Annotated in this window: 60 protein-coding genes and 3 tRNA genes (1 of these 63 only partly in view); 33 read left to right on the top strand and 30 right to left on the bottom strand. The window is 67.9% G+C overall.

Features of this window, described 5'->3' with window-relative positions; genetic code table 11:
- From WA967_RS10220 to WA967_RS10200, 5 genes are all read left to right on the top strand, one after another.
- Positions 1–1,128: the 3' portion of an MFS transporter gene (locus WA967_RS10220; RefSeq protein ID WP_424421998.1), read on the top strand. 96 nt of this gene lie to the left of the window's left edge; only the last 1,128 of its 1,224 coding nucleotides appear in the window; its start codon lies beyond the left edge, outside the window; it ends in the stop codon at positions 1,126–1,128.
- A gap of 9 nt (positions 1,129–1,137) precedes the next feature.
- A complete protein-coding gene (nucS, locus tag WA967_RS10215) occupies positions 1,138–1,833 on the top strand; it encodes an endonuclease NucS (RefSeq protein WP_424421995.1) in 696 nt (231 codons plus the stop codon).
- 33 nt (positions 1,834–1,866) lie between these two features.
- On the top strand, positions 1,867–2,535 hold the full coding sequence (locus tag WA967_RS10210) for an HAD hydrolase-like protein (protein WP_424421992.1): 669 nt from the start codon (positions 1,867–1,869) through the stop codon (positions 2,533–2,535).
- A 71-nt stretch (positions 2,536–2,606) separates the two neighbouring features.
- A complete protein-coding gene (locus WA967_RS10205) occupies positions 2,607–3,026 on the top strand; it encodes a hypothetical protein (protein WP_424421991.1) in 420 nt (139 codons plus the stop codon).
- A 46-nt stretch (positions 3,027–3,072) separates the two neighbouring features.
- The gene (locus WA967_RS10200) at positions 3,073–4,395 is read left to right on the top strand and encodes a hypothetical protein (RefSeq protein WP_424421989.1); all 1,323 of its coding nucleotides are present in this window, start codon (positions 3,073–3,075) and stop codon (positions 4,393–4,395) included.
- A 68-nt stretch (positions 4,396–4,463) separates the two neighbouring features.
- Here WA967_RS10200 and WA967_RS10195 read toward each other — a convergent pair whose 3' ends face one another.
- From WA967_RS10195 to WA967_RS10175, 5 genes are all read right to left on the bottom strand, one after another.
- Positions 4,464–4,670, bottom strand: a complete 207-nt coding sequence (locus tag WA967_RS10195; protein ID WP_311256060.1) for a cold-shock protein — start codon at positions 4,668–4,670, stop codon at positions 4,464–4,466.
- A 366-nt stretch (positions 4,671–5,036) separates the two neighbouring features.
- Positions 5,037–5,852 (bottom strand): hypothetical protein, encoded by an 816-nt coding sequence (locus WA967_RS10190; protein ID WP_424421986.1) that lies wholly within the window; start codon positions 5,850–5,852, stop codon positions 5,037–5,039.
- Positions 5,849–6,553: an ABC transporter ATP-binding protein gene (locus WA967_RS10185; protein ID WP_424421983.1), complete on the bottom strand. Its 705-nt coding sequence runs from the start codon at positions 6,551–6,553 to the stop codon at positions 5,849–5,851. The genes WA967_RS10190 and WA967_RS10185 overlap by 4 nt, the downstream gene beginning before the upstream one ends.
- Positions 6,550–6,942 (bottom strand): GntR family transcriptional regulator, encoded by a 393-nt coding sequence (locus WA967_RS10180; protein ID WP_424421980.1) that lies wholly within the window; start codon positions 6,940–6,942, stop codon positions 6,550–6,552. Before WA967_RS10180 ends, WA967_RS10185 begins: the two co-directional genes overlap by 4 nt.
- A gap of 232 nt (positions 6,943–7,174) precedes the next feature.
- Positions 7,175–7,258: transfer RNA gene (locus tag WA967_RS10175), tRNA-Leu, on the bottom strand.
- Between the two features lie 197 nt (positions 7,259–7,455).
- Here WA967_RS10175 and WA967_RS10170 point away from each other — a divergent pair.
- The 7 genes from WA967_RS10170 (at position 7,456) to pknB (ending at position 16,393) form a co-directional block, all read left to right on the top strand.
- The gene (locus WA967_RS10170) at positions 7,456–8,160 is read left to right on the top strand and encodes an FhaA domain-containing protein (RefSeq protein WP_424421977.1); all 705 of its coding nucleotides are present in this window, start codon (positions 7,456–7,458) and stop codon (positions 8,158–8,160) included.
- Positions 8,157–8,654, top strand: coding sequence for an FHA domain-containing protein FhaB/FipA (locus tag WA967_RS10165; protein ID WP_424421975.1), 498 nt, complete (start codon positions 8,157–8,159; stop codon positions 8,652–8,654). Before WA967_RS10170 ends, WA967_RS10165 begins: the two co-directional genes overlap by 4 nt.
- A 13-nt stretch (positions 8,655–8,667) precedes the next feature.
- Positions 8,668–9,966: a PP2C family protein-serine/threonine phosphatase gene (locus WA967_RS10160; protein WP_424421973.1), complete on the top strand. Its 1,299-nt coding sequence runs from the start codon at positions 8,668–8,670 to the stop codon at positions 9,964–9,966.
- Positions 9,963–11,345 carry an FtsW/RodA/SpoVE family cell cycle protein gene (locus WA967_RS10155; protein WP_424421970.1) on the top strand — a complete coding sequence of 461 codons (1,383 nt, stop codon included), beginning with the start codon at positions 9,963–9,965 and terminating at the stop codon, positions 11,343–11,345. Before WA967_RS10160 ends, WA967_RS10155 begins: the two co-directional genes overlap by 4 nt.
- 72 nt (positions 11,346–11,417) lie before the next feature.
- Positions 11,418–12,878 (top strand): peptidoglycan D,D-transpeptidase FtsI family protein, encoded by a 1,461-nt coding sequence (locus WA967_RS10150; RefSeq protein ID WP_424421966.1) that lies wholly within the window; start codon positions 11,418–11,420, stop codon positions 12,876–12,878.
- Complete coding sequence (locus WA967_RS10145) at positions 12,875–14,632, top strand: serine/threonine-protein kinase (protein ID WP_424421963.1); 1,758 nt, start codon at positions 12,875–12,877, stop codon at positions 14,630–14,632. Before WA967_RS10150 ends, WA967_RS10145 begins: the two co-directional genes overlap by 4 nt.
- A 60-nt stretch (positions 14,633–14,692) precedes the next feature.
- Positions 14,693–16,393, top strand: a complete 1,701-nt coding sequence (gene pknB, locus WA967_RS10140; RefSeq protein ID WP_424421961.1) for a Stk1 family PASTA domain-containing Ser/Thr kinase — start codon at positions 14,693–14,695, stop codon at positions 16,391–16,393.
- On the opposite strand, the gene WA967_RS10135 is transcribed toward pknB, so the two are convergent.
- Genes WA967_RS10135 through WA967_RS10125 form a run of 3 tightly spaced genes read right to left on the bottom strand, consistent with a single transcriptional unit; the run spans position 16,387 to position 17,956 of the window.
- The gene (locus WA967_RS10135; protein ID WP_424421958.1) at positions 16,387–16,998 is read right to left on the bottom strand and encodes an anthranilate synthase component II; all 612 of its coding nucleotides are present in this window, start codon (positions 16,996–16,998) and stop codon (positions 16,387–16,389) included. The two genes, pknB and WA967_RS10135, sit on opposite strands and share 7 nt — an antisense overlap.
- Complete coding sequence (locus tag WA967_RS10130; RefSeq protein WP_424421956.1) at positions 16,995–17,150, bottom strand: hypothetical protein; 156 nt, start codon at positions 17,148–17,150, stop codon at positions 16,995–16,997. Before WA967_RS10130 ends, WA967_RS10135 begins: the two co-directional genes overlap by 4 nt.
- Before the next feature lie 14 nt (positions 17,151–17,164).
- Positions 17,165–17,956 carry a class E sortase gene (locus WA967_RS10125; protein WP_424421953.1) on the bottom strand — a complete coding sequence of 264 codons (792 nt, stop codon included), beginning with the start codon at positions 17,954–17,956 and terminating at the stop codon, positions 17,165–17,167.
- Between the two features lie 37 nt (positions 17,957–17,993).
- Here WA967_RS10125 and WA967_RS10120 point away from each other — a divergent pair, with 37 nt between their 5' ends.
- Entirely contained in the window at positions 17,994–18,233 is a 240-nt protein-coding gene (locus WA967_RS10120; protein ID WP_424421951.1) for a cell division protein CrgA, read from the top strand.
- Between the two features lie 195 nt (positions 18,234–18,428).
- On the opposite strand, the gene WA967_RS10115 is transcribed toward WA967_RS10120, so the two are convergent.
- On the bottom strand, positions 18,429–19,310 hold the full coding sequence (locus WA967_RS10115) for a rhomboid family intramembrane serine protease (RefSeq protein ID WP_424421948.1): 882 nt from the start codon (positions 19,308–19,310) through the stop codon (positions 18,429–18,431).
- Between the two features lie 18 nt (positions 19,311–19,328).
- Positions 19,329–19,886 (bottom strand): peptidylprolyl isomerase, encoded by a 558-nt coding sequence (locus WA967_RS10110; protein ID WP_424421946.1) that lies wholly within the window; start codon positions 19,884–19,886, stop codon positions 19,329–19,331.
- 138 nt (positions 19,887–20,024) lie between these two features.
- Here WA967_RS10110 and WA967_RS10105 point away from each other — a divergent pair, with 138 nt between their 5' ends.
- Both WA967_RS10105 and WA967_RS10100 read left to right on the top strand, forming a co-directional pair.
- Positions 20,025–20,522, top strand: a complete 498-nt coding sequence (locus tag WA967_RS10105; RefSeq protein ID WP_424421943.1) for a DNA helicase — start codon at positions 20,025–20,027, stop codon at positions 20,520–20,522.
- 2 nt (positions 20,523–20,524) lie between these two features.
- Entirely contained in the window at positions 20,525–21,049 is a 525-nt protein-coding gene (locus WA967_RS10100; protein WP_424421941.1) for an aminoacyl-tRNA deacylase, read from the top strand.
- Positions 21,050–21,065: 16 nt separating this feature from the next.
- Here WA967_RS10100 and WA967_RS10095 read toward each other — a convergent pair whose 3' ends face one another.
- Positions 21,066–21,488, bottom strand: coding sequence for an NUDIX hydrolase (locus tag WA967_RS10095; protein WP_424421939.1), 423 nt, complete (start codon positions 21,486–21,488; stop codon positions 21,066–21,068).
- 91 nt (positions 21,489–21,579) lie between these two features.
- Between WA967_RS10095 and WA967_RS10090 the strand changes: the two genes are divergently transcribed.
- Positions 21,580–22,035, top strand: a complete 456-nt coding sequence (locus WA967_RS10090) for a hypothetical protein (RefSeq protein ID WP_424421937.1) — start codon at positions 21,580–21,582, stop codon at positions 22,033–22,035.
- Positions 22,036–22,147: 112 nt separating this feature from the next.
- On the opposite strand, the gene WA967_RS10085 is transcribed toward WA967_RS10090, so the two are convergent.
- The 3 genes from WA967_RS10085 to WA967_RS10075 form a co-directional block, all read right to left on the bottom strand.
- A complete protein-coding gene (locus tag WA967_RS10085; protein ID WP_424421934.1) occupies positions 22,148–22,993 on the bottom strand; it encodes a universal stress protein in 846 nt (281 codons plus the stop codon).
- A gap of 81 nt (positions 22,994–23,074) precedes the next feature.
- On the bottom strand, positions 23,075–24,205 hold the full coding sequence (locus WA967_RS10080; RefSeq protein ID WP_424421931.1) for an aminotransferase class V-fold PLP-dependent enzyme: 1,131 nt from the start codon (positions 24,203–24,205) through the stop codon (positions 23,075–23,077).
- A gap of 70 nt (positions 24,206–24,275) precedes the next feature.
- Positions 24,276–24,626 carry a MerR family transcriptional regulator gene (locus WA967_RS10075; protein WP_424421929.1) on the bottom strand — a complete coding sequence of 117 codons (351 nt, stop codon included), beginning with the start codon at positions 24,624–24,626 and terminating at the stop codon, positions 24,276–24,278.
- Between the two features lie 90 nt (positions 24,627–24,716).
- Here WA967_RS10075 and WA967_RS10070 point away from each other — a divergent pair, with 90 nt between their 5' ends.
- From WA967_RS10070 to WA967_RS10060, 3 genes are all read left to right on the top strand, one after another.
- The gene (locus WA967_RS10070; RefSeq protein ID WP_424421927.1) at positions 24,717–25,634 is read left to right on the top strand and encodes an NAD-dependent epimerase/dehydratase family protein; all 918 of its coding nucleotides are present in this window, start codon (positions 24,717–24,719) and stop codon (positions 25,632–25,634) included.
- Positions 25,635–25,790: 156 nt separating this feature from the next.
- Positions 25,791–26,387 carry a hypothetical protein gene (locus WA967_RS10065; RefSeq protein WP_424421925.1) on the top strand — a complete coding sequence of 199 codons (597 nt, stop codon included), beginning with the start codon at positions 25,791–25,793 and terminating at the stop codon, positions 26,385–26,387.
- The gene (locus tag WA967_RS10060) at positions 26,384–26,581 is read left to right on the top strand and encodes a DUF6186 family protein (protein WP_424421923.1); all 198 of its coding nucleotides are present in this window, start codon (positions 26,384–26,386) and stop codon (positions 26,579–26,581) included. The genes WA967_RS10065 and WA967_RS10060 overlap by 4 nt, the downstream gene beginning before the upstream one ends.
- 108 nt (positions 26,582–26,689) lie before the next feature.
- Here the strand turns inward: WA967_RS10060 and soxR are convergent, their stop codons facing one another.
- Positions 26,690–27,133 carry a redox-sensitive transcriptional activator SoxR gene (gene soxR, locus WA967_RS10055; protein WP_424421921.1) on the bottom strand — a complete coding sequence of 148 codons (444 nt, stop codon included), beginning with the start codon at positions 27,131–27,133 and terminating at the stop codon, positions 26,690–26,692.
- A gap of 69 nt (positions 27,134–27,202) precedes the next feature.
- Between soxR and WA967_RS10050 the strand changes: the two genes are divergently transcribed.
- Entirely contained in the window at positions 27,203–28,036 is an 834-nt protein-coding gene (locus tag WA967_RS10050; protein ID WP_424421919.1) for a hydrolase, read from the top strand.
- A 151-nt stretch (positions 28,037–28,187) separates the two neighbouring features.
- Here WA967_RS10050 and WA967_RS10045 read toward each other — a convergent pair.
- From WA967_RS10045 to WA967_RS10025, 5 genes are all read right to left on the bottom strand, one after another.
- Positions 28,188–28,260, bottom strand: a tRNA-Ala gene (locus tag WA967_RS10045).
- 37 nt (positions 28,261–28,297) lie between these two features.
- Positions 28,298–28,371, bottom strand: a tRNA-Ile gene (locus WA967_RS10040).
- 131 nt (positions 28,372–28,502) lie between these two features.
- Positions 28,503–29,297: a hypothetical protein gene (locus WA967_RS10035; protein ID WP_424421917.1), complete on the bottom strand. Its 795-nt coding sequence runs from the start codon at positions 29,295–29,297 to the stop codon at positions 28,503–28,505.
- Positions 29,294–29,980, bottom strand: coding sequence for a LuxR C-terminal-related transcriptional regulator (locus tag WA967_RS10030; protein ID WP_424421915.1), 687 nt, complete (start codon positions 29,978–29,980; stop codon positions 29,294–29,296). The genes WA967_RS10035 and WA967_RS10030 overlap by 4 nt, the downstream gene beginning before the upstream one ends.
- Positions 29,968–31,278 (bottom strand): histidine kinase, encoded by a 1,311-nt coding sequence (locus tag WA967_RS10025; RefSeq protein ID WP_424421913.1) that lies wholly within the window; start codon positions 31,276–31,278, stop codon positions 29,968–29,970. Before WA967_RS10025 ends, WA967_RS10030 begins: the two co-directional genes overlap by 13 nt.
- A gap of 83 nt (positions 31,279–31,361) precedes the next feature.
- Between WA967_RS10025 and WA967_RS10020 the strand changes: the two genes are divergently transcribed.
- The gene (locus WA967_RS10020) at positions 31,362–32,075 is read left to right on the top strand and encodes a VIT1/CCC1 transporter family protein (protein ID WP_424421911.1); all 714 of its coding nucleotides are present in this window, start codon (positions 31,362–31,364) and stop codon (positions 32,073–32,075) included.
- Between the two features lies 1 nt (position 32,076).
- Here WA967_RS10020 and WA967_RS10015 read toward each other — a convergent pair whose 3' ends face one another.
- The 7 genes from WA967_RS10015 to dnaA all read right to left on the bottom strand — a co-directional run bounded on the left by WA967_RS10015 (position 32,077) and on the right by dnaA (position 42,138).
- Positions 32,077–32,481, bottom strand: coding sequence for a DUF3566 domain-containing protein (locus tag WA967_RS10015; protein WP_424421909.1), 405 nt, complete (start codon positions 32,479–32,481; stop codon positions 32,077–32,079).
- A gap of 19 nt (positions 32,482–32,500) precedes the next feature.
- A complete protein-coding gene (gene gyrA / locus WA967_RS10010; RefSeq protein WP_424421907.1) occupies positions 32,501–35,047 on the bottom strand; it encodes a DNA gyrase subunit A in 2,547 nt (848 codons plus the stop codon).
- 197 nt (positions 35,048–35,244) lie between these two features.
- Entirely contained in the window at positions 35,245–37,203 is a 1,959-nt protein-coding gene (gene gyrB, locus WA967_RS10005; RefSeq protein ID WP_424422031.1) for a DNA topoisomerase (ATP-hydrolyzing) subunit B, read from the bottom strand.
- Between the two features lie 247 nt (positions 37,204–37,450).
- Entirely contained in the window at positions 37,451–37,936 is a 486-nt protein-coding gene (locus WA967_RS10000; protein WP_424421905.1) for a DUF721 domain-containing protein, read from the bottom strand.
- On the bottom strand, positions 37,929–39,101 hold the full coding sequence (recF, locus tag WA967_RS09995; RefSeq protein WP_424421902.1) for a DNA replication/repair protein RecF: 1,173 nt from the start codon (positions 39,099–39,101) through the stop codon (positions 37,929–37,931). Before recF ends, WA967_RS10000 begins: the two co-directional genes overlap by 8 nt.
- A 70-nt stretch (positions 39,102–39,171) precedes the next feature.
- Positions 39,172–40,314, bottom strand: a complete 1,143-nt coding sequence (dnaN, locus tag WA967_RS09990) for a DNA polymerase III subunit beta (RefSeq protein WP_424421899.1) — start codon at positions 40,312–40,314, stop codon at positions 39,172–39,174.
- A 432-nt stretch (positions 40,315–40,746) separates the two neighbouring features.
- The gene (gene dnaA / locus WA967_RS09985; protein WP_424421897.1) at positions 40,747–42,138 is read right to left on the bottom strand and encodes a chromosomal replication initiator protein DnaA; all 1,392 of its coding nucleotides are present in this window, start codon (positions 42,136–42,138) and stop codon (positions 40,747–40,749) included.
- 319 nt (positions 42,139–42,457) lie between these two features.
- On the opposite strand from dnaA, the gene rpmH reads away from it, so the two are divergent.
- From rpmH to WA967_RS09935, 10 genes are all read left to right on the top strand, one after another.
- Entirely contained in the window at positions 42,458–42,595 is a 138-nt protein-coding gene (gene rpmH / locus WA967_RS09980; RefSeq protein WP_298864085.1) for a 50S ribosomal protein L34, read from the top strand.
- Positions 42,596–42,613: 18 nt separating this feature from the next.
- Entirely contained in the window at positions 42,614–42,964 is a 351-nt protein-coding gene (rnpA, locus tag WA967_RS09975) for a ribonuclease P protein component (protein WP_298864088.1), read from the top strand.
- On the top strand, positions 42,961–43,326 hold the full coding sequence (yidD, locus tag WA967_RS09970) for a membrane protein insertion efficiency factor YidD (protein ID WP_298864091.1): 366 nt from the start codon (positions 42,961–42,963) through the stop codon (positions 43,324–43,326). Before rnpA ends, yidD begins: the two co-directional genes overlap by 4 nt.
- Positions 43,316–44,389, top strand: coding sequence for a membrane protein insertase YidC (gene yidC, locus WA967_RS09965; protein WP_424421894.1), 1,074 nt, complete (start codon positions 43,316–43,318; stop codon positions 44,387–44,389). The genes yidD and yidC overlap by 11 nt, the downstream gene beginning before the upstream one ends.
- Complete coding sequence (locus WA967_RS09960) at positions 44,389–44,877, top strand: protein jag (protein WP_424421892.1); 489 nt, start codon at positions 44,389–44,391, stop codon at positions 44,875–44,877. Before yidC ends, WA967_RS09960 begins: the two co-directional genes overlap by 1 nt.
- A gap of 114 nt (positions 44,878–44,991) precedes the next feature.
- Positions 44,992–45,618: a 16S rRNA (guanine(527)-N(7))-methyltransferase RsmG gene (gene rsmG / locus WA967_RS09955; RefSeq protein ID WP_424421889.1), complete on the top strand. Its 627-nt coding sequence runs from the start codon at positions 44,992–44,994 to the stop codon at positions 45,616–45,618.
- A gap of 315 nt (positions 45,619–45,933) precedes the next feature.
- A complete protein-coding gene (locus WA967_RS09950) occupies positions 45,934–46,236 on the top strand; it encodes a GIY-YIG nuclease family protein (protein WP_298864105.1) in 303 nt (100 codons plus the stop codon).
- Positions 46,237–46,461: 225 nt separating this feature from the next.
- The gene (locus WA967_RS09945) at positions 46,462–47,343 is read left to right on the top strand and encodes a ParA family protein (protein WP_424421885.1); all 882 of its coding nucleotides are present in this window, start codon (positions 46,462–46,464) and stop codon (positions 47,341–47,343) included.
- Positions 47,343–48,311 (top strand): ParB/RepB/Spo0J family partition protein, encoded by a 969-nt coding sequence (locus tag WA967_RS09940; protein WP_424421883.1) that lies wholly within the window; start codon positions 47,343–47,345, stop codon positions 48,309–48,311. The genes WA967_RS09945 and WA967_RS09940 overlap by 1 nt, the downstream gene beginning before the upstream one ends.
- Before the next feature lie 329 nt (positions 48,312–48,640).
- Complete coding sequence (locus WA967_RS09935; RefSeq protein WP_424421881.1) at positions 48,641–48,973, top strand: tryptophan synthase subunit alpha; 333 nt, start codon at positions 48,641–48,643, stop codon at positions 48,971–48,973.
- Positions 48,974–49,375: 402 nt separating this feature from the next.
- Here the strand turns inward: WA967_RS09935 and trxA are convergent, their stop codons facing one another.
- The 3 genes from trxA to WA967_RS09920 all read right to left on the bottom strand — a co-directional run bounded on the left by trxA (position 49,376) and on the right by WA967_RS09920 (position 52,860).
- The gene (gene trxA, locus WA967_RS09930) at positions 49,376–49,699 is read right to left on the bottom strand and encodes a thioredoxin (protein ID WP_424421878.1); all 324 of its coding nucleotides are present in this window, start codon (positions 49,697–49,699) and stop codon (positions 49,376–49,378) included.
- A 62-nt stretch (positions 49,700–49,761) separates the two neighbouring features.
- Entirely contained in the window at positions 49,762–50,715 is a 954-nt protein-coding gene (gene trxB, locus WA967_RS09925; protein ID WP_424421876.1) for a thioredoxin-disulfide reductase, read from the bottom strand.
- 114 nt (positions 50,716–50,829) lie between these two features.
- The gene (locus WA967_RS09920) at positions 50,830–52,860 is read right to left on the bottom strand and encodes a DUF6049 family protein (RefSeq protein ID WP_424421873.1); all 2,031 of its coding nucleotides are present in this window, start codon (positions 52,858–52,860) and stop codon (positions 50,830–50,832) included.
- A gap of 87 nt (positions 52,861–52,947) precedes the next feature.
- Here WA967_RS09920 and WA967_RS09915 point away from each other — a divergent pair, with 87 nt between their 5' ends.
- Entirely contained in the window at positions 52,948–54,564 is a 1,617-nt protein-coding gene (locus tag WA967_RS09915; protein ID WP_424421870.1) for a class I SAM-dependent methyltransferase, read from the top strand.
- Between the two features lie 28 nt (positions 54,565–54,592).
- Positions 54,593–54,951, top strand: a 359-nt coding sequence (locus WA967_RS09910) for an LLM class flavin-dependent oxidoreductase (RefSeq protein ID WP_424421867.1), incomplete at its 3' end; no start/stop codon positions are given.

Genomic DNA, 54,951 nt, shown 5'->3' with positions numbered 1-54,951 from the left:
TCCCGCGTGCCCGACATCGCGGCCGCACTCGGCATCGACAAGGCGCAGATCGGCCTGCTGCTGCTGGGCATGGGGGTCTCGTCGATCATCGGCATCTCCACCGGGCCCCTGGTCATGGCCCGCACCGGGGCGCGGCTGGGGATGCTCATCGCGATGCTGATGTTCGGCACCGGCGTGCTGCTGATCGGCCTCGGCACCGACCTGCTCGGCTCGATCCCCGTCGTCATGGCCGGGCTCATACTGTTCGGCTTCGGCAACGGCGCGGTCGACGTGATGATGAACGTCGAGGCTACGGCCATCGAGCAGCACATGGGCCGCACGATCCTGCCGGTGTTCCACGCCTTCTTCAGCTTCGGCACCGTGATCGGCGCGGGCATCGGCGTGCTCGCCGCACGCGGGGGACTGGATGTCGCCGCGCACGCCGGCATCATCAGCGCGGTCATCGTCGCGGCGTCAGTCGTGTGCTTCTTCCAGGTGCCGGTGCGCGAGGTCGCCCTCGACCCCACCGACGAGATCAGGCCCACCTTCCGCCAGCGCATGCACACGGCACTGGAGGCCTGGCGCGAGCCCCGCACCTACGCGCTGGGGATCGTCATGCTGGGCATGTCGTTCGCGGAGGGAGGCGCCAACGACTGGATCGCCCTGGGCGTGGTCGAGGGGCACCACCAGCCGTCCGGAATGGGCGCCCTGGCGCTGGCCGTGTTCTCTGTCGGCATGAGCGTGGTGCGCCTGTTCGGCGGGCCGCTCGTCGACCGGTTCGGCCGCGTGACGGTGCTGCGCGTGCTGTCGGGGACGGCGGCAGCCGGCATCCTGCTGTTCATCCTCGGCCCGAACCTGCCGCTGGTGCTGGTGGGAGCGGCTCTGTGGGGGATCGGCGCATCGCTGGGCTTCCCACTGGGGATGTCGGCCGCGGCCGACGATCCGACCAAGGCTGCCGCGCGCGTGAGCGCCGCCGCCACCATCGGCTACGTGGCGTTCCTCGGCGGCCCCCCGGTGCTGGGGGTGATCAGCGAGCACATCGGCCTGCTGAACACGCTGTTCATCCTGGTGGCACTGGTGGTCATGTCAGGGCTGTTCTCCAGTGCGGCGAAGCCGCTGCGCGAGGGCGCCCCGGTCACGACGAAGTAGGCTCGTCGGGTGCGCCTCGTCATCGCCCGCTGCTCCGTCGATTACACCGGGCGGCTCCATGCCCATCTGCCGCTCGCCACGCGCCTGCTGGTGCACAAGGGCGACGGCAGCCTGCTCGTGCACTCCGACGGCGGCAGCTACAAGCCGCTGAACTGGATGAGTCCACCGTGCACCCTGGCCTCCGAGGAGCCGGGTGAGGACGAGGCCACGGCCGGCGTCATCGAGGTGTGGCGCGTCACGCACAAGAAGACCGGCGATGCGCTGCGCGTGCAGATCTACGAGATCCTGCACGACTCCAACCACGACCTCGGCATCGACCCCGGCCTGCAGAAGGACGGCGTGGAGGCCGACCTGCAGCGGCTGCTCGCCGAGCAGGTCGACCTGATCAGCGAGGGCGGCAAGCTCGTGCGCCGCGAGTTCCCGACCGCCATCGGCCCGGTGGACCTGATGATCCGGGATGCCGAAGGAGCGGCCATCGCGGTGGAGGTCAAGCGCCGTGGCGACATCGACGGCGTCGAACAGCTCACCCGCTACCTGGAGCTGCTGGGCCGCGACCCGCACCTGTCGCCCATCACCGGCGTGTTCGCCGCTCAGGAGATCAAGCCGCAGGCCCGCGTGCTGGCCGAGGACCGCGGCATCCGCTGCGTCGTTCTCGACTACGAGGGCATGAAGGGCACCGAATCCGGCGCTCCCCGCCTCTTCTGAAACAGCGCTCCCGCCCGCCCGTAGGCTGGAGCCATGCCGTCATCGCCCTATTCCTGCATCCTCTGGGACGTGGACGGCACCATCGCCGACGCGTCGGCCGGCATCATGCCGCGGCTGCGCAAGGTGTTCGCCTCGTACGGACTGCCGGAGCCGGATGCCGCTGAGCTGTCGCTCTGGATCGGCCCGCCCATGCACGAGTCGTTCCAGCTGCGCGCGGGCCTCGACGAGCAGCGCGCTCACGAAGCCGTGGACCGCTACCGCGGGCTGGCCAAGGCCGACGGCTACGCCGCCTCGGTGCGGATCTACCCGGGCGTCGCCGAGCTCCTGCAGGAGGTGCACGATGCCGGCATCCCGCAGTCCACGGCCAGCACCAAACCCGAGAACCAGGTGCGCGCCATCCTCGACCACTACGCGCTGACCGGTCTGTTCACCGCGATCTCCGGCGCGCGCCCGCTGCCCGAGGGGCGCGCCGACGGCAAGGCGTTCGTGATCACTCAGGCGCTCGATCGACTGCGCGCCGCCGGGGTCGACACGTCCCGCCCCGTGCTGATCGGCGACAGGCATCACGACGTCGACGGCGCCGCCGAGCACGGCATCCCGGTCATCTTCGTGGGCTGGGGGTTCGGCGGGCCTCACGAGGCCGACCTCGCGCACCAGAAGGTCTCCGACACCGTCGCACTGAGGCGCGCACTGCTCGACTGACAGCCGGGTACTGTACCGTGATCTAGGCGCGACATTGCCGATGACGCGCGCCATGACGTGAAGGAGCAGCAGTGGCTGAAGCGCCGAGCATGCGCAAGGTGCAGCTCATCGTGCCCGCTGCCGATACCACTGTCACCGAATGGCTCGATCTGCAGTTCTCGGCTTCCGAGTCCGTGCGTCGGCTGATCCGCGAGTCCGTCGCCCGCGAGGGCTTCGTCGACGTGGCGAACCGTCCGGTGCGCCCACCGGCGATCCCCGTGTACGTCGGGGAGCAGCTGCCCGACGACGATCGGCCGGAATCCCCCGAGCCCACCGCAGCGCCGCTGCCCGCCTCGAAGAAGCCCCGGCCGGCGGCGCGCACGGCGCCCGCCCCCGCGGATGCCGAACCCGACGAGGAGCCGGATGCCGAACCCGCCCCGGCGAGGACCCGCCGGGAGCGTGCGGCTCCCAGCGCGGCGACGGCGACCATCGACGACCTGCTCGGTCTATGAGCATCCTCCACAATTACACCGACGACTCGGAACGAAAGGCCTTCCCATGAGCTCGGACATCATCCACCTGACCGGCGGCATCGACGTCGGAAACGGCTACGTCAAGGGCATGATCCTCAACACCGACACCGGGGTGCGGGACCGCATCGACCTGCCCAGCGCGATCGTGGCCACCCCGCGGCAGTCGCCGAAGGTGCCGCTGGAGGACGCCGAGGCGCCGCAGACCATGAGCGATGCCGAGGAGGACTTCTACAACCGCCTCGACGCCTCGTTCTCGTCGCCACTGGTGTCCGACAACGACCGCCGCATCTTCGGCCGTTCCGCGCTCAGCGTGCGCGGCTCGGTGTTCAGCGAGTTCGAGGTGCACGACGGCCACGCCAGCAAGGCCGACCAGCAGCTCAGCAAGATCCTCGTGCTGGGCGTGTACGCGGCCAAGGCGCTGCGCGACTACGTGCGCGAGCACGACGCGCTGCCCGACCACGAGCTGCGCGTGCGCGTGCGCACGGGCCTCGCCCTGCCGATCAGCGAGTTCGTCGCCCGCCGCTACGGCTACGCCGGCGAGTTCATCGGCTCCAAGGGCTCGGCCGTGCACCTGGTCACGATCAAGAACTTCAACACCCCCGTCAGCGTGCGCATCGAGTTCGACGATGTGCAGGTCGTGGCCGAGGGCGCTTCCGCCCAGTACGCCATCTCCGAGAAGGGCGAGCCCCTGGCCGACGCCCTGCTGGCCGACCTGCGCACCCGCGAGGCCGACATCCTCCCCGGGGTGACCGGCGCCGACCTCGTCGCCGCGCAGAACACCGTGGGCATCGACATCGGCGAGGGCACCGTGAACTTCCCGGTGTTCACCAACGGCAGGTTCAACGCCGAGGCCGCCTCGACCCTCGACATGGGCTACGGCACCATCCTCGAGAACGCCCTGGACCGTCAGGACGAGGCCGACCTGCGCTTCACCAGCCGCAAGCAGCTCGCGGACTTCTTGCAGTCCACCCCGTCGGTGCTGCAGCGCAACCGCCACACCCGTGCAGTGCACCTGGTGGAACCCGACGTGAAGCACCTGGTCGAGCAGATCCGCCGCGCGTTCAGCGAGACACTGAGCCAGTCCGGCGAGTCCACCGAGGTCGTGTACGTCTACGGCGGCGGCTCCGGCCCCATCAAGGACGAGCTGTACCCCGAGCTGATCAAGGCCGCCGGCGACGTGCCGGTGCTGTACCTGGATGCCCGCTACTCGCGCCACCTGAACCGCGAGGGCCTGTTCCTGGCCGCCCGTGCCGCGCAGGAGGCTTTCGAGGCCGCCCAGGCCGCAGCGCAGAAGGCACCCGAGGGCAGCCGCCGCGCCGTGCGCAAGAGCGAGAAGGTCGACGCCTGACCCGACTCCTCATGCAGAAGAACCCCGCCGGATCCGAGAGGACCGGCGGGGTTCTTCTGTCATTCGCCTCAGATAGGGCGGATGTTCTCAGCCTGCAGGCCCTTGGGGCCCTGCGCCACATCGAACTCGACGCGCTGGTTCTCGTCGAGGGAGCGGTAGCCGGAAGACTGGATTGCGGAGTAGTGCGCGAACACGTCAGCGCCTCCGTCGTCGGGGGAGATGAAGCCGAAGCCCTTCTCCGAGTTGAACCACTTGACCGTGCCCTGGGTGCTCATTTACTGCCGTTCTGCTTGTTGCGATGCCGACGCAGGATGCACCGACTGTCGCTAACGCTATCCCAGCCGACGCGCCCGGCAACAGTGGTCAGCAGAAGGTGACCGAAATGTTGCATGAGGAGATGGACTCGATGCACGCCTGAAAGGGTCGGGACCGCTCCGAGGCAGAATAAGTTGGCCCTCACCGCGGGGGGAGCGATGAGGGCCGAAGACGACCGGAGGGTGCGTCAGACTTCAGTGTACACAACTTCGCGCCGATTTGTCCCCCTTTTGGGGGACAAATCATGAGAGCCCCCTGGCGACCTTCCTCTGAGGGATGCCCGGCGCGCTGCTCTTGCTCTCACCATCTCATCGAGGAGACCCGCGTCAGCGCAGCGAGGTGTGCCGTTCGATCGAGCGGATGCCCCACCAGGCCAGCAGCACGATCGCGGCGAGGCTCGTGACGACGAAGCCCAGGCCCAGCACGTGCGGGGCCGCTTGGTGCTGGATCGAGGCGATGAAACCGGGCAGCATCCCGTCGGCAGCGACGCTGCCGGCATCCTCTCCTGTGAGCACCACGCCGAGAGGGATGAAGAGGATCGCCGCGAACGTGACGATCTGCATGACGACGTACACGATCACGCCGCCGATGACCGGCGCGCCGAAGCCGAGGTGGTTGAACCGGCCCTGAGCGCCGATGCTCATGATGGCGGCGCCGGCGACCACCAGGTAGCCCACCTGCAGCAGCGCGACGATCACGCCGAACCACACCATCCACGGCTGGATCATGGCGAGGCCCTCGCGGAGGAACTCGCCGGGGTCGCGACCGATGGCGAGCGCGTAGGCGGTCCCCGCGCCCAGCAGTCCCGCGAGAGTGATCAGCAGCGCGACCAGCGCGACCACGAACCCGTAGAGAGCCTTGGCCGCGAACAGCGTGCGCCCGCGCACCGGCAGCGCCATGGTGAAATAGCCCTCGCGGCCGTACATCGAGCGCCAGTAGTTCTCCACCAGCAGCCCCAGCACGATCGGCGTGACAGCGACGGCGACGGCGATCCCGAGCAGCATCGTCACGGATCCGAGCACGGGCACCTTCAGGGCGGTGAGCGTGAGCGAGACGAGGACCACGAGCAGCGCGACCCCGACGGTCGAGAGCAGGTTCTTGCGCGTGGAGCGGAACTCCTGCGCGAGCAGTGTGCCGATCATGATGCGTACACCTTTCGGAAGAGCGCGTCCAGGCTGGAGCCGTGCTCGGCGCGAAGCGCGTCGGCCTCGCCCTGCAGCAGCATCCGCCCGTCCTTGAGGAACAGCACAGAGTCGACGATCTGCTCGACGTCCTGGATGAGATGGGTGGAGATGAGCATCAGGGCGTCCTCGTCGAAGTTCTGAAGGATGCCGCGCAGGATCACGTCGCGCGATGCCGGATCGACGCCCGAGATGGGCTCATCCAGCAGATAGACCTCCGCGCGGCGCGACATGGCCAGTGAGATCTGCAGCTTCTCACGCATGCCCTTGGACATCTCCTTGAGCGTGCGGTCCCACGGGAGGCCGAAGAAGTCGACCATCTCCCGGGCCTTCGCCGCATCGAAGTCCGCGAAGAAGCGCGCGAACTGGGCGATGGAGTCCGCCGGCTCATGCGAGTCGGGCAGGAACGACGCGTCCGGAAGGAACGACACCAGAGCCTTGGACTCCGGTCCGGGAACGTGTCCGACGACGCGCACCTCGCCCTGCCAGTCGGCCAGCACACCGGCCAGGATCTTCAGCAACGTGGTCTTGCCCGAGCCGTTGTCGCCCATCAGTCCGACGATCTGGCCGGGAGCCAGGTTCAGGTCCAGGCCGTTCAGGGCAGGTCTGCCGCGGTAGGACTTGGTGAGTCCGGTGATCTTGATGGCGGATTGCGTGGTCATCGCGCTTCCTCTCCGGTGGTGTGCGTGCCCTCGGCGTCGGCCCAACGGCGGGCCAGCAGGTCGGTGGCGTCCTCAAGCGACATGCCGAGGCCGTGTGCCGCCTGGACGAAGCCGTCGGCGGTGGATGCTGCGAGCGCGGCGCGCCCGGCGGCGACGGCCCCCTCGTCCTGGGTGACGAATCGGCCGGCCGTGCGCTCGGTCGTGGTCAGACCCTGCCGGTCCACCTCGCCGAGCGCCTTCTGAACGGTGTTGGGGTTCACGCCGAGCTCGAGGGCCAGTTCGCGCACCGAGGGGACCTTCGCCCCCGGCGACCACTCGCCCGCCGCGATCCGGCGGCGGAACTCGGAGGCGAGCTGAGCCCAGATCGGACGGGAGTCGTCGATCAGCATCCGCTCTCCTTCGTTCTTGTCTCACTGTATTACAACAGTGGTACAGATGCAAGAGACGGTGAGCTGCGTTCACATCCGTCGGCCGGTGGCGGCGTATGAATCGGTCATGAGGATCGCTTCCCAGAAGGTGCGCGAGGGGGGCTTGATTCCCTCGCGGCCGCTCCAAGGTGCCACCCTGCGTTCACAAATGAGAAAGACCCCGGATCCTTCGGACCGGGGTCTTTCTCGTTTGTGCGCGAGGGGGGACTTGAACCCCCACGCCCTTGCAGGCACTGGCACCTGAAGCCAGCGCGTCTACCTATTCCGCCACTCGCGCAGTGTCTCGTTCCGGAGAACTCAACCTGCTAACACTAACATGACGAAACGCGTGCCTCATACTCCGCGCGCACTCCGCGCGCGTCACCTCCAGACAGCGCCCGTCCCCGCCATCCCGCCGGAATCACGCCCGATGAAGCGCGCATTCAGCGGGGCTGGCTACGATGGCCGTACCAGTCGGCATGCCAGAGGAACCTTGTGGGACTACTTGACAGCTTTGAGAAAGGTCTCGAGCGCGCAGTGAACAGCGCGTTCGCCAAGACCTTCCGCAGCGGCATCCAGCCCGTCGAGATCGCCTCCGCCCTGCGCCGCGAGGCCGACACCAGGGCGGCCGTGGTCAGCCGCGACCGCATCATCACCCCCAGCGACTACCTCGTGCGCCTCAGCCCCGACGACGACGAGCGGATGCGGGGCCTCGGCGGCGCCCTGAACGACGAGCTGTACGCCCTGCTGACCAAGCACGCCCGCACCCAGGGGTACAGCTTCGCCGGCCCGCTGCACATCATCATCGAGGCCGACGAGCACGTCGCCACCGGCACGGTGCGCGTGAGCTCCTCCTCGGTGGAGAGCGGCGTCACCTGGCAGGGCGTCATCGAGGTCGACGGCGGGCAGCACGTCCTCACCAGCGCGCGGACCATCATCGGCCGCGGCAGCGATGCGACCATCACCATCTCGGATGCCGGCTCCAGCCGCCGCCACGCCGAGGTGCTGTGGGACGGCGAACGCGCGATGCTGCGTGATCTGGGCTCCACCAACGGCACCAAGGTCGAGGGGCAGAAGGTGCGCGAGGCCCCGCTCGCCCCCGGCTCCACCTTCACCATCGGGCGCACGCAGCTGACCTTCCGCGTCGTCCCTTCGACGGGCTCAGGAACCCCCGGAAGCAGAGCGGGGGCCCTGCGATGAGCGAGCTCCTGCTGCTGGTCCTTCGCATCGTCTTCCTGGTGATGCTGTGGTTCTTCGTGTTCGCGGTGGTCTACTCGCTGCGCGCCGATCTGTTCGGCGTCCGCGTGCGCAAGATGCCCGCCGGCGAAGCCGCAGCATCCGCACCTCCCGCGCCCGTGCACCAGGCTCCGCGCCCGGGCAGCGGCTCGCACGCCAAGGCCGCATCGCATCTGGTCATCACCTCCGGCCCCAAGGAGGGTCTCGACGTGCCGCTGGGCACCGCCGACTCCCTCTCCATCGGGCGCTCCAGCGAATCGGGCCTGGTGATCCGCGACGACTACACCTCCAGCCACCACGCCAGGCTCACCCGCCGCGGCGACATCTGGACGCTGCAGGATCTCGGCTCCACCAACGGCACCTTTCTGAACGGCCAGAAGCTCAGCGACAAGCCCGTGCAGGTGCAGATCGGCACCCCCATCAAGGTGGGCGCCACGACCTTCGAGCTGCGAGCGTAGGGCCCGCATCCCGATGGTCTTCGAGGGCTCCAGCGTCGCGATCTCCCACACCGGGAAGGTCCGCTCCAACAACCAGGACTCCGGCTACTCCGGGGCCAACCTGTTCGTCGTCGCCGACGGCATGGGCGGACACGCCGGCGGAGACGTCGCCTCGAGCATCGCCATCGGCCGCATGAAGGACCTGGACCAGCACTACGACTCCACCGACGACGCGCAGGCGACCCTGCAGGCCGCCGCCACCACCGCCGCGGGCGATCTGGTGCGCGCGTCGAAGGAGCGCCCCGAGCTGGCGGGCCTGGGCACCACGCTCAGCGCCATCATCATGGTCGATGACCACGCTGTCATCGGCCACATCGGCGACTCGCGCATCTACCTGTACCGCGACGACGCCCTCACCCAGATCACCACCGACCACACGTTCGTGCAGCGGCTGGTCGACTCGGGCCGCATCACGCTCGAGGAGGCCAGGTACCACCCCCGCCGCTCCGTGCTCATGCGCGTGCTCAGCGACATGGACATCGCCCCGGACCTGGACCTGTTCGTCATGCCCACCCGCCCCGGAGACCGGTGGCTGCTGTGCTCAGACGGCCTGTCCGGTGTGGTCGACGACGTGCACATCGCGAAGGCCATGAGCCACGGGCTCGCCCCCGGCCGCACCGCCGACATCCTGCTCAAGCAGGCTCTCGACGGCGGCGCCCCCGACAACGTCACGGTCGTGCTCGTGGACGTCGGCGGCGCGCATCCGCTCTCCTCCGGCACCCCGACGGTCGTCGGCGCGGCATCCAACCCGACCAGCCTCCCGGTGCCCGCCGCGCGCGCCTCGCTCAGCGGGTGGCTGCACCCCGTGCTGCAGGCCGCCAACGAGCCCAGCCACTTCGAGCCCGACTCGGACTACTTCGAGGAGATCATCGAAGAGGACAAGCGCCGCCGCAACCGCCGCCGCATCGCCTGGCTGGCGGCGCTGGTGGTCGTGCTGCTCGCACTGGTGGGAGCCGGCATCCTCGCCTACAACTGGACGCAGACGCGCTACTTCGTCGGCGCCGACGACGACAGCGTGGTGATCTACCGCGGCGTTCAGCAGGACCTCGGCCCCATCAAGCTGTCCACCGAGGTCAAGGACACGTTCATCCTGCTGGCCGACCTGCCCAACTACCAGCGCGCGTCAGTGGAGCGCACCATCAACGCCCGCTCGTACGCCGACGCGATCGCCATCACCGAGCGCCTGCGCGTCAGCGCGCTGCCGCCCGTGCCCGTCCCGATCCCGTCGCCCGTGCCGGAGACGCCGACCCCGACGGAGGCGCCGACGCCATGACCGACGTCGCCGCCGACACCAGCGTCCTGAAGGCGCTGAAGAGGACCCGGATGCCGCAGAAGCAGCGCAACCGGGAGTTCTGGCTGCTGCTGTTCGCCCTGCTGCTGGCAGGCGGCGCCCTCACGCTCGTGCAGCTGGGCGCCCTGCACACCATCGACCCGATGATCCTCGTCATCGGCGGCGGCCTCGCCGTGCTCGTGTTCGCCGTGCACGTGGTGCTGCGCGCCGTGGCATCCGATGCCGACCCCTTCGTGCTCCCCATCGCGACCCTGCTGACGGGCCTGGGCATCGCGATGATCTACCGCATCGACATCGCCAAGCAGCTCTCCGGCTGGCCGGCCTTCTCCAACAAGCAGCTCGCGTGGACCGCCATCTCGCTGGCGGGCGTCATCGCCCTGGTGATCGCGCTGCGCAACTACCGCGTGCTGTACCGGTACACGTACATCTTCGGCCTGGCCGGGATCGTGCTGCTGATCCTGCCGTTCATCCCGGGGCTCAAGGCCCGCGGCTCCAACGCCGACGTGTGGGTGTCGCTGGGCGGCTTCATCTCATTCCAGCCGGGAGAGCTGGCCAAGATCTGCCTGGCCGTCTTCTTCGCCGGCTACCTGGTGCGCACCCGCGAGAGCCTCAGCTCGGTCGGCACCCGCTTCCTCGGGATGACGTGGCCGCGCATGCGCGAGCTGGGTCCCGTGCTGGTGGTGTGGCTCCTGTCGCTGCTGATCATCGTCACCCAGCGCGACCTCGGCACCGGCGTGCTGCTGTTCGGCATGTTCATCGCCATGCTCTACGTCGCCACCGGCAAGACCAGCTGGGTGCTCATCGGCCTGGCCGGTGTCGCCATCGGCGCGTTCCTGGCCACACGGGTGCTGGCGTACGTGCAGCGCCGCTTCACCAACTGGCTGGACGCATTCAACCCCGACATCATCGGCAAGCAGGGCGGCAGCTACCAGCTCGTCGAGGGCATCTTCGGCCTGGCACGCGGCGGCCTCATCGGCACCGGCTGGGGCCAGGGCCGCCCGCAGATCACGCCGCTCGCCAACAGCGACTACATCATCCCGAGCCTCGGCGAAGAGCTCGGCATCGTCGGGCTGTTCGCGATCCTCTGCCTGTACATGGTGTTCGTCAGCCGCGGCCTGCGCATCGGACTGGCAGGTCAAGACGACTTCGGCAAGCTGCTGGCCACCGGCCTCTCGTTCACGCTCGCGCTGCAGGTGTTCATCATGGTCGGCGGCGTGACCCGCGTCATCCCGCTGACGGGTCTGACCACGCCGTTCCTGGCGGCCGGCGGCTCGTCGCTGGTCGCCAACTGGCTCATCGTCGCACTGCTGCTGCGCATCAGCGACGGCGTGCGCCGTCAGCCCCGGGTGGTGATCGGATGACGAAGGGCCTTCGACTCGTCGCTCCGCTCCTCGCTCAGGAGCCGGTGTGCACTCCACCCCGGGGGGTGTCGCATGACTAGAGAATTGCGACGTCTCAGTTTCGTCATCCTCGCGATGTTCATCGCCCTGTTCATCGCCACGAGCTGGATCCAGGTGGTGGATGCCGACAACCTCGCGCAGAACCCGGCCAACACCCGCACGCGGCTGGACAGCTACCAGATCCAGCGCGGGTCGCTGCTGGTCGGCGGCAACGCCATCGCCACGTCCGTGCCGGTGGCGGATCGCTACCAGTACCAGCGGGTCTACACGGATGCGGCGATGTGGGCGCCCGTCACCGGCTACTACAACCCGGCGCTGCAGTCCTCGACCGGCATCGAGCGGGCGCTGAACCCCGAGCTCTCCGGCTCGAGCTCGAACTCGCTGGTCGCCGAGGTGGAGCGCATCCTGTCCGGCCAGCCCCAGCAGGGACTCAGCGCCCAGTTGACCATGAGCGCGGCGGTGCAGAAGGCCGCATGGGATGCGCTGAACGAGAACGGCTACAAGGGCGCGGTGGTGGCGCTCGAGCCGTCCACCGGCCGCGTGCTGGCCATGGTCTCCACCCCGGGTTTCGACACCAACAAGCTGGCCGCACACGACACCTCCGCAGTCGACGCGGAGCACGATCGGCTGGTCGCCGACCCGCTGAAGCCGCTGTACAACCGGGCCATCGCCGGCAATCTGAACCCTCCCGGCTCCACGTTCAAGCTCGTGGTCGCGACGGCCGCCCTGGAGTCCGGCAAGTACACGATGGAGTCGACGCTGCCGAACCCCGCGCGCTACACGCTGCCGGGCACCTCGCGGCAGATCTCCAACGCCTGGAGCGGCACCTGCGGGCCCGGCGAGACCGCCACGATCGCTGACGCGATCCGGCTCAGCTGCAACATACCGATGGCCGAGCTGGCCGTCGAGCTGGGGGATGACACGGTCCGTGCCACGGCCGAGAAGTACGGGTTCAACTCCGAGCTCGACGTCCCGCTCGCCGTGACGCCGTCCACGTACCCGGACGGGCTCAATGCCCCGCAGACCGCGCTGACCGGATTCGGCCAGGGCGATGTTCGAACGACGCCGCTGCAGATGGCCATGGTGGCCGCCGGCATCGCCAACGGGGGAGCGGTGATGAAGCCGCGGATGGTGGACGCGATCATCGCCGACGACTTCGCGCCCTACAAGAAGTACACCGACGAGGCTCTCGACCAGGTGATGAGCGCCGAGCAGGCCAAGACGCTGACCGCCGCGATGGTGCAGGGCGTGGCTTCGGGAGCCGCGACGGGTGCAAGAATAGACGGCGTCGACGTCGCCGGAAAGACGGGAACCGCAGAGAACGGCGGGAATCCATACACCCTGTGGTTCACAGGTTTCGCGCCGGCGGAGAATCCGAAGGTTGCGGTGGCAGTCGCCGTCGAAGACGGCGGTGGTAAGGGACAGTCGGGTTCCGGCGATGGGATCGCCGCCCCGATTGCGAAGAAAGTCATAGAGGCGGTGCTGGGCAGATGAGGCCGACGCAGGGTGTGTCGTTCGGTGGGCGCTACGAGCTGCAGTCGCGGATCGCGATCGGCGGCATGGGCGAGGTGTGGGAGGCGACCGATCACGTCATCGGACGCACGGTCGCCATCAAGATCCTCAAGGACGAGTACATGGGCGATCCGGGCTTCCTGGAGCGCTTCCGCGCCGAGGCCCGTCACGCCGCTCTGGTCAACCACGAGGGCATCGCCAGCGTGTTCGACTACGGCGAGGAGAACGGCTCGGCCTTCCTGGTCATGGAGCTGGTGCCCGGCGAGGCGCTGTCGACGATCCTCGAGCGCGACGGCGCGCTGAGCGCCGACAAGACGCTCGACTACGTCGCGCAGACGGCATCCGCTCTGCAGGCCGCCCACGCCGCGGGACTGGTGCACCGCGACATCAAGCCCGGCAACCTGCTGATCACGCCCGACGGCCGCGTGAAGATCACCGACTTCGGCATCGCCCGCATCGCCGACCAGGTTCCGCTCACCGCCACCGGCCAGGTGATGGGCACCGTGCAGTACCTCTCGCCCGAGCAGGCGTCCGGCCACTCGGCATCCCCCGCCACCGACGTGTACTCGCTGGGCATCGTCGCCTACGAGTGCCTGGCGGGCAAACGCCCGTTCACGGGCGAGTCGCAGGTGGCCATCGCGATGGCGCAGATCAACGAGCAGCCCCCGCCGCTGCCTCAGACGGTTCCCGTGCCCGTGCAGAACCTCGTGATGTCGATGATCGCGAAGAAGCCCGCCGACCGGCCCTCGTCGGCGGCGACCGTCGCACGCGCCGCGCAGGCGCTGCGGCGCGGCGACCTCAACTCCGCCGCCATCGCCGTTCCGGCCATCGCCGGAGCCGGTGTGGCGAACGCGGATGACGCGACGCGCATCCTCACCGGGATGGGCGACGGCGCCGCCACAACCATCATGCCGACCACCGCGCAGCTGCCCACCGAGCAGGCCGCGGAGCTCGACGGCGAGACCAAGAAGAAGAAGAAGCGCAGCCCGTGGACGTGGCCGCTGATCGCCCTGATCGCGCTTCTGGTGCTGGCGCTGGGCGGCACGCTGATCGGCCTGCTGTCCAACCAGGACGACAAGACCCCGGCGAAGACGAAGAGTTCGATCACGACGCCGTCGACTGAGCCGACACCGGAGGACTCGCCCACTCCGACCACCCCGGCGACCGTGAACGTGGACTCGCTGAACCTCAAGGGCATGAAATGCGACGAAGCCACCAAGACGCTGGATGACAATGGCCTGATCGCAGACTGCCAGCCGGGCAACCCGGCCGAGTCGCAGGACCAGGTCGGCAAGATCTACCAGATCGACGACGGCGGCAACCAGGACGTGGGAGCCACCATCCGGATGTTCTACTACACCGATCAGGTGGCCATCCCCAAGCCACAGACGGCGCCGAGCATCCCGGGCACCGTGACCGAGGGCAAGGAGGCGACCGTCAACTGGAACAGCTACGTCTGCCCGTCCGGCGCCGGCCCGCTCACCTCGTACGAGGTCACGCTCACCAACGCCAAGTTCAAGGCGGATCCGACCAAGACCACCATGAGCTTCACCCCGGGCACCGGCTCCGCCGTGATCGTCGTCGACGCGGGCACGGCCGGCAAGACCGTCACGGCCACCTACCTCGCGTACTGCGGCGACCGGGCATCCGACATGTCCAACTCCGGCACGTCCACCAGCATCCAGCCGGCGGTCACCGATCCGGTTCAGGGCGTCAACCCGCCTCCCGCTCAATAGTCAGGAACGGCCGGGTAATCTGGCTGGAGAGTTTCAGGAGCACCAAGGGGGAGACGGGACGTGTCGACAGAGCCGCGCATTCTCGCCGACCGTTACCGCGTCGATGAGGTGATCGGCCAGGGCGGCATGGCCCGGGTGCACCGCGGCTACGACCTGACGCTCGGCCGCGAGGTCGCGATCAAGATCCTCGACCCCGAGCTGGCCCGCGACACCACGTTCCGCACGCGGTTCCGGATGGAGGCCCAGGCGGCATCCCGCATGTCGCACCCGTCGATCGTGCGCGTGTTCGACGCCGGCGATCCCGGCTCCGCGTCCGGTGCGCGCGCCGGCGACGAGCCCTACATCGTCATGGAGCTCGTGCACGGCACCCTCCTGAAGGACATCATCGCGAAGGGGCCCGTGCCGGTCGCCGACGCCGTGCGGTACACCGACGGCATCCTCGAGGCTCTCGACTACTCGCACCGCGCCGGCGTCGTGCACCGCGACATCAAGCCCGGCAACGTGATGATCACCAAGGCGGGGACCGTGAAGGTGATGGACTTCGGCATCGCCCGTGCCGTCTCCGACTCGTCGTCGACGGTGGCCGAGACCACGCAGATCATCGGCACCGCCGCATACTTCTCTCCCGAGCAGGCGAAGGGCGAGTCCGTCGACTCCCGCACCGACCTGTATTCCACGGGCGTGGTGCTCTACGAGATGCTCACCGGCCGGCAGCCGTTCCGCGGCGACTCCCCGGTGGCCGTCGCCTACCAGCACGTCAGCGAGACCCCCGTTCCGCCGTCCGAGGTCGACGAGGAGCTGCCGAGGGCACTGGATGCCGTGGTGCTGCGCGCGCTGGCCAAGGACCCGTACCAGCGCTTCCCGGATGCCGGCTCGTTCCGCGCCTCGCTGGATGCGGCCACCACCGGCGAGCCGCTGACGAAGAAGCAGATCGGTGCGCTCACCAGCGAGCTGTACGGGCCGAACCCCCGTCAGGCGCAGGAGATCGCCCGATCGTTGCGCCAGTTGAGCACCGACACGACCATGACCCGCACCCAGTCCGGCCCTCCGGTGGCGTGGATCTGGGCGGGCGTGGCGCTGCTGGCCGTGCTGCTGGTCTCGGTGCTGTTCTGGGTCGTACGGCTGTCGATCCAGCCCGCCGAGGTGCCCACCACGAGCATCACGGTGCCGAATCTCGTGGGCATGCCGTTCGACCAGGCCCAGGCCGACCTCAAGGACAAGGGTCTGAAGACCGACGTGCGCGACGAGTCCAGCGCGGACTTCGCCGAGGGCCAGGTCATCCGCTCGCAGCCGACGACGGGTGCCAAGGTCTCCAAGGGCGAATCGATCGTGCTGTACGTGTCCACCGGCGCCGAGACCATCGAGATGCCCGTGATCGAGGGCCTCTCGCAGGATGCCGCGGAGAAGATCCTCGCCGACGCCAAGCTCAAGCTCGGCACCGTCGAGCAGACCAACAATCCGACGGCCAAGGCCGGCACCGTCCTCCAGTCCAGTCAGAAGGCCGGAACGCAGGTCACGCCGGGCACCACGGTGAACCTGGTGGTGGCCAACGGCCAGGTGACGGTCAAGGACATGACGGGCTTCACCGTCGATGCCGCGACCAAGGAGCTCGAGGCGCTCTCGCTGACGGTCACGAAGGACGACCTGGGGCCGTGCGCCGAAGGGCAGGCGCCGAACACGGTGCTGTCGATGTCGGTCGCACCCGGCGAGGTGCCCATCCTGTCGACCGTGGGCCTGAGCTACTGCTCTGCCGCTCAGTGACTCGTCGCTGATCCCGCCTGCGCGGCGCGCGCCAGCCAGTTGCCCAGCAGCCGGTGCCCGCGCTCGGTGAGGACGCTCTCGGGGTGGAACTGCACGCCCACGATGGGAAGGCTCTCGTGCTCGACGCCCATGATCGTGCCGCGCTCTGCTCTCGCCGTCACCCGCAGGACGCGCGGCAGGGTCTCCTCGTCGACGGCCAGCGAGTGGTAGCGACCGGCGGCGAAGGGGGAGCGGATGCCGGCGAACAGCGCCGACCCGTCGTGAGTGACCTGCGAGACCATGCCGTGCATGAGCTCGGGGGCGCGCCCGACCGTGCCGCCGAAGGCCTCGGCGATGGCCTGATGACCCAGGCACACGCCCAGCAGCGGCATCCGCCTCTCCGCCGCGACGCGCACGACCGCGAGAGAGGCACCGGCGTCGGCAGGCGTGCCCGGTCCGGGGGAGATCATGACGGCGTCGTGACCGCTGAGCCGGGCCGACAGGTTGTCGGCATCCAGCGCATCCGCCTCGACCATCGTCACGTCCGCACCCAGCTCGGTCAGGTAGCCGATCAGGGTGTGCACGAAGCTGTCGTGGTTGTCGACCACCAGCACGCGCACGGTCACGACACGTCGACCTCGCCGGGCGTGATGAACGGGCTCACCCAGGGGAAGACGTAGAAGAACAGGGCATACAGGATCGCGGCCACCACGATCAGCAGGATGATCACGCGCACCCACCACGGTCCTGGCAGCAGGCGCCACAGGGCTGCATACATCGGCGTTCTCCTTCCTACAGCGACGGCGGGGCGACTTCGACGGGGGCGAGGGATGCCGGCGGGCCGGCCGCACGGGGCTGGAATCCCTCGAACACCCCGTACGCGACGATGCGCTCGGCCAGCGAGTGCAGGGGCGAGCAGGCGGTGAGGGTGATGTAGCGCTCGCCCGTCTGCTGGGCGGGCATCTGCGGTACGTCGTCGAGCACGTCCACGCGCGTGGGTCTGACGTACTCGAGAGTGCGGAACCGGTACGTGTACCAGCCCTCGGGGGTCTCCACGACGATGGCGTCGCCTACGCGCAGCTTGTCGAGCTTGTTGAACGGGCGGCCCCAGGTGGTGCGGTGGCCGGCCAGCGAGAAGTTGCCGACCTCGCCCGGCATCTTCGACTGCGTGTACAGGCCGATGCCGATGTGGTCCAGAGTGCCGGAGCGGGTGGTGCCGCCCGCGATGTTGACGTTGTAGTCGGCGCCGAAGCGGGGGATGTGCATGTTGGCGAAGATCTGCGCGTTCGCCGGATGCGGGAGGATGGGCGGGTCGTACCAGACGGCGCCGTCGTCGGGTTCCGTGGGAGGGGTCGCCGAGGGGAGCGGTGCAGGCTTCTGCTGCGCCCACTTCTGCGACAGCGCGACGCCCTTGTCGTTGTTCTGCGCGCCGATGATGATGTCGCCGATCCACATCTGCCACGACACGAACAGCAGCACGATGACGCCGGCCGTCAGCAGCAACTCGCCGATGATGCTCGTGACGGTCGCCTGCGATCGAGGGCGCGCGCGGCGAGCGCGCCGACTCCGATCGACAGCATGCATGAGTGGAAGTCTATTCGTCCCGGCTAGACTGATGCCCATGGCACGATCTCGCGTACCCGAAGAGCCCGTCGACCGTCCGGAGACGGCGGGCGATGCTCCCAACGCCGTCTGGTTCAAGCCGCTCATGGTGACCCTCATGCTGCTGGGCCTGGCCTGGATCCTCGTGTACTACATCTCCGGCTCGATCTACCCGATCCCCGGTCTCAGCGGCTGGAACCTCGGCATCGGCCTCGGCATCGCCCTCGCCGGCTTCCTCATGACCACCCGCTGGCGCTGACCGGCATCCAAGACTCCGAAAGGGCTCCTCGCGAAACGAGGAGCCCTTTCCCGTACCCCCAACCGGGAACATCCCTGCGCCCACCCACGAGAAGAATTCCCCAAAGTTATCCACAGCACTTATCCACAGGTGGGGAGAATTACACGGGTGTTATTCACACGGGGGGATAACCCTGTTAACAACCGTTGATCAGCCTTAAGCCAGAATCCACTGCCCGGCGACGGCCAGCCCGAGCACCAGGATCGTCAGCACTGAGAGCAGCACGATCTGCCAGGTGCGCTGATCCCTGCGCTTGGTGCGAACGTAGATCAGGGCGACGAGGGCCCCGACGATGAGGCCGCCGAGATGGGCCTGCCAGGCGATGCCGGTGACGATGAACCCGTAGGCGAAGTTGATCCCCAGCACGACCAGGATGCCGGTGACATTCGCCCCGATGTGTCGGCCGATGATCAGCAGCGCGGCCATCATTCCGAACAGCGCGCCGGATGCGCCCACCGTCGAGATGCCGGGTGCCAGCAGCGCGACGGCCACCGATCCGCCCAGTCCGCTGATGAGATACATCGCCAGGAATCGGCCGCGCCCCAGCATCGGCTCGAGGATCTGGCCCAGCATCCACAGCGCGAGCATGTTCAGCCCGAGGTGCAGCAGGCCGCCGTGCACGAAGACGGTGGTGAGCAGACGCCAGGGCTCGAACGGGAACCCCGAGAGCTCGGGGTAGAGGTAGACCGCGTTGAACAGCAGCGCCTGGGAGATCGCGTTGCCGAGCCCCGGGATCAGCTGCAGCAGCCCGATGGCCGTGGTGATGGCCAGCAGCACGTAGGTCACGACGGGCCTGCCGCTGCGGCCCGCCATCGCGACGGGCCCGCGGCCCCAGGCGCGACGCGCCCTGCGCTGCGCGGGGGACTCCGCCTTGCGCTGCTCCTTCATGCACTCCGGGCAGATCACCCCGACGGGGCCCTGCGTCTGGCACTCGGGGCAGATCGTGCGCATGCAGCGCTGGCAGAGCACGAAGCTCTGCCGATCCGGATGCCGGTAGCAGAAGTTGTCTCGATTTCTCGTGAACTCTGGGGTCGTCATCCGGATCGGCTCGCGCTCTCAGGCCGCTGCGACGTCGATCGACTGCAGCACGACGTCCTCGACCGGGCGGTCCTGGGCGCCGGTGCGGACGGCGGAGATGGCGTCGACGACCTTCTTGGAGGCGTCGTCGGCGACGGCGCCGAAGATGGTGTGCTTGCCCTGCAGCCACGGCGTCGGGTCGGTGGTGATGAAGAACTGCGAGCCGTTGGTGCCCTCGGCCTTGCCTGTGATGGCGTTGCGGCGCAGGCCCGCGTTGGCCATGGCGAGGATGTAGGGCTCGTTGAAGTTCAGCTCCATGTTGATCTCGTCGTCGAAGTTGTAGCCGGGGCCGCCGATGCCCTGCCCGAGCGGGTCGCCGCCCTGGATCATGAAGTTCGGGATGATGCGGTGGAAGATGACGTCCTTGTACAGCGGACCCTCGCCGGGCTTGCCGGTGGCCGGGTGCGTCCAGGACTTGCTGCCGTCGGCCAGCCCGACGAAGTTGGCGACGGTGTTCGGGGCGTGGTCGCCGAACAGGTTGACGACGATGTCGCCGTGGTTGGTGTGCAGTGTTGCGACGTGAGAAGCGTGAGGCATGCTCACATTCTCTCAGAGCGCGTCTGTGCGCGCGCGTATAGTCGCACATCAGGAGGGTGTGCGCCAGATCCCTGCCCGCATACAGCCTCGTCTGACAAGATGTAGGAACCTACGGACTCAGACCGACGGGAGAGCAACGTGAATCTCAGCCGCAAGCGCAAGAAGGAGCTGCGCAAGCTTCAGGACGATGCGGGTCAGCTGTGGGAGGCTCAGCAGGTGCTGGTCGGCCACGCCGCCGACATCGCACGCGAGGCCGGTCGCCAGCTCGGCCACTTCAACCGCGAGCAGGTCGTGCCCGTCGTACAGGACACCTACAGCCGCCGTGTGGCGCCGACTCTCGATCGCGGTCTGAAGATGGGGAGGAAGGTCGTCGACCAGCGCGTCGTCCCCATGGTGGGCGGCGTCGTGGGCACCGCCCTGTCGGCCTGGGATGTCGCCAACGCCAAGCGCCGCAGTGTGCTGGGCGTTCCCGCCCCCGCCGTCTCACAGAAGAAGGGCCCCGGCCTGGGCTCGGTCATCGCACTCGTGCTGGGCGCCGCGGCGGCGATCGGCGTGGTCGTCGCCGCGTGGCAGGCGCTGCGCGCGGATGACGAGCTGTGGGTCGCGGATGACCCGCTGTCCACTCCCAACGCCTGAGCATGTCGGCGGTTCCTGACCGCGACGGCGGTCTCGAGCGGGTGCGCTCTGCGGCATCCGCTCGAGACCTCGCCATCGAGATCCGCGAGCGTCCCGCCGCGAACAGCCTGCAGGAGGCCGCCGATCTGCTGGGCCTGCAGCCGTCCGACATCGTGAAGACCCTGGTGGTGAAGCGTCATTCGACGGGGTCAGGTGCCCAGAAGACCGATCAGTACCTGTTCGTGCTGGTGCCCGGCGGCAGGTCGATCTCGTGGCCCAAGCTGCGCGCGCTCGTGGGCGTGAACAAACTGCGGCTGCCGGAGCCCGAGCTCGCGCTGGCCGCGACCGGCTACGAGCGCGGCACGATCGTGCCCATCGGCAGCACCACCGACTGGCCGGTGTACGCCGACGAGACCATCGTGGGTCGGCGTGTGGCCATGGGCGCGGGTGCGCACGGCTACAGCCTGTTCGTCGACGCCGACGACCTCATCCGCGCCTACGGCGCCACGGTCGCCGATATCACGTCTCCCGAGCAGCCGCCGGCCTGAGCCTGGCGGCCTGTGATCAGAGAATGCCCGCCATGCGCAGGGCGATGTCGACGAGCTTCACGCGCTGCAGCTTCGCGACCTCGGACAGGGTGAACCACGCCGCCATGTCGGTGGAGCCGTTGGTCTCGAAGCGCAGCGTGCCACCGGTGATGTCGGCCCGATAGACGATGCGCAGGGTGTGCAGCGGCGACTCGGCCTTGTGCACACGCCGTGAGCCGGGGATGACGCGGGAGTGGATGCCCAGCAGTTCGGTCGTCTCGATGTGGAAGCCGGTCTCCTCGCGCAGCTCGCGCCGCACCGCCAGCTCAGGGGCCTCGCCCTCCTCGAGGCCGCCGCCCGGCATGGTCCACGCCACGCGCCTGCCCTCGGTCCAGCGGGCCAGCAGGATGCGGTCGTGCTCGTCGGTGACGACGGCGTAGGCGGCGACGCGCAGGTCCATGGACTCACAGTAGCGCCACATACCGGTCAGGAGTCGAGAAGCGGCTCCCGCCCCGCTTTCGTAGCGTGGGAGATGACACAAGGAGGCCGACATGGCGACTACCGACAAGACAGTGGTGTTCTCGGACGAGGAGCGCGCGGCGATGAAGGCCGCCTCGACCGAGCGGCGCAAGGCCCGCTCGAGGGGCAAGGAGGATGCGGAAGAGCTCCGCCGCGAGGGCGAAGCCGAGGTGCGAGCAAAGCTGGCCGAGATGCCCGATGACGATCGGGCGCTGGGTGAGGCGCTGCACGCGCTGGTCGCCGAGGTCGCACCTCACCTGGTGCCGCGCACGTACTACGGGATGCCGGCATATGCGAACGAGGCCGGAAAGGTCGTGTGCTTCTACAAGCCGCGCTCCAAGTTCACGGTGCGCTACTCGACGTTCGAGTTCGATCAGGCCGCGAACCTCGACGATGGCGCTGTCTGGCCGGTCTCGTACGCGGTGACGGCGCTCGGCGACGAGCAGCTGGCGTTCCTCGGCGAGCGGGTCCGCCTCGCGGCATCCTGACCCGGGGTCGTAGGCCGCGGGCGTCTCGGTGCACGAGGAGCCGTACATCGCGCCCGGACGCCGCAGGCTCAATGTCGCCCCGCACGAGCTGCGCTCGGCGGGCTGAGCCCGATCAGCGTACGATGACCGTCACGGATGCCAGGCGCTGCAGCACCTCGTGGCCGATGGAGCCGAGAAGGAACCGCCGCACGGCCCCGTGCCCCCGGCTGCCCACGACGGTCAGGCGTGCTTCTGACGCGAGCTCGTTGATGACCTGCGAGGGATATCCTTGCGCGACCGCCTCGACGATCTCGATGCCCGGATACCTGCTGTGCAGCCCCGCGAGGGACAGTGCGAGGGCCTCGCGGGCGGCCTGCTCCATGCCGTTGCGATAGTCCTCGGTGTTGACCATCAGCGCGTGGCGCGGCGCCGTGATCGGCGTCCACACGATGACGGCGGTGAGCGGTTCGCTCAGCCGGTCGGCCTCTGCCGCGGCGAACGCGATCGCGGCCTCGGAGACGGGGGAGCCGTCCACGCCCACGACCACGCCATGACGGTCGGCGCCCAGATCGAATCCCGGCACGACCACGACCGGGCACTGTGCGGCGGCCGCGATGCGGATGCCGTGCGATCCGCGCGCCGGTCCCTCGCCCGGGCCGCGGTAGTCGCTGCCGATGACCAGCAGCGCGGCATCCTTCGACGCCTCGACGAGGACCCCTGCCGGATCCCCGATCGCGACGCGGGTGGTGACGGTCAGGTTCGGAACCCGGATGCCGCCGGCAGCCTCGGCGAGGATCTGCTCGGTGGTCTCGAGCGCCGCCTGGATGACGATGCCCTCGCCGACCATGCCCACTGCACCACCCACGACGCTGAGCAGCTCGACGGACTGTCCGCGTGATTGGGCTCGCGACACCGCCCAGTCGATGGCACGGCGGCTCTCCTGCGCGTCGATCACACCGACGACGATCTTCTCCGACATCTCCGGCTCCCATCTGTGCGGGGCCTCCACTCTATTGGCTCCGCACGGTTGCTGCTCGGACGTGCGCCGTGGATAACCCGGTCAGACGCCCATCGCGTCGAGCGCAGCCGCCAGGCGTGCGACGGTGCCGGCCACATCGCCGAGCTTGTCCAGGCCGAACAGGCCCATCCGGAACGTGGAGAACGACTCCGGCTCGCCGCAGTGCAGCGACACCCCGGCGGCGATCTGCAGGCCGTGGGCCTTGAAGGCCGCGCCGGTGCGCAGGCCCTCGTCGGCGGTGTGCACGACGACCACGCTGGGTGAGGCGACGGCGGATGCCGCCACCGACGGCAGCCCGCGCTCGGCGAGCAGCGCACGCACCCGAGTGCCGAGGTCGATCTGCGCCCGGCGCAGGTTCTCCAGGCCCCACTCGCGGGTCTCGATCATCTGCGTGAGGTTGGCCGCGATCGAGTCGGTGGGCATCGTGGCATGGTAGCCCGCTTTCCCGTCGCGGTAGCCGTCGGAGATGGCCAGCCAGCGGTTCAGGTCCAGGGCGAAGCTGGTCGGGATGCCTGCGGCCACGGCATCCCTCCCGCGTTCGTTGAGCATGACGAACCCGACCGCCGGGGTGCCCGACCAGCCCTTCTGCGGAGCGCTCAGCAGCACGTCGACGTCGAGCGCGCGCATGTCCACCCACATCGCGCCGGAGGCGATGCAGTCCAGCACCAGCACACCGCCGACCTCGTGCACGGCGTCGGCGAGGGCGCGCACGTAGTCGTCGGGGAGCAGGATGCCGGCGGCGGTCTCCACGTGCGGGGCGAAGACCACATCCGGTCGGCTTGAGCGGATGGCGGACGTGACCTCGCCGATGGGCGCGGGACTCCATGCGGCCTGCGGGTCATCGCCGTCGGGACGGGCCTGGCACACCGTCGTGGCGGATGCGATGGACCCCTGCTCGAGGATCTGCGACCAGCGATACGAGAACAGCCCGTTGCGCACGACGAGGGCCTTCTTGCCGGTGGCCAGGTGCCGGGCGACGGACTCCATGGCGTAGCTGCCACCGCCATTGACGACGGCCGCGCTGTCGGCGCCGTAGGTCTCGCACAGGATGGCGAGCGTCTGCTGCATGATGCCGACGAACCGCGCCGACATGTGGTTGAGCGAGCGGTCGGTGAAGACCACCGAGTACTCCAGCAGGCCGTCGGGGTCGATGTCGTCGTGGGGAAGGCTCATGCTCCCAGGCTGGCACTGCACTCCGCGTCCGGCCAGGGGCGTTCCGCGACGTGGAAGGCCCGGGTACCGGCTACGGCTGATTCGCGGCGATGAACCGGGTCAGCTGATCGCGGGTGGCGTCGAGGCGCCGGGCCTTGGCATCCATCTCGTCGCGGATCTCGGAGACGCGCTGCATGAGCGCCCTGCATTCCCCGGCGACCGGACCCGAATCCCCCGTGCAGGGAAGGACGCGGGAGACGAGTTCGGACGGGAATCCGAGCTCGAACAGCGTGCGGATCGTGATGACGGTCTGGACGGCGGCGTCGTCGAACTCGCGGTACCCGTTGGTGCGGCGCTTCGACTTCAGCAGCCCGGTCTGCTCGTAGTAGCGGATCGCCCGTGGGCTCGCACCGGTCTCGCGACTGAGCTCTCCGATTCTCACGGCATCCCGCCTTCCGACTTGACCTTGACGTCAGCGTCACAGTTTAGCGTCGAATCCGGCGGGCAGCGGGCTCGCACGGAAAGGACGGAAATGAAGATCTTCCTCACGGGCGGCACAGGATACGTGGGATCGGTGCTGCTGGAGCATCTGATCGACGCAGGGCACGACATCGAGGCGCTCACGCGCAGCGCCGCCGGCGCCGCGCGGCTCACGGAGGCAGGGGCGAGCGCCGTGCATGGGTCCCTGGCGGATGCCGAGCTGCTCCGCGCCGCTGCGGTGAGAGCGGATGCCGTGATCCACGCAGCGTTCGACACCACGATGTCCGAGGATGCGGCAGCGACCGAGCTCACGGCGATCCGTGCCCTCGCCGCCGGTGCGGGCGCGTCGGGCAGCGGCAAGCCGGTGCTGTACACGAGCACCGCTCTGGTCTACGGCATCGACCCCGGCCAGGAGCGGCACGAAGACGCACGGCTTCCTGAGCGCAGCGCCCAGCCCGTCAAGGCGCACGCCGAACGTGAGCTCCTCGGCACCGCCGGCATCACCCCTATCGTGATGCGCGTGGCGCTCGTGCACGGTCGCGGCGGCTCGGGACTGCTGACGGGCCTGATCGCCGGCGCCGCATCCTCGGGGACCGCCGGGTACATCGGCGACGGCGCTCAGGTCTGGGACGCGATCGATGTCGACGACCTCGCGAGCCTCTACCTCGCGGCGCTGGCGAAGCCCCGCGCCGGCGTGTACAACGCCAAGGGCGCCCATCCGTTCACGCAGCGCGAGCTCGCCGAGGCGATCAGCGCCCTCACGGGTGCGCAGCCGGTGTCACTGTCTCCGGCGAGTGCGGCCGACGTGCTGGGTCCGCTGGCGCTGATCCTCGGAGCGCCGGGCACGCTCGACGGCGACAGAGCCAGGACGACGTTCGCCTGGACGCCGGCAGGCGGCTCACTGCTGGACGACATCCGCGGCGGCGGCTACCGCCCCATCATGGAGGCGGCCGCGCAGCCGGCCGCCTGAGCGTTTCGGTACCCGGCTTCCACGAAGCGGAACCTCTCGCACGCCTTCCTGCGCAGGATGGATCAACGGTGCATCGGAGTTCGTGGTCCGCGATGCGTTTGTGATCCAGGCTGACTCGTGTCCTGCACGCGTTCTACCATGCAGGTGGGAGCACTGATGAAGCCCGGATCGGATGCCGGTGGGCACGCGTCATCGCAGAGCGCACGCGCCCTGCGCTGGCCGGTCGTGTGCTGGCTGATCATCCTGGCGCTGATCGGGATCGTGCAGGTCGTGCGTGGGGACGCGTTCGACGCCGTCGCGTTCGCCGTGGCCATCGTGCTGGTCATCGCCGGCATCCTGATGCCGCAGCGCGCGGGCCGGCACGTGCACACGAGCGTGGTCGTGATCACCGCCACCGTGCTGACCGTGACGGTCGCTCTGCTGCCGCGGCACAGTGCCGGGATGGTGGCGGCGGTGCTGGTGACCGGGGTGGTCGCGCTGATCGCGGGATGGGCGGGCACGGCATCCGCTGTCCGTCCGTGGACGCCGGGACTGCGCCGGCTGGCGGTGGCGTGGGCGGTGATCCTGGTGGCCGGATGCCTGTGGGAGCTGGCCCAGTTCATCGTCGGGCGCATCGCCCCCACGCAGCCGAGCTTCGCGCTCAGCGACCTGGTGGATCCGCTGATGGACGTGCCGCTCGGCAAGGCCGTGTTCGCGATGGCCTGGCTGGCGTGCGGGGCGTTCCTGGTGCTGCGGGGGAGGGGGACGCGATGATCGTCAGCACCGCGTTCTTCCTGCTCTGCGCGGCAGCCCTGGTGCTGGCGTCCTGGCGCATCCGCCTGCGCGACCGCGAGGCCACCGTCACCGCGCTCTTCGACCGGCTGCTGGCCGACCGCGCCGTGCGCCTCGCCGTGATCGTGATCTGGTGGTGGCTGGGCTGGCACTTCCTCGCGGGACAGACCCTGTGAGCCGGCACGGATTCGACGATCAGAGACTCAGCACCAGACGCAGAGCCGCGTCGACCGCACGCAGCTCATTGAGGCTGAGGTTCCCGACATGGTCGCCAAGGGGTTGGATCAGTGCGGCGGGAAGATCCGCCTCGCGCCCGAGCCGCCCTCGGCGAGAGCATCGTCGGGGTTGTAGATGGCGCACTGGCGCATGGACAGGCATCCGCATCCCACACACATCGCCAGGCCGTTGCGCACCTGCTCGAGCTCGGCGATGCGACGATCGAGCCGGGGACGCCATTCGCGGGCGAGCCGCGCCCAGTCGCGCTTGGTAGGGGCGTGCTCGGCGGGGAACCGCGAGAACGCATCCCTGATCTCGGCGAGCGAGAGTCCCACGTGCTGGGCGGCCTGGATCACGGCGATCCGGCGCAGCACGGAGCGCGCGAAGCGCCGCTGATTGCCGGTCGTGCGCGTGCTGGTGAGCAGCCCCAGCTGCTCATAGTGGCGGATCGCCGACGTCGCAACGCCCGCGCGGTCCGCGACCTCGCCGATCGTGAGCTCGTCATTCAGCACGACACGAGTCTGCATCGCAGGTGGGGTTGACTTCAAGTGCGCTTGAAGTCGGATGCTGGCCTCATGACTATGACAGAATTTCCTCCTCACCTCGTTCAGTGCGCGACCTGCGGTGTCGAGCGGTCCACGGACGGCCTGCCCGACGTCTGTCCGATCTGCGCCGACGAGCGCCAGTACGTCGGCGAAGGCGGGCAGCGGTGGGTGGACCCCGCCGACTTCACCGGCCGCATCGAGCTGACTGAGCGCGAGCCGGGACTGTGGGGCATCGATGTCCTGGACGGTGTCGGTATCGGCCAGCAGGCCAAGCTGATCGTGACCGACGGCGGAAACGTCCTGTTCGACGTTCCCGGCGCGATCACGAGCGAGGCGGTGGACGCCGTGCGCCGACTGGGCGACGTGCACGGGATCATCGCATCGCATCCGCACATGTACGGCCTGCAGTCCGCGTGGTCGCACGCGCTCGGCGATGCCCCCGTCTACGTGTCGACGCTGGATCGCACCTGGCTCGGCTACGAACCCGCCCAGCTGCGGGTGTGGGATGACACGATCGAGATCGTTCCCGGCGTCGTGGCCTCTCAGCCGGGAGGGCACTTCCCCGGCAGCGTGGTGGTGCACTGGTCGGGGCGGGACGGGGCGGGCGTGGTGCTGGCCGGCGACACCATGTTCGTGAACCCCGACCATGAGACCGTGACGTTCATGCGCTCGTACCCGAACCACCTGCCGCTCTCGGGCGCCGTGGCCGAGCGCATCGCCGCGCACGTGGGTCGCTACGAGTTCGATCGTCTGTACGGAAACTTCCGGCACCGGCTCGCGAGCGGTGCGCGCGAGAAGATGTTCGCGTCGGCACGACGGCACGCCGCCTGGGTGCGCGGCGACTTCGACCACCTCACGGGGCCGGGCTGAGCTGCACTGCGGGACGGTGGGCTGTCCGTCGCCGATCCCGGCGACTGCACGCAGAGCGCCCGATGGGCTCTTCCCGGGTGGGTGTGATCCCGGAAGGATACGACTGCGGCGCAGAAACAAGAAGCCCCAGCATATGCCGGGGCCCTGACTGTGGAGCCTAGGAGATTCGAACTCCTGACATCCGCCTTGCAAAGGCGGCGCTCTACCAACTGAGCTAAGGCCCCGAACGGCGCGGACACCGCAGGAGTTCCGCGAACGGAGTGGGGCTACCAGGACTTGAACCTGGGACCTCTTCATTATCAGTGAAGCGCTCTAACCGCCTGAGCTATAGCCCCGTCAACCTCCAAGACTTTACCGGATCTCGCGGGTGAAAAGCGAATCGGGCGACCACCGCGCGCACGCCGGGCGTGGCGCGCCGGGTGGGCGGGGCCGCGTCTCCGCCCACCCGGTCATCCCTCGCGCGGAGTCATCCCTCGCGCAGAGTCACGCTGCCGGCCGAGGCGGAGACCTTCACCACGTGTCCGCTGCCGGGCCGCTCCGTGAGACGGCTGTCCAGCGATCCGGCGGAGAGCTCGCGCCGCACGTCGTACTCCGCCCTCGGCAGCGTCACCTGCGCGGCGCCGGCCGACGCCTCGATGTCGACCTCGTCCGGCACGGTCGTCAGCGTCGAGGTCAGCCGCCCGGCGCTGATCGTGTACTCCACGGTCTGCGCGCGACCCAAGTTCAGCTCTGCGCGGCCGGCGCTCACCTCGGCATCCACCGCCCTCGCCGTCCCGGTGACGGTGAGCGCTCCGGCGCTCACGCTCAGGTCCAGTTCGGCGAAGTCCCCGTCGACCGAGAGGGATCCCGCATCCAGGGTGAGGTCAGCGTCGATGCCGCGCAGCGACTCCGGCAGCAGCAGCGTGGCGCGCTGGTCCTCCCCTGTCCAGAACGGGCGGAACACCCAGAAATCGGTTCTCGGGCTGCGGACCTTCAGCTCATCGCCGTCGCGATTCACTGACCAGCCGCTGATGGAGCCCCGCTCGATGGTCAGCTCGGCCTTCTCCACTCCGGCGCTGAACTCCACGGTCACATCCGCGACGCCGACTTCGAGGTCCAGCGACGAGACCCCCTGCACGTCGGCCTGCAGGGCGCCGTCCGAGGTCACCATCTGCCGCGCCCCCGCGAACGCCGCCGTCCCTCCGGCGCCCAGCAGCGCCACGCCGCCGACCACCGCCAGAACCACCGTGAGCGCTCCGACGCTCTTCTTCGTGCTGCTCATCGCAGACCTCCCTGAGTCTCGTGTCCGGCATCCGCAGATCCGGTGCTCTCGATGTGGGCGAGTGCTGCGAGCACCCGCCGGTTGCCGTCTTCGGGCTCCAGCCCGAGTTTCTGGAAGATGGCCGTGATGTGCTTCTCGACGCTGGCCTCGCTGAGGAACAGCAGCTCGGCGATCGTGCTGTTCTGCTTGCCCTCCGCGATCAGCGCGAGCACGGTGCGCTCGCGCTCGGTCAGGCGCAGCATCCGCTCGTCTCTGTTGCGGCGCGTCAGCAGCTGCGCGACCACCTCGGGGTCGAGCACGGTGGCGCCCGCCTCGATCCGCCGGACGGATTCGATGAACTCGGCGACATCCGCCACCCGGTCCTTCAGCAGGTAGCCGAGCGCCCCGCCCTGCGCCGCGATCAAGTCGCTCGCGTAGCGCTCCTCGACGTACTGGGAGAGCACCAGCAGGGGGAGGGACGGATGCGCGGCGCGGATCTCCAGCGCCGCGCGGATGCCCTCGTCGGTGAACGTCGGCGGCAGCCGCACGTCCAGGATGCACAGCTCAGGATTCTTCTCGACCACGGCATCCGTGAGTCCGTGGGTGTCCGGGAGGGCGGCGATCACCTCGTGACCGGCATCCTCCAGCAGGCGAACCAGGCCCTCGCGGAGCAGGACGGAATCCTCGCAGATCAGGATGCGCATGGCACCATCACCTCCAGGCTGGTCGGGCCGCCGGCGGGGCTGTCCAGGCGGAACGTGCCGCCGGCGGCGAGGATGCGGTTGGTGATGCCGTCCAGTCCGCCTCCGGGCTGCACCTGCGCGCCGCCCATGCCGTTGTCCTCGACGCGCGCCCACAGCCCGCCGTCACGTGAGCGCACCACGATGCGGCACTCGCTGGCCCGGGAGTGCTTGGCCGCGTTGGTCAGCGACTCCGCGATGGCGAAGTACACGGCGGCCTCGGCATCCCGGCATCCGCTGCCCGCACCTGTCACGCCGGGCTCGATGCGCACGTCCAGCTGCACGGGGATGTGCGACCGGCCGGCCAGCGCCGAGAGCGCGGCGTCCAGACCGCGGTCGTCGAGCACGGAGGTGTGGATGCCGCGGGCCAGCTGCCGCAGCTCGGTGATGGCGGCCTTGGTGGAGGTGTGCGCCTCGTCGATCAGGGCCTTCGCCGCCACCGGATCGGTGTCGATCTTCTGCTGTGCGAGTCCGAGCGTCATGCCCACCGAGACCAGCCGCGGCTGGACGCCGTCGTGCAGGTCGCGTTCGATGCGGGTGCGCTCCAGATCGGCCGCGCGGACGGCGCCCTCCCGCTGCGCTGACGTGGTGCGCACCTGCTCGCTCAGCTGAGCGGCGCGGTCGGGGATGACCAGACTCCGGCTGAGCGTGCGGTGCAGCAGTGCCAGGCCCACGATGCCGGCCAGCGAGGCGAGCACGCCCAGGATGCCGACGAGCGGAGCCCACGGGGTGGCGATGAGGGAACCCCACGGGCCCTCCACCTCGCCCCGGCCGGTCAGTGGCGCGAAAGCGGTGAAGCCCGACCACACCGCGCCCCAGGCCAGGCGCAGCACGATCGTTCCGGCGACGGCGGCCAGCACGAAGTTGAGGATGACCTTCCACATGCGTCCGTCGATGCTCTGCCGGGCGACGTTGCGCACCCAGCCCCAGAATCCGGGGCGCGTCCGCGGACGCCACTGCAGATCCGTCAGGTCCTGCGCGTACAGGTCGCCGACCCGGCGCACCTCGAACCACGCCACGCCGTAGAGCGCGTAGACGAGCCCCAGCAGCACGAACACGCCGGCGCCGAGGACGAACAGCATGCCCAGTCCCACGCCGAGGGCCGCGGACAGGATGCCCAGCACCGCGGATCCGACCACGCCGAGCGCGGCGAGTTCGAGGATGGTCAGGAGGATGCGCAACGGCGGTCGTTCGGCATCCGCCGGCCGTCCTGCGGCGGGAGCCGCTGTCGGCGGCACCAGGGGAGTCGGATTCGTGGTCATGGCTAATACGCTACGGTGACGCGCATGCCGGCGACACGGGGCCAGCCCCCCAGCTGGATTCGGGTTTTCCCTACACTGTCACCATGACGGATGCGCATGACGACGAGCCACACGGGGCCGGCCTGAGCCAACGACTGAACTGGCTGCGGGCGGGTGTGCTCGGCGCGAACGACGGCATCGTCTCGGTGGCGTCGCTGGTGGTCGGCGTGGCCGGCGCCACCACCGACAACGCCGCTCTGCTGGTGGCGGGCCTGGCTGGCCTGGTCGGCGGTGCGATCTCGATGGCCCTGGGCGAGTACGTGTCGGTCAGCAGCCAGCGCGACACCGAGCAGGCGCTGATCCACAAGGAGCGCGAAGAGCTGCGCACCATGCCCGACGAGGAGCTCGCGGAGCTCGTCGACCTGTACCGCGAGCGGGGGCTCAGCGAGCAGACCGCTCGCCAGGTGGCGGTCGAGCTCACCGAGCACGATGCCCTGGCCGCGCACCTGGAGGTGGAGCTGGGGATCGATCAGAACGACCTGGTCAACCCCTGGCACGCCGCGATCTCGTCGGCCATCTCGTTCACGATCGGCGCACTGCTGCCGTTGCTGGCCATTCTGCTGCCGCCTCCTTCGGTGCGGGTGCCCATCACGTTCCTCGCCGTGCTGGTCGCACTGTGGCTGACGGGGTTCATCTCCGCGAGGATCGGCGGTGCGAACCCGATCCGGGCATCCCTGCGTCTGGTGGTCGGCGGCGCACTCGCGCTGGGCGCCACCTGGCTGATCGGCACCCTGCTCGGCACCACCGGCGTGGTCTGACTCAGTTCGACATGAAGCCGACGAGCAGCCCGCCGGTCACCTTCACCGCCATGTTGTAGATGCCCGCCACCACGGCTCCCAGCACGGTGAACACGATGAGGTTCAGGATCGAGACCACCGCACCGAATGCCATCACCTGCGGCAGGCCGATCAGGCCCTGCAGGTCGATGGATCCGTCGGTGATCGAGTCCAGGATCTTGCTGGTCTGCGACAGCACGCCGGTGGCGTCCAGCACCAGGTACACCAGGAAGAACGACACCATCGTGACGATCGCCAGCGCCACCGCCCCCAGGAAGGAGAGCTTGACCGCGGACCAGAAGTCGACGTAGACCAGACGCAGGCGCACCTGCTTGCCACCGCTGCGGCGGGTGGACTTCTTCGCCAGCTTGTCTGCGACTGTGCTCATTGCTCAGCTCTCTTCGGGGTCAGGCTTCGGGGGTCTCAGCGTCGGGGGTCTGGGCCTGGGAGGTCTCGGCATCCGCCTCGTCATCCTCATCCATTCCGCGCTCGCTGTTGCGGGCGACGGCGAGAATGCGATCCTTGCCGGTCATGCGTGCGAACACGACTCCCATGGTGTCGCGGCCCTTGGAGGGCACCTCGGCCACGGCAGAGCGTACCACCTTGCCGCTGGACAGAACCACCAAGACCTCGTCGTCCTCGGAGACGATCAGACCGCCCGCGAGAACCCCTCTTTCGTCGCTCAGCTTGGCCACCTTGATGCCGGTTCCGCCTCGCTTCTGCACCTTGTACTCGTCGACGCTGGTGCGCTTGGCGTAGCCTCCATCGGTGACGGTGAACACGTATGCGTCCTCGGCGACGATGGATGCCGAGAGCAGGCAGTCCTCGTCGTCCTTGAACTTCATTCCCCGCACGCCCTCGGTGGCCCGGCCCATCGGACGCAGCGCGTCGTCGGTGGCGTGGAAGCGCACCGACATGCCCTTGGCGCTGATGAGCAGGATGTCCTCGTCGGCGTTGACCAGCTTGGCACTGACCAGCTCGTCGCCCTCGCGCATGCGGATGGCGATCACTCCACCCTGGCGGTTGGTGTCGTAGTCACCCAGGCGGGTCTTCTTGACCAGGCCGCCCTGCGTCGCCAGCACCAGGTAGTCCTTCGCCGCGTAGTCGCTGATCGCCAGCACCTGCGCGATCTTCTCCTCGGGCTGCAGCGCCAGCAGGTTCGCGACGTGCTGGCCCTTGGCATCGCGGCCGGCCTCCGGCACCTCGTACGTCTTGGTGCGGTACACACGGCCCTTGTCCGTGAAGAACAGCAGCCAGTGGTGCGTGGTGGTCACGAAGAAGTGCTCGACGAGGTCGTCGGCGCGCAGCTGCGCACCCTTCACACCCTTGCCGCCGCGGTGTTGCGAGCGGTAATTGTCGCTGCGCGTGCGCTTGATGTAGCCCTCACGGGTGATGGTGACCACCATCTCCTCCACGGGGATGAGGTCCTCCATGGACATGTCGCCGTCGAAGCCGTGCAGGATGTGCGTGCGACGCTCGTCCCCGAACTTGTCGACGATCTCGGTGAGCTCGTTGCGCACGATCTCGCGCTGACGGGCTTCGGTGGCGATGATGTCCTTGTAGTCGGTGATCTTCGCCTCGAGCTCGGTGGCCTCGTCGATGATCTTCTGGCGCTCCAGGGCTGCCAGGCGACGCAGCTGCAGCAGCAGGATGGCATCGGCCTGGGCGTCGTCGATGCCGAGCAGGCCCTTCAGCCCCTCCCGCGCATCGTCGGCGCTGGGAGAGCGGCGGATGAGCGCGATGACCTCGTCCAGAGCATCCAGCGCCTTCAGCAGACCGCGCAGGATGTGCATCCGCTCCTCGGCCTTGCGCAGCCGGAACGCGGTGCGACGCACGATGACGTCCAACTGGTGGTTGAGCCAGTGGATGATGAAGCCGTCGAGAGCCAGCGTGCGCGGCACGCCGTCGACGATGGCCAGCATGTTCGCGCCGAAGTTCTCCTGCAGCTGGGTGTGCTTGTACAGGTTGTTGAGCACGACCTTGGCCACGGCGTCGCGCTTGAGCACGATGACCAGGCGCTGACCGGTGCGGTCAGAGGACTCGTCGCGGATGTCGGCGATGCCGTTGATGCGACCGTCGCGGGCCAGCTCGCCGATCTTCACTGCGAGGTTGTCGGGGTTGACCTGGTACGGCAGCTCGGTGATCACCAGGCAGGTGCGCCCCTGGATCTCCTCCACGTCGACGACCGCCCGCATCTTGATGGAGCCGCGACCGGTGCGGTACGCCTCTTGGATGCCCTTGGTTCCCAGGATCTGCGCGCCGGTCGGGAAGTCCGGGCCCGGGATGCGGGCGATCAGGCCGTCCAGCAGCTGCTCACGCGGGAGGTCACGGTTCTCCAGCGCCCACAGCGCCGCCGCCGAGACCTCGCGCAGGTTGTGCGGCGGGATGTTGGTCGCCATGCCGACCGCGATGCCGATGGAGCCGTTGACCAGCAGGTTCGGGAAGCGCGACGGCAGCACGTCGGGCTCCTCGGTGCGCCCGTCGTAGTTCGGCGAGAAGTCGACGGTCTCCTCTTCGATGTCGCGCACCATCTCGAGCGCGAGCGGGGCCATCTTCGTCTCGGTGTACCGGGGGGCTGCGGCGCCCATGTTGCCGGGGGAGCCGAAGTTGCCCTGACCGAGCGCCAGCGGGTAGCGCAGCGACCACGGCTGCACGAGGCGCACGAGGGTGTCATAGATGGCGGAGTCGCCGTGCGGGTGGTACTGACCCATGACCTCGCCCACGACGCGGGCGCACTTGGAGAACGCCTTGTCGGGGCGGAATCCGCCGTCGTACATTCCGTATATCACGCGGCGGTGCACGGGCTTGAGGCCGTCGCGCACGTCGGGCAACGCGCGCCCGACGATGACCGCCATGGCGTAGTCGAGGTACGACTTCTGCATCTCGGTCTGCAGGTCGACCTGCTCGATGCGGCCGTGGTCGTGTGCCGGCTCGGGGCGTTCTTCGTCAGTCATGTTCGCTTCTTCTCAGCTTTCGGATGCTGGTACTGCCGGACTCCGGAGCCTTCTCTTCGCTCGCAGAGCGGGGGCCCCGGCGCTGGCGCGCCACCCCGATGCTCGCTCCGAGAAGGTTCCTCCGTCCTACGTGCTTGTGCTGTTGTACGTGCTTGTGCTGTTGTTGCCCGACCCGATGGTGTGGGTGGGGAGGGGGGTCAGATGTCGAGGAAGCGGACGTCCTTGGCGTTGCGCTGGATGAAGGTGCGTCGCGACTCGACGTCCTCGCCCATCAGCACGCTGAAGATCTCGTCCGCGGCAGCGGCGTCGTCGATGGTGACCTGCTTGAGGGTCCGCGTGGAGTGATCCATCGTGGTCTCCCACAGCTCCTTCGGGTTCATCTCGCCGAGACCCTTGTAGCGCTGGATGCCGGCATCCTTCGGCAGGCGCTTGCCGTTCTCGCTGCCGTACTGCAGCAGCGCGTCGCGCTCCTCGTCGCTGAACACGTACTCGTGCGGGGAGTTGGTCCACTTCAGCCGGTACAGCGGCGGCATCGCGAGGTAGACGAAACCGGCCTCGATGAGCCCGCGCATGTAGCGGAACAGCAGCGTCAGCAGCAGCGTGGCGATGTGCTGGCCGTCGACATCGGCATCCGCCATCAGCACGATCTTGTGGTACCGGGCCTTGTCGATGTCGAAGTCCTCGCCGATGCCCGTGCCGAAGGCCTGGATCATCGCCTGGACCTCCTTGTTGGCCAGGGCCTTGTCCAGACGCGCGCGCTCGACGTTGAGGATCTTGCCGCGCAGCGCGAGGATCGCCTGCGTGTGCGGGTCGCGACCCTGCACGGCCGAGCCGCCTGCCGAGTCGCCCTCGACGAGGAAGATCTCGCTGATGGACGGGTCCTTGCTCGTGCAGTCCTTGAGCTTGTCGGGCATGGCCGCGGACTCGAAGACGCTCTTGCGGCGGGCGGTCTCGCGCGCCTTGCGGGCGGCGATGCGGGCGTTGGCCGCGTCGATCGACTTGCGGATGATGTTCTTGGCCTGCGCGGGGTTGCGGTCCAGCCAGTCGCCGAGCTGATCGTTCACGATCTTCTGCACGAACGCCTTGGCCTCGGTGTTGCCGAGCTTGGTCTTGGTCTGGCCCTCGAACTGCGGCTCGCTGAGCTTGACCGAGATGACCGCGGTCAGGCCCTCGCGCACGTCGTCGCCGGAGAGGTTGTCGTCCTTCTCCTTGAGGATGCTGTTGGCCCGGGCGTAGCGGTTGATCAGACCCGTCAGCGCCGCACGGAAGCCCTCCTCATGCGTGCCGCCCTCGTGCGTGTTGATCGTGTTCGCGTAGGTGAACACGTTCTCCGTGTACGAAGTCGTCCACTGCATCGCCACCTCGAGCGAGATGTGCCGCTCGGTGTCCTCCGACTCGAAGTCGATGATCTCCTCGTTGACCACCTCGGCCTTGCGGGCCCTGTTGAGGTACTCGACGTAGTCGACCAGACCGCGCTCGTACAGGAAGACGTTCGACGGCTGCTTGGTGACCGTGGTGCCGTCCTCGGTGTCCACCTCGTAGGCGGACGAGGGGCGCTCGTCGTGCAGCGCGATGCGCAGCCCCTTGTTCAGGAACGCCATCTGCTGGAAGCGGGTGCGCAGCGTCTCGTAGTCGAACTCGACGCCTTCGGTGAAGATCGCAGGATCCGGCCAGAAGGTGATGACGGTTCCGGTGCCCTCGGTCGCCTCGCCCTTGATGAGCTTCTGCTGCGGCACGCCGCCGTTCGCGAAGCTGTGGCGCCAGACGTGGCCCTTGCGCTTGATCTCCACGTCGAAGCGGGTGGACAGCGCGTTCACCACCGACGAGCCGACGCCGTGCAGACCGCCCGAGACCGCATATCCGCCGCCGCCGAACTTTCCGCCGGCGTGCAGGATGGTCAGCACCACCTCGACGGTGGACTTGGTGGGGTCGGACTTGTGCGGGTCTACCGGGATGCCGCGCCCGTTGTCTTCGACGCGGATGCCGCCGTCGGCGAGGATGGTGACCTCGATGTTGTCGGCGTGGCCGGCCAGCGCCTCGTCGACGGAGTTGTCGACGATCTCGTACACCAGGTGGTGCAGGCCGCGCGGTCCCGTCGAGCCGATGTACATGCCGGGGCGCTTGCGGACGGCTTCGAGACCCTCGAGGATCTGGATCGCGTCGGCGCCGTAGTCGTTGGTGACTTTCGTGGATTCGTGGCTCGGCGCATCCTGGGAGACGGAACCCCCTCCGCCCTGGGTCGCTGAGCTTGTCGAAGCGTCGTTTTCGTCGGCAGGGGTTTCAGGCGTCAAAATGTTCTCCACATCGAAGGTACCCGTCCATTCTAACGGGTTTCGAGGTGATACCTAGCGCTCAAACGCCGTGTGATGCGTTCTGAGCGCTTGAGGGTGCGCTTACGATGACCTACCCATAGGTGTCACGTGGACCGCGTCCGGGCACGACGCGGGGTCCCCACTTCCACGACGGCACGTCCGGCCCGATGAAGCGGAGGTTCTCGACTCCGGCATCGGGATAGCGGTTGCCGATCTCGGTCATGATGACGCCGCGCATGAACTGCAGGTTCTTCGCCCAGGCCGTCGAGTCGCACTTCACGGTCAGCACGCCGTGCTGCAGCGACACGGGTTCGGAGTGCTTGGCGGTGTCCTCGCCCGCCAGCTCCGCCCACTGCCGCACCAGGTCTTCGGCTGCGAGCGTCTTCTCCCAGCCGGAATCCTTCGTGAGCTTCGCCAGCACATCGCCGAGAGTGCCGGGATCGCGTCCCTTGGTGAACGGCGCATGGTCGTCGTCGATCTGGATGCGCTTGCGCCGCTTCCAGTTCCTCGAGCTGGGCTTCAGGCCGCGCAGCCTCAGGTAGGTCGCGACGGTCTCGGGAGGCTGCGGGTCAATCATCCGGGTCCCTCTCGTCGCTGATGGTGCCCGCATGGATCCGCACCACATGGCGGTGCAGGGCCTCGGGGATGTCTGCTTCGACCGCCGCGGTGACGATGACCTGCTCGTAGCCGACCGTGATGGCTGCCAAGCGCTGGCGGCGGTCGGCGTCGAGCTCGGCGAACACGTCATCGAGGATCAGCACAGGGTCACCGGCGGGAGACTCGGCGCGCAGAAGTTCGGCGGACGCCAGTCGCAGAGCCAGCGCGACAGACCAGGACTCGCCGTGCGAGGCGTACCCCTTCACCGGCAGATCCCGCACCCGCAGGATGAGGTCGTCGCGGTGCGGGCCCACCAGGGTCAGTCCGCGCTCGAGCTCCTTGCTTCTCTTCGCCTGCAGCGCCGCACGGAACTGGTCGGCGATCTCGCCGCGCACTTCCTCCTGGGTCGCCGAGCCGAGCGCAGAGTCTTCCTCCTCCGGATCGCCGCCCCGCACCGACAGCGCCCACTCCAGCTTCGGGCGGTGGTCCGCGCCGGCGATGGCCGCGTAGGCATCGGTCACCGGACCCTGCAGATCGGATGCCAGGCGGAGGCGCGCATGGATGATCTCCGAGCCGAGCGCGACGAGCTTGTCGTCCCAGACGTCGAGCGTGGCCAGGCCTTCGCCTCGGATTCCACGGGCACGGGCGGACTTCAGCAGCGCCGTGCGCTGACGCAGCACCCGTTCGTAGTCGGCGATCACGCCGGCCATCCGCGGGGTGCGCTGGATCAGCAGCTGATCAGCGAATCTTCTGCGCGAGGACGGGTCACCGCGCACGATCTGCAGGTCCTCGGGCGCGAACAGGACGACGTGCGCGTAGCGCGGAAGCTCGTTGGTCTTCGAAGGGGAGCCGTTGATGCGCGCCTTGTTCGAGCCCTGCCGATTCAGCTGCACCTCGACGAGCACCCTGCGCTCACCGTGCACGAGACGGGCGCGGATGACTGCGAACTCCTCGCCGTCGCGCACCATCGGGGCATCTGATGACACCCGGTGGGAGCCCAGAGTCGCGAGGAAGACGATGGCCTCGGCAAGGTTCGTCTTGCCCTGGCCGTTGCTGCCGACCAGTACATTCGGGCCCGGATGCAGTGCCAGATCGGCGGTCGCGTAATTGCGGAAGTCGACCAGGTTCAGGTGCTCCACAATCACGAGGCTCAGCCTACCTTCGGGGTCGGACACGACGGGAGGTCGCGACCGCGCCCCGCGGCGGCGGACGCGATCAGCGCAGCAGCAGGTTGGGCTGCAGCAGGTACTTGTACGAGTCGAGGCCGGCCTGGTCCACGGATGTCTGGCTGGTCACGAGCACGGGGCTGAGCTTGTTGGCGTTGTCGCTCGAGGTGAACGTCACGCGCGTGAACTCGCTCTTCACTGCACCGAGAGCCTCGAGCAGATACTGCGGGTTCAGGCCGAGAGTGACGTCGTCGCCACCGGTCAGGTGCGCGTCGACCGACTCGGATGCCCGAGCCTGCTCACTTCCGGAGGCATCCATCGTGACGCTGTCCGTGCTGAATGTGAACCGCAGCGGCGCTGAACGATCCAGCACCAGCGCGACGCGGCGGACGGCCTCGATGAGCTCGCCGGTGTTAACCACCGCGTAGTGGTCGGTCTGCTCGGGGAACAGCCGGCGCACGGGCGGGAAATTACCCTTGATCAGGAGAGAGGTCACCGTCTTGTTGCCCGCGGTGAACGCGATGATCTCGCGATCGCCGGCACCCGAGAACGCGATCTCGATGTTTCCGGCGTGCGCGAACGTCTTGCCGACCTCGGTGAGGGTGCGGGCCGGAACCAGCGCGGTCTGCTCGGCGCCCTCGCCGTCCCACGGAACGTCGCGCAACGAGACGCGGTAGCGGTCGGTGGCGACCATGCTCAGCGTCGTGCCCGACACCTCGAGCTGCACACCGGTCAGCACCGGGGTGACGTCGTCGCGGGATGCCGCGAACGCGACCTGTGCGATCGCGGTTCCGAACTCCTCGGCCGGCACGACACCCGTGGAACCGGTGACCTCGGGGATCGAGGGGTACTCCTCCACGGGCATGGCGGCCAGGGTGAAGCGCGCGGACCCGCAGGTGACGGCGATGCCGCCATCCTCCTCGACGGCGATCTCGATCGGCGCGTTGGGCAGACGGCTGGCGATGTCGGAGAGCAGCCGGCCATGCACGAGGATCGTGCCTGGCTCGTCGACGCTGGCCTCGATGGTGGTCCGCGCGGATGCCTCGTAGTCGAAGGCCGAGAGTGTCAGTCCCTGCTCTCCAGCCTCGATGAGCACACCCGCCAGGATCGGCTGCGGATTGCGCTGCGGCAGCAGCTTGACGACGAAGGACACAGCCTCGCTGAAAACATCGCGGTTGACCTGGAACCTCACGGGCGCTCCCTCGTTGCACTTCACCTTGCGCAGTGGGCCCACTGCAGGCGATCCCATGCTAGTCGTACGGTGCGTGCGGGTGTCCACCGCCGTGGCGGGTTCCGGTGTGGTGCGTCCACACCCGTCTGGTGATCGGGGAGCCCTGGATTGAGAGAGATCTCTTAACGGTGTTAACAGCTGTGGATACTGTGGATAAGTCGGTGGATATCAGCAGGGAGTAGGAAACTACAGCCGTGTGACATGTGGAGACCCTGAGGAATCCGCGGGTTCCGGGGGTATCGGCGTCTGATCGCCGACCGTGGGTTTTCCACAGGGACGTCTGCTCGACGGCATCCGGATGGCGATCTTTCCACAAGTTATCCACAAGCCCTGCGGACAACTGGCGCGATCCCGCACGGCGACAGGCGTGTCGGGGCCTCGCGACCGGCGCGTTCAGCGACGGCTGATCTGCGTCGTGATCTCCGTCACCTGGTTGTAGACCGAGCGGCGCTCCTTCATGAGCTCGCTGATCTTCTTGCACGCGTACATCACGGTGGTGTGGTCGCGGTTGCCGAACAGCTGGCCGATCTTCGGCAGTGACAGGTTGGTGCGCTCGCGGCACAGGTACATGGCGATCTGGCGTGCAAGGGCGATCTGCTGCGAGCGGCTGGACCCGTACAGGTCGTCGACGGTGAGCTTGAAGTAGCCGGCAGTCGAGGTGATGATGTCCGTCGGCGCGATGACGTTGTCCTCGGTCGTGTCGACGATGTCCCGCAGCACGGTCTGCGCGAGGGAGATGTCCAGGGCCGAGCGGTTCAGGCTGGCGAACGCCGAGACGCGGATGAGAGCGCCCTCCAGCTCGCGGATGTTGGACGAGACGACAGTCGCGATGTACTCGAGCACCTCGTCGGGGATGTGCAGCGACTCGCTCTGCGCCTTCTTGCGCAGGATCGCGATGCGGGTCTCCAAGTCGGGGGCCTGCACGTCGGTGATCAGACCCCACTCGAACCGGCTGCGCATCCGATCCTCGAACCCCGTGAGCAGCTTCGGGGCGACATCGCTGGTGATCACGACCTGCTTGTTGTGGTCGTGCAGCTGGTTGAAGGTGTGGAAGAACGCCTCCTGGGTCTCGGCGCGCCCCTGCAGGAACTGGATGTCGTCGATCATCAGGATGTCGACTTCGCGGTACCTGCTCTGGAAGGCGGCGCCACGGTTGTTGGCGATCGAGTTGATGAAGTCGTTCGTGAACTCCTCGCTGGAGACGTAGCGGACCTTGACCCCGGCGTACAGCGACTGGGCGTAATCGCCGATCGCATGCAGCAGGTGGGTCTTTCCGAGGCCCGAGTCGCCATAGATGAAAAGGGGGTTGTACGCCTTCGCCGGTGCTTCGGCCACGGCGACGGCTGCGGCGTGCGCGAAGCGGTTGGACTGACCGATCACGAAGTTGTCGAAGGTGTACTTCGGGTTCAGTCGCGACTCGTGGCGCGACGGCTGGGCGGGCTCGACCGGGCTCTCCGTGCGGACGGGCTCGGGGGAGGCGAAGTCGGGAACGGCGATGGATGCGGCCGGCTGGTCGGCGAGTTCGTGGTTGACGACGGTCCGATACGAGGTGACCTCCTCGCCGATCGACGAGAGCCCCTCCATGATCGGGATGCGCAGGCGCTTGTTGATCTGCGCCGCGGTGAGGTCGTTCGGCACGTCCAGGTAGAGGACTCCGCCCATGATCCCGGCCGGGACGACCAGGCTGAGGAAGCCGTGCAGCTGCGGCGAGACGCGGTCGTCTTCCCCGAGTCGTTCGAGCAGGTCAGACCAGATCGGCACGTCGGGGTGGGCTGCAGTGGTCATGGTGCTCCGGGCGAGGTTGTGGAAAAGGCGCGCGAAGCGTGTTCTCCCCCTGTGGATAACGTCGGATGCCACGGTAGTCACAGCACGACGGAACAGCAAGCCGTGCGCGGAAACACGCGGGTGTGTCGTGATCGGTCGAGCTGTTCACAGTTGTGGATAATGGGTGTGCGCAACTGGTGAGGGGCATAGTGGCACTCAGCGGTGGATTTGCCCTGCGCGACGGCAGGTCGTACCCTTAATCGGTTGACTTATGCCTAACGGCAGTACCCCCCTGTCTCCGGATGCAGAACCCCGGTGACACCATTTCCGGAGTGATTCCATGAGCAAGCGCACCTTCCAGCCCAACAACCGCCGTCGCGCCAAGAAGCACGGCTTCCGCGCCCGTATGCGCACCCGCGCCGGCCGCGCCATTCTTTCGGCACGCCGCGCGAAGGGCCGCGCTGAGCTCTCGGCGTAAGCCGCGTCCGGACTCGCCGTGCTCGCCCGGCCGAATCGACTGACGCGCGGTGCCGACTACCGACAGGTCGTGCGCCGTGGTTCGCGATGCGGTGGATCGCGCCTGGTGACGTCTGTGCTGCCCGCAGCCGAAGCGCGTGCGCCTCGATTCGGGTTCATCATCAGCAAGCAGGTAGGAACCGCCGTGGTTCGCAACACCGTTCGTCGTCGCCTGAAAGCGGTGTGTGCGGAGTTCCTCGAAACTGTCCCCGAGGGCACGGATGTCGTCATCCGTGCCCTTCCGGCATCTGCGCATGCCGACTTCACCGAACTGCGTTCCGATGTGGTGCGCTGCCTGAACCGGCTGGTCGCCGGCGCGGTGCGCTCATGAGTGCGCTGCCCTCCTATGCTTTCGGAACGGCTCGCTTCCGGGCATCCGATCTGCTCCGCGGCATCCTGCTGCTGCCCCGGAACGCGGTTCTCGCGTTCCTCGTCGTCTACCGGGCGATCGTGTCCCCGATGTACGGTGACGTCTGCAGGTATTACCCGTCCTGTTCCGCATACGCTGTAGGTGCGGTTCAGCAGCACGGCGCCGTGTGGGGGACGGTTCTCTCCGCCTGGCGCATCCTGCGCTGCAATCCGTGGAGCAAGGGGGGCGTCGACGACGTCCACTCTCATGCTCACTTCCGCTACGAACTGACCCGACGCGGGTTCGTCGTACCCGCTCGAAAGGAAATGAATAGTGGGTTCTGACCTCCTGCTCGCCGCCACCACCCCTCCTGCCACTGCTGGCGGAGGCACCGACTTCTTCAGCATCCTGCTGTGGCCCTTCAAGTGGATCGTCGAGACGATCCTGGTCGCGTGGCACTGGCTGTTCACCGCAGTCGGGCTCGGGCCGGCATCCGGCCTGACCTGGGTTCTGTCCATCGTCGGCCTGGTGATCGTGATCCGTGCGGCGGTGTTCCCGCTGTTCGTGAAGCAGATCAAGAGCCAGCGCAAGATGATGGAGATCGCTCCTCAGCTGAAGAAGGTTCAAGAGAAGTACAAGGGCAAGCGCGACCAGCTCAGTCGCGAGGCCATGAGTCGCGAGACGATGGCGCTGTACAAGAAGCACGGCACGACGCCGGTGTCGTCGTGTTTGCCGATGCTCGTGCAGATGCCGTTCCTGCTGGGCATGTTCTACACATTGCGCGACGTCGCGACCCACGCGCAGGCCGGTGTCGGAGGCGTCGGTCTGTTGAGTCCGGAGCTGACCAAGCTCTTCTACAACGCGACCCTGTTCGGTGTCGCCCCACTGCACATCGACCTGCGCACGGCCCTGGAGACCAAGCCCTCTGGGTGGGAGGCCACGGCCACCATCCTGATCGTGCTCGTGGTGCTCATGATCGGCTCGCAGTTCTACACGCAGCTGCAGATCATCTCGAAGAACCTGTCGCCCGAGGCCAAGACCGGCCAGGCGTACCAGATGCAGAAGATCATGCTCTACATCCTGCCGCTGGGCTTCATCTTCTCGGGTGTGTTCTTCCCCCTCGGTGTGGTGCTGTACTGGTTCGTCTCCAACCTGTGGACCATGGCGCAGCAGTTCCTGGTCATCCGAGAAATGCCGACGCCGGGATCGGACGCTGCTCGGCATCGCGAGGAGCGACTCGCAGCCAAGGGCAAGGCGATCAACTCCGAGGGCAAGGTCGTCCCCATGGCCGTGTACGAGGCTGAGCAGCAGCGCCTGCTCGATGAGGCGGAGCGGGCAAAGGCTGAGGCGCCCAAGCGCGAGCAGCCGATGAGCAAGAAGCGTGCGAAGAAGAAGGGGTCCAACTGATGACTGATGGGCTGAAGGCGTCTGCGGAGTCGACGGTCGAGGATCTGGAGCGCGAGGGCGACGTTGCGGCGGACTTCCTGGAGGAACTGCTCGACATCGCCGACATCGATGGCGACCTGAACCTCGACGTGCGTCAGGGCCGCGCGTACGTGTCGGTCGAGGCGGAGGGCGATTCACTGTCGACGCTTTCTGCACCCGAGACCGTTCAGGCGCTGCAGGAGCTGACGCGTCTGGCCGTGCAGAGCAAGACCGGTTCATTCTCGCGGATGATCCTCGACATCGGCGGCTCGCGCGACGCTCGTCGCCATCAGCTCGCGGCCCTCGTGGATGCCGCAGTGGCAAAACTCGACGGGGGAGCGTCACAGGCATCCCTGCCCGCGATGTCGTCGTACGAGCGCAAGCTGGTGCACGACATCGTGTCCGAGCGGGGTCTGGTCTCGGAGTCCTACGGTGAGGGCTCGGACCGTCACACGGTGATCTCCCGCTGAGACTTCTCGAGGATGTTTCACGTGAAACGGTCCGGTCGTCGAGCGTGTGGGTCGCCGTCCGGTCATTGAGCGATTTCACCCTCCCCGGTCATTGAGCGAGCGAAGCGAGACGAAATGCCAGAATCCCCTGTCGAAGCCGAACCATCCGCCGCAGCGGAGCTCTTCGGCGACCGCATCGCTCTCGCCCGCCGTTTCACTGCCTCCCTCGCTGCCGAGGGCGAGCTTCGTGGCCTGATCGGTCCGCTGGAGCTTCCACGCCTGTGGACTCGTCATGTGCTGAACTCCGCGATCGCGGCACCACTCTTCCACGGGTCGGTCGCCGATGTGGGCTCGGGCGCCGGCCTGCCCGGGCTGGTGCTCGCCATCGCACGTCCCGAGGTGGAGTGGACGCTGATCGAACCCATGGAGCGGCGCATCGCCTGGCTCACCGAGCAGGTGGATTCGCTGGGCCTCGACAACGTGCGGATCATGCGAGCTCGAGCAGAGGACGTCGGCCTCGAGTTCGACGTCGTCACCGCTCGTGCCGTGAGCGCGCTTCGTACGTTGATCCCGATCACCGCACCTCTCGCGAAGGATGCTGGCGAACTGATCTTCCTCAAGGGTCAGAACGTGGATGCCGAGATCGCGGCCGCGCAGAAGGTTCTCAAGAAGCACAAGGTGTCGGAGGTGTCTGTCCAGGTACTGGGGGAGGGCACCCTCACGGAGACGACTCGCGTCTTCCGCGCCCGCGTCCGCTCCTGACGCCGGTCGTTGAGCGAGCGCAACGAGTCGAAACGCCTAACAGAGCAGATTTCACATCCGACTGCTTCACGTGAAACATCCACAGGTGCTTGCGCTCGTCGGTCGTTGAGCGAGCGGAGCGAGAAACGCGCCTGTGGGATCCACATTTCGTCTCCTCGCTGGCGCTCGTCGCTCAATGACCGGTCGTTGAGCGAGCGCAGCGAGTCGAAACGCAGATGCAGGAACTCTCATCCACAACACGCTGTTTCACGTGAAACATCCACAGGACATGGGAACCGCGTGAAGCGGAGGCCCCGCAATGCCTACGATCTGGGGATGACCGCATACACCTACATCCTCCGATGTTCGGACGGCACGTTCTACGCCGGAAGCACGTGGGATCTGGATCGACGCCTGGCTACGCATGCACAGGGACTGGGGAGTGATTACACGTCGTGTCGGTTGCCCGTCGAGCTCGTCTGGTTCGCAGAGTTCAACCGGATAGACGAGGCCTTCGGTCTGGAGAAGAGAATCCAAGGCTGGAGTCACGCAAAGAGACTCGCGTTCATTGAGGGTGGGTTCGATGCAATCAAGGGCTGGAGCGCTCGGGAACGTGCCCTCCGCTCCCTCGGTCGTTGAGCGAGCGCAGCGAGTCGAAACGAGTCCTCGTGGTGGCGTAGGCATTTCGTCTCGTCGCTTCGCTCGTCGCTCAATGACCGGTCGTTGAGCGAGCGGAGCGAGTCGAAACGGTGGCCTGCGACGGGGAGTGTGGGTGGGTGCGATTAGAGTGGTAGACGGTCCCGAAAGGAGTCGATGTTTCACGTGAAACCATCCGACAACGCATTGCCGAACGACGATTTCGGGATGGATACGCCGCTCGCGCGCGAACTCGCTGATCTCAGCAGCCGACGCAGGGCTCTCAAAGGGGTCACTGTTGATTTCAGCGGGGAGACCCGCGTCTTCACGGTGTCCAACCAGAAGGGTGGCGTGGGCAAGACCACTTCAGCGGTGAATCTGGCTACCGCTCTTGCGGAACTCGGCGCCAAGGTGCTGGTGATCGACCTCGATCCGCAGGGCAACGCCTCCACGGCACTGGGCATCACCCACTCCGCTGATGTCTCCAGCATCTACGACGTGCTCATCGACGACCTGCCGTTCGCAGAGATCGTGCAGACCAGTCCCGAGTCCCCCAACCTGCTCTGCGCGCCGAGCACGATCCACCTTGCCGGTGCGGAGATCGAGCTGGTCTCTCAGGTCGCACGGGAGTTCAGACTGCGGCGTGCTCTGCAGACCTACCTGGATGATCACCCCACGGACATCGTGATCATCGACTGTCCGCCATCGTTGGGGCTTCTCACCATCAACGCCTTCACGGCGGCATCCGAGGTTCTCATTCCGATTCAGGCGGAGTACTACGCACTGGAGGGTCTGAGTCAGCTCCTCGGCAGCATCCAGATGATTCAGAAGCATCTGAACCCTGAGCTTCACCTCACCACGATCCTGCTGACGATGTTCGACGCGCGCACGCGCCTGTCGCAGCAAGTCGCTGACGAGGTGCGCAACCACTTCCCCGAGCAGGTGCTCGGCGCCATCATCCCGCGATCTGTCCGCGTGTCCGAGGCTCCCAGCTTCGGACAGACCGTGATCACCTACGACAGCTCGTCGGCGGGAGCCATCGCGTATCGGGAAGCAGCAGTCGAGATCGCACAGCGCGGGGCACTCTCTCCGCAGAAGAAGGAGCAGTGATGGCCAAACGCACCGGACTCGGTCGGGGAATCGGCGCCCTCATTCCCACCGCGGATCATTCGGAGCGGCCGGTGGACGTGTTCTTCCCGGGTGCACCGAAGCAGAATGCGGATGCGGCATCCATGGGCGATGCGGCGAAAGAGGCCGAGCTCACTGCCGTTCCAGGGATTCAGCTGATCCAAGTCGATCCGAACGCGATCGTCCCCAATCCTCGTCAGCCGCGAACGGTCTTCGATGAGGAGCGATTGGCCGAGCTCGTGCACAGCGTGCGGGAGTTCGGAGTTCTGCAGCCGGTCGTTGTTCGCAAGAACTCCGCGGGCGACTACGAGCTCATCATGGGGGAGCGGCGCACCCGCGCTGCTCGCGAGGCCGGACTGGCCGAGATCCCGGCGATCGTTCGTGAGACGGCGGACGAGAACCTGCTGCGGGATGCTCTGCTCGAGAACCTGCATCGCTCGGAACTGAATCCTCTTGAAGAGGCGTCCGCGTATCAGCAGCTGCTTGACGACTTCGGAATCACGCAGGAAGAGCTGGCCACGAGGATCGGCCGGTCGCGTCCGCAGATCAGCAACACGATTCGCCTGCTGCGCCTGCCGGTTCCCGTGCAGCAGCGGGTCGCCGCGGGTGTGCTCTCCGCTGGTCATGCGCGTGCGATTCTGTCGGTCGAGGATCCGGAGAGGATGCAGCGACTGGCGGACAAGGTCGTGAACGAAGACCTGTCGGTGCGCGCCACCGAGGCGGCAGCGAAGAGCCTCCCGGCTGCGCCGGGCAGCAAGACCAAGCCTCAGGCCGGAGCGCGTCGCGCCTACCTCGACGAGGTTGCCGGCAAGCTCGGTGACCGGCTGAACACCCGGGTCCAGATCGCTCTGGGAGCACGAAAGGGCCAGGTCAAGATCGAATTCGCTTCGATTCAGGATCTCAACCGCATTCTCGCGGAGCTCGGCGAAGAGGAGTACGGATCCCGCTGATACTCGTCAGACCGAAGCGCACCCTTACACGTGAAACGGTGCGCTTCGGTCGTTGAGGAATATGGTCTTCTCGCTTCGCTCGTCCCTCAATGACCGAAGGAGCCTCGGTCGTTGAGCGAGCGCAGCGAGACGAAACGAATTCGCTGCGCGTTTCACGTGAAACATCGCTCCGCACACGCTCGCTGGCATCCGTTTGATCCGCACACCTCTGGGGTGCACCACGAGTTGCGAAATATCGATCCCGGCGGCCCGCCCGGCATCGACAAGCGCGGTTCCACACGCGAAGCTTCAGCGCAGCCGGCGCAACCTGTCTCCTTTAGGCTGGAACGGTGACAGATTCCGTTCCACGCCGTGCGAGTCTCGAGGTGCTCCGTGCTGAGGCATCCGACGAGCTCGCGGTGCTGATCCAAGAGCGACTGCGCGCCGGTGAGGACCCGTGGGACTTCATGGATGACCTGCCCAGCGTCGACGAACTGGTCGTCTACCTGCTGCGCGCCGAGAACATCAAGGCCAACGACGGCGTCCGTCCTAATGCTGCCCGACACTATCGCGTGCTGCGTCAGATCGCCCTGGAGTACCCAGGTCTGACGAAGACGGTGTGGGGGATGCTGGGGGAGCGGCGTCATCGCCGCTGGGATCCCACCGTCGCCGACGCGTCCTGAGGTCGGCGGTCGAATGCTCGTCGATGACGGTCCGGACTGGCCCTGGCGGGTTCGAAGAAGTCGCTGACGAGCTGCGTGCCGCGGGCGACCCGAACTGGGACATCGAGTACATCCACCGCGATTCCCAAGATGAGAGCCGAACCCGTCATCGACATCGTGGTGCGGCTCAGAGGCACCGCGGACTTCGACGTTCATCGGTGCCACCCGAATCGCACGGCTGGCGGGCAGCTCAGTGCGCACTCACCGGGTCATGCCCTTCATGCCCACCGGCATCCGCTCGCAGAAGAAGCCCGCCACCTCGTGAGGTGACGGGCTTCTCGACGCTTCGACAGCCTCAGCGACCCAGGACTGAGTCGAACTCAGCGACCCAGGACTGAGTCGAGCTCAGCGATCCGAAGGCACTCAGCCGATGAACGCGGCCAGATCCTGCTCGAGTGCGAACTTGGGCTTGGCGCCGATGATGGTCGTCTTGACCTCACCACCCTGGAACACCTTCATCGCGGGGATCGAGGTGATCTGGTACTTCATCGCGAGGTTGGGGTTCTCGTCGACGTTGAGCTTGAGGATGGTGAGCTTCTCCGAGTGCTCGGACTGGATCTCGTCGAGGATGGGCGAGACCATCCGACACGGACCGCACCACGCGGCCCAGAAGTCGACGAGCACGGGTCCTTCGGCCTGGAGGACGTCCTGCTCCCAGGTCGCCTCGGTGGTTGCCTTGGCAGTCATGATTCTCCTTAGTTGGATGTCACCCGGTTCAACACCGGATGCAGGTCAGGTGTTCCGAACGATCAGTTGGCGGCCACAGCCGCGGGCACGGCATCCGCGAGTCCTGCGAGGAAGTGCTCCACGTCGAGGGCCGCGACCACACCCGAACCCGCCGCAGTGGCAGCCTGGCGGTAGGTGGGATCGATGACATCGCCTGCGGCGAAGACGCCGGGCTGCGAGGTGCGCGACGAGCGGCCGTCGACCCAGATGGTCCCCTCGGGCGTGAGCTCGAGCTTGTCGTGCACGAGGTGCGTGCGCGGGTCGTTGCCGATGGCGACGAACACGCCCTGCACGTCCAGCTCGCGCAGCGAGCCGTCGACCGTGGAACGCAGTCGTACGCCGGTGGTCTCGAACTCACCGAGGATCTCGTCGACCTCGCTGTTCCAGATGAACTCGATCTTCGGGTCGGCGAACGCGCGCTCCTGCATGATCTTCGAGGCGCGCAGCGTGTCCTTGCGGTGGATCACGTACACCTTCGACGCGAAGCGCGTGAGGAACGTGGCCTCCTCCATGGCGGAGTCCCCGCCGCCGACGACGGCGATGGCCTTCTCGCGGAAGAAGAAGCCGTCGCAGGTGGCGCACCAGGAGACACCGTGCCCGGAGAGGCGCTCCTCTCCTTCGACGCCGAGCTTGCGGTACGCGGATCCTGTCGCGTAAATGACGGCGGATGCCTCGTGCTCGGCGCCCGTGCCCAGCACGACCTTCTTGACCGGACCGTCCAGCTCGAGCGAGACGACGTCGTCGTAGACGACCTCGGTGCCGAACTTCTCGGCCTGCTCCTGGAGCTTGACCATCAGGTCGGGGCCCTGGATGCCCTCGGGAAAGCCTGGGAAGTTCTCCACGTCAGTGGTCTTGGTCAGCTCGCCGCCGACCTCGACGGAGCTCGCGATCAGCAGGGGCTCCAGGTTGGCGCGCGCCGCGTAGATGGCGGCGGTGAACCCGGCCGGTCCCGAGCCGATGATGATGACCTGACGCATGTGCTCTCCTCTGCCGGCGAGTGCGTCACCAGGACGCGAGGAAACCCGCCACGACTGCTTCAACCCATGGTAACCGCGCGGCATTCCCCCCAGCTGATCGCAACGGCCGATCGCTCAGACTGCGGCATCCGCCTTACGACGTCGACGCCGCACCGTGCGGATGAGACCGAGCACGAACAGCAGCGCGATCACCCCGCCGAGGATGCCCAGGCCGATGCCCTCCCAGTCCGCACGCAGCGTGACCTCGGCGACGGCCGGCTGTGAGATCGGCACGCCTGTGGCGCTGGTGAGCCGGAAGTCCACCTTCACCTCGCCGCTGGCCACGCGCGCTGAGATCGGAACGTCCACGCGCGTCGTGCCGTCCGCGAGGGCCTCGACGGTGGTTCGGGGCTGGATGTCCAGGCGGGGCTGGGACGGCTCACTGTTCAGCACCACATGCACGTCCCACGGCAGCTCGTTGCGCACCCACACCGGCAGCGGCGCCGCGGAGGTGACCAGCTGCACGGGCTTGGGGCGCTGGATGCTGACCGAGCCCAGCAGCTTCTGCACGCGAGCGGTCCGATCCGAGACGGCGGCGGCGAACTGCTTGTCGCTGAGCCCGACGGCGATGGCCCGCAGGATCCGGATGCGCTCGGGCGCCAGCATCAGCGCTGGAGTGTCGAGGATCGACGAGAACGTCACCAGCTGCTGCTCACCCGCCAGCATCGACGTCAGCGCGGTCGAACGCACGGTGTCGGCCGTGGTGACCAGAGTGGCGGATGCCGCCGGCGAGGATTTCAGTGACGACAGTCGCACACCCGGGGTGGCGAAGGCGCTCAGCAGCTCGCGCAGCGCGACGGGCGATCGCGTCTCGGAGCGATTCAGCCCCACCAGCACGGTGGGCGATGCCTGGGATGCGAAGTACAGGTGCCCGGCGGCGCCTGCGATGCCGAGGTCGATACGGGTGGGGTCGGTGAGCTGCGCGGTCTGGGACAGCTGCGAGGAGACGTCGGCATCGGTCACCAGGATGCTGTGCCCGTCGACCTCCGCGTGGGAACCGACGGGGTCCTGCAGCGACGTGGAGGGCAGGATCGTGGTGACGGCGTCTCCGAGGTACCCGCGGAAGGCGGTGAGATCGGATGCCGCGAGATCCGGTCTCGGCCACAGCACATCGGTGGTCGCGCCGCTGATCGCCGACAGCGACGAGGTGCTGGGCGCGGCGGGGGAGGGGGTGCCGGTCGGTGTGGGGGCAGGCGTCGGGAAGTCCGCGGCATCCAGCAGCGGAGTGAGGTCGGGAGTGGCCAGCAGCGTCTTCTGGCCTGCGTGCGCCTGCGTGGCGGCATCCGCATCGCCGAACTGCAGCATGACGATGTCGTTGGACAGCCGCTCCAGGCGGGCCAGCCAGGCCACCGCGCTCTGCGGTGCGCGGATCCCCAGCACGCGGATGGCGGCGGGGATCGCCGGGTCGACGGCGATGATCGCCGGGGTGTCCGTGAGGGCGTCGAGCTGACCGGTGAGCATGCCGTCGGGCGCCGTCAGGTCGGCCAGCTCGTCGGCGCTCAGCAGCGCGCCCGAGGCCGGCGTCGCGGTGATCGGCACCACCACGCCGACGGTCCGCGCGGTGGGGCTGATCACCAGCACGGACCTCGCCGACAGGTTCCAGGCCACCCCGCCTGCCGTCGTCGCGCCGCTGAGAAGAGCCTTGACGGCGTACACCCCGGGAGGGAGATCACCCAGATCGGAGGAATCCGCCAGGGTGCTGACCTCGACGCTGGCTCCCGCTCCGACCTTCGGTGATGGCTCGGTGGCGACCGAGCGGAACGTGCCGGTCGCCGTGCCGTCGGCGAGCCAGGCATCCAGTGCGGCATCGTCCGCCAGCGGCGCGGGATCGATCTCCAGTGCGACGGTGCCCGTGCTGAGCTCGTCGGGGGTGGTGTTCGAGATGGTGATCGTGCTGACCAGCGACCCGCCGGGCGCGATACGCGCCTCGGGGCCGGTGGAGACGGCGAGCTCGACTGTGGACGACGCCGCCTTCGGAGCATCGGCAGCGGATGCGGGTGACGCGCCGCCCAGGAGCACCGAGCCGACCACGAGCACCGCGGCGAGTCGGCTCAGCAGCCTACGCGCGCGCGGGTGGAGGCCTTCGCGGGGGGAGATCGCAGTCATGGTGTGGCGTCGTCCGTGCGGATCGAGAGCGCAGACGACGCCCCGATTCTATTGGGCGCGCCACGGGGAACCCTGAAGGCGCGTAAAGTGACGGCCGTGCCGGATCGTGCCCACCCCCGCCCCGATTCCGTTCTGCTGCGGGCGCTGGCCGCCGATCTGGATGCTGCGGACTTCCGCTCCGAGCCGTTGCGCGGGCTGTGGGGCGAGGAGGCCGACGATGCTCTGGCCCGCGGGTTGCGCGAGCCGATCCTCCGCGCCATCGCCGGCCGCGATGACGCTCTGGCCACTCTCGGCCTCCTGTGGGTGTTGGGGATGCCGCAGCCGCACCGTGCCGTGGAGTGGGCCGTGCCCCGCACGGGCGTGGACGGTCTGGTGGAACTGGGCCTGGCCGAGGCCGACGGGCCCGACGTCGTGCCGCTGGTCGTCATCCGTCCGCAGTCATTCGTGGATGCCGACGGTGTCGGCGAATGGTGGATCGCCAGCGACCTCGATGAGGTCGCGCTGGGCACCTCTCTTCCCGCCGATCACGTGCTGGGCGTCGGGGGCGCCTCGCGCACGCTGGCTGAGCTGGTCATCCCCGCTCCCGTGGAGCGCGCCCTGGACCTGGGCACCGGATGCGGCATCCAGGCGCTGCTGGTGTCACGGCACGCGCGGCACGTCGTGGCGACGGACATCTCCGAGCGCGCGCTGGCCTTCGCCGCCGTGAATGCGCGCCTGAACGGCGTGCACAATGTCGAGTTCCGCCACGGCAGCATGTTCGAGCCGGTCGAGGGGGAGGCGTTCGACCTGATCGTCTCCAATCCGCCGTTCGTCATCACACCCCGCGTGAACGACGTGCCGGAGTACGAGTACCGCGATGGCGGGCTGATCGGCGACGCGCTGGTCGAGCAGTTCCTGCGCACGGCCCCCGACCACCTCACGCCGGGCGGAGTCGCTCAGCTGCTGGGCAACTGGGAGTCCCGCGGCGGCGTGGACGGGCTGGATCGGGCGCGCTCCTGGGTGCCGGAGGGTCTGGATGCCTGGGTCATCCAGCGCGAGCAGCTCTCGCCGCTGGCGTATGCGGAGCTGTGGATCCGCGACGGCGGGACCCTGCCGCGGGATGCCGGGTTCACCCGGCTGCTGACGGCCTGGCTCGACGACTTCGAGGCGCGCGAGGTGACGGCCATCGGGTTCGGGTACATCCTGCTGCGCCGGCCCGTCGACGCTTCACGTCGACTCGCTGACGCTCGCTCAGCACCAGCGACAGGCTCAGCGACCCAGGGCGGTTGGGTCCCTGAGCCTGTCGAAGGGCCGTCCACGCCCGAGCCCCTGCGTCGCTTCGAGACCGTCACCCGGCCGGTGTCCAACCTCGGCCTGGCTCTGCTCGCAGGGCTGGTGGCCCACGACGCGCTCGCTGACGGCATCCCGGATCGCCTGCTGGTGGCCGCCGACGTGACCGAGGCTCGGCACCACCTGCCGGGCGACGACGCCCCCAGCGTGATCGAGCTTCGCCAGGGCGGCGGCTTCGCGCGAACCATCGGCGTGGACCCCGCGCTGGCGGGCTTCGTGGGCGCCTGCGACGGCGAGCTGACGGTGATGCAGATCGTGCAGGCCCTCGCCGACCTGTTCGAGGTGCCGCTGGCAGATCTCTGGGCGGATCTGGAGCCCCGCATCCGCCGACTCGTCGAGGACGGCCTGCTGTTGCCCGCGGACGCGGCGGAATAGCATCCGAATTCATGCGGTTGCATAGAGCATGAAGGCTTTCGGCTTCCTCTCCTTCGGGCACTACGCGGATGTGCCCGGCTCGCTCACGCGCACGGCGGGCGACATGCTGCGCCAGACGATCGAGATCGCGGAGGGCGCCGACGAGATCGGCGTGAATGGCGCGTACGTGCGCGTGCACCACTGGGCACGCCAGTCGGCGTCGCCGATCCCGCTGCTGACGGCCATGGCTGCGCGCACCGAGCGCATCGAGGTCGGCACCGGCGTGATCGACATGCGGTACGAGAACCCGTTCCAGTTCGCCGAGGAAGCCGCCGCGCTGGACTACATCGCCGACGGCCGCATCGCGCTGGGCGTGAGCCGCGGGTCCCCCGAGACCGCGCTGCGCGG

Source organism: Microbacterium sp., assembly GCF_049650565.1.
Taxonomy (GTDB): Bacteria; Actinomycetota; Actinomycetes; order Actinomycetales; family Microbacteriaceae; genus Microbacterium.
The sequence above is the reverse complement of the archived record's forward strand: the minus strand, read 5'-3'. Positions and strand labels throughout refer to the sequence as shown.

Excerpts from the sequence above, each read along its gene's own strand:
- WA967_RS10210 (WP_424421992.1), top strand. The coding sequence starts at position 1,867 with ATGCCGTCATCGCCCTATTCCTGCATCCTCTGGGACGTGGACGGCACC.
- WA967_RS10200 (WP_424421989.1), top strand. The coding sequence starts at position 3,073 with ATGAGCTCGGACATCATCCACCTGACCGGCGGCATCGACGTCGGAAAC.
- WA967_RS10195 (WP_311256060.1), bottom strand. The coding sequence starts at position 4,670 with ATGAGCACCCAGGGCACGGTCAAGTGGTTCAACTCGGAGAAGGGCTTC.
- WA967_RS10190 (WP_424421986.1), bottom strand. The coding sequence starts at position 5,852 with ATGATCGGCACACTGCTCGCGCAGGAGTTCCGCTCCACGCGCAAGAAC.
- WA967_RS10185 (WP_424421983.1), bottom strand. The coding sequence starts at position 6,553 with ATGACCACGCAATCCGCCATCAAGATCACCGGACTCACCAAGTCCTAC.
- WA967_RS10180 (WP_424421980.1), bottom strand. The coding sequence starts at position 6,942 with ATGCTGATCGACGACTCCCGTCCGATCTGGGCTCAGCTCGCCTCCGAG.
- WA967_RS10165 (WP_424421975.1), top strand. The coding sequence starts at position 8,157 with ATGAGCGAGCTCCTGCTGCTGGTCCTTCGCATCGTCTTCCTGGTGATG.
- WA967_RS10160 (WP_424421973.1), top strand. The coding sequence starts at position 8,668 with ATGGTCTTCGAGGGCTCCAGCGTCGCGATCTCCCACACCGGGAAGGTC.
- WA967_RS10155 (WP_424421970.1), top strand. The coding sequence starts at position 9,963 with ATGACCGACGTCGCCGCCGACACCAGCGTCCTGAAGGCGCTGAAGAGG.
- WA967_RS10150 (WP_424421966.1), top strand. The coding sequence starts at position 11,418 with ATGACTAGAGAATTGCGACGTCTCAGTTTCGTCATCCTCGCGATGTTC.
- WA967_RS10145 (WP_424421963.1), top strand. The coding sequence starts at position 12,875 with ATGAGGCCGACGCAGGGTGTGTCGTTCGGTGGGCGCTACGAGCTGCAG.
- WA967_RS10130 (WP_424421956.1), bottom strand. The coding sequence starts at position 17,150 with ATGTATGCAGCCCTGTGGCGCCTGCTGCCAGGACCGTGGTGGGTGCGC.
- WA967_RS10125 (WP_424421953.1), bottom strand. The coding sequence starts at position 17,956 with ATGCATGCTGTCGATCGGAGTCGGCGCGCTCGCCGCGCGCGCCCTCGA.
- WA967_RS10120 (WP_424421951.1), top strand. The coding sequence starts at position 17,994 with ATGGCACGATCTCGCGTACCCGAAGAGCCCGTCGACCGTCCGGAGACG.
- WA967_RS10115 (WP_424421948.1), bottom strand. The coding sequence starts at position 19,310 with ATGACGACCCCAGAGTTCACGAGAAATCGAGACAACTTCTGCTACCGG.
- WA967_RS10110 (WP_424421946.1), bottom strand. The coding sequence starts at position 19,886 with ATGCCTCACGCTTCTCACGTCGCAACACTGCACACCAACCACGGCGAC.
- WA967_RS10100 (WP_424421941.1), top strand. The coding sequence starts at position 20,525 with ATGTCGGCGGTTCCTGACCGCGACGGCGGTCTCGAGCGGGTGCGCTCT.
- WA967_RS10095 (WP_424421939.1), bottom strand. The coding sequence starts at position 21,488 with ATGGACCTGCGCGTCGCCGCCTACGCCGTCGTCACCGACGAGCACGAC.
- WA967_RS10090 (WP_424421937.1), top strand. The coding sequence starts at position 21,580 with ATGGCGACTACCGACAAGACAGTGGTGTTCTCGGACGAGGAGCGCGCG.
- WA967_RS10085 (WP_424421934.1), bottom strand. The coding sequence starts at position 22,993 with ATGTCGGAGAAGATCGTCGTCGGTGTGATCGACGCGCAGGAGAGCCGC.
- WA967_RS10080 (WP_424421931.1), bottom strand. The coding sequence starts at position 24,205 with ATGAGCCTTCCCCACGACGACATCGACCCCGACGGCCTGCTGGAGTAC.
- WA967_RS10070 (WP_424421927.1), top strand. The coding sequence starts at position 24,717 with ATGAAGATCTTCCTCACGGGCGGCACAGGATACGTGGGATCGGTGCTG.
- WA967_RS10065 (WP_424421925.1), top strand. The coding sequence starts at position 25,791 with ATGAAGCCCGGATCGGATGCCGGTGGGCACGCGTCATCGCAGAGCGCA.
- WA967_RS10060 (WP_424421923.1), top strand. The coding sequence starts at position 26,384 with ATGATCGTCAGCACCGCGTTCTTCCTGCTCTGCGCGGCAGCCCTGGTG.
- WA967_RS10050 (WP_424421919.1), top strand. The coding sequence starts at position 27,203 with ATGACAGAATTTCCTCCTCACCTCGTTCAGTGCGCGACCTGCGGTGTC.
- WA967_RS10035 (WP_424421917.1), bottom strand. The coding sequence starts at position 29,297 with ATGAGCAGCACGAAGAAGAGCGTCGGAGCGCTCACGGTGGTTCTGGCG.
- WA967_RS10030 (WP_424421915.1), bottom strand. The coding sequence starts at position 29,980 with ATGCGCATCCTGATCTGCGAGGATTCCGTCCTGCTCCGCGAGGGCCTG.
- WA967_RS10025 (WP_424421913.1), bottom strand. The coding sequence starts at position 31,278 with ATGACCACGAATCCGACTCCCCTGGTGCCGCCGACAGCGGCTCCCGCC.
- WA967_RS10020 (WP_424421911.1), top strand. The coding sequence starts at position 31,362 with ATGACGGATGCGCATGACGACGAGCCACACGGGGCCGGCCTGAGCCAA.
- WA967_RS10015 (WP_424421909.1), bottom strand. The coding sequence starts at position 32,481 with ATGAGCACAGTCGCAGACAAGCTGGCGAAGAAGTCCACCCGCCGCAGC.
- gyrA (WP_424421907.1), bottom strand. The coding sequence starts at position 35,047 with ATGACTGACGAAGAACGCCCCGAGCCGGCACACGACCACGGCCGCATC.
- WA967_RS10000 (WP_424421905.1), bottom strand. The coding sequence starts at position 37,936 with ATGATTGACCCGCAGCCTCCCGAGACCGTCGCGACCTACCTGAGGCTG.
- dnaA (WP_424421897.1), bottom strand. The coding sequence starts at position 42,138 with ATGACCACTGCAGCCCACCCCGACGTGCCGATCTGGTCTGACCTGCTC.
- rpmH (WP_298864085.1), top strand. The coding sequence starts at position 42,458 with ATGAGCAAGCGCACCTTCCAGCCCAACAACCGCCGTCGCGCCAAGAAG.
- yidD (WP_298864091.1), top strand. The coding sequence starts at position 42,961 with ATGAGTGCGCTGCCCTCCTATGCTTTCGGAACGGCTCGCTTCCGGGCA.
- WA967_RS09960 (WP_424421892.1), top strand. The coding sequence starts at position 44,389 with ATGACTGATGGGCTGAAGGCGTCTGCGGAGTCGACGGTCGAGGATCTG.
- rsmG (WP_424421889.1), top strand. The coding sequence starts at position 44,992 with ATGCCAGAATCCCCTGTCGAAGCCGAACCATCCGCCGCAGCGGAGCTC.
- WA967_RS09950 (WP_298864105.1), top strand. The coding sequence starts at position 45,934 with ATGACCGCATACACCTACATCCTCCGATGTTCGGACGGCACGTTCTAC.
- WA967_RS09945 (WP_424421885.1), top strand. The coding sequence starts at position 46,462 with ATGGATACGCCGCTCGCGCGCGAACTCGCTGATCTCAGCAGCCGACGC.
- WA967_RS09940 (WP_424421883.1), top strand. The coding sequence starts at position 47,343 with ATGGCCAAACGCACCGGACTCGGTCGGGGAATCGGCGCCCTCATTCCC.
- trxA (WP_424421878.1), bottom strand. The coding sequence starts at position 49,699 with ATGACTGCCAAGGCAACCACCGAGGCGACCTGGGAGCAGGACGTCCTC.
- trxB (WP_424421876.1), bottom strand. The coding sequence starts at position 50,715 with ATGCGTCAGGTCATCATCATCGGCTCGGGACCGGCCGGGTTCACCGCC.
- WA967_RS09920 (WP_424421873.1), bottom strand. The coding sequence starts at position 52,860 with ATGACTGCGATCTCCCCCCGCGAAGGCCTCCACCCGCGCGCGCGTAGG.